Raw genomic sequence first — 57175 nt, 5'->3', positions numbered from 1 at the left:
GATATCGTCGGGCAGGGTCAGTTTGGACGACGAAGCCTTTGATTTATCTCACCAATCAGTTCCAAGGACGCTGCGCGGCAACGCAATGGCGATGATCTTTCAGGAACCCATGACGTCCCTGAACCCCGTTTTTCGCATCGGTGATCAAATCGCCGAAGCTGTCATGCGTCATCAAGGGGGCAGCCAATCCGCCGCCCTGAAGCGCGCGCAGAACATGTTGGAACGGGTGGGTATCGCAAACCCACAACAACGGTTGACCGAATATCCACATCAGTTGTCAGGTGGGATGCGCCAGCGGGTGATGATCGCCATGGCGCTGGCCAACGAACCACAGCTCTTGATCGCGGATGAGCCGACGACAGCGCTGGACGTGACCATTCAGGCGCAGATCCTTGATCTGATCCGCGATCTTCGGGACGGAACCGGGATGGGGACGATCATGATCACGCATGATCTGGGTGTCGTGGCCGAAATCGCCGACAGCGTTGCGGTTATGTATGGTGGGCAGATTGTCGAACAGGGGCCCGTAAGGGAGGTGTTCAGCAACCCGCAGCATCCTTACACAATCGGATTGATGAGCGCGATGCCCTCGCTTGACGATCCGGGTGGGCGCCTGGCAACCGTGCCGGGCACAGTGCCCACGGTCGCGAATATGCCCCAAGGCTGCCGGTTTCGCACCCGCTGTTCGTTCGCCACAGACACCTGTTCGGCCCGGCCCCCATTGGCGCAGGTTGCGGCAAAACACGACGTGGCGTGCCATTACGCACCGCTTGAGATGCATGTGGCGGTCAGCGCATGAGCGATGATGTCATCCTGGCCGCCGACAATGTGACCAAGCATTTCGGGTCGGGCGGTGGCTGGCTGTCGAAGGCCCCGGTCGTGCAGGCGGTGGACGGCGTATCGCTCAGGATAAAGCGTGGTGAAACATTTGCGATTGTGGGCGAAAGCGGATGCGGCAAATCCACACTTGCGCGGCTGTTGATGCGGCTGCTGGCACCCACATCCGGAAGCGTGCAGTTCGAAGGGCGCGAGATCAGCGCGGCCAAGGGCGAAAAGCTCAAGGCGCTGCGCCGCGACGTGCAATTCATCTTTCAGGACCCGTTTTCGTCCCTGAACCCGCGCATGACGGTCGGGCAACTGGTCGGTGAGCCGATCGAAGTCCACGCCCCCGACCTTGGCAAGCAGGCGCGACAGGCCAAAGTGGCGGACCTTCTGCGCTCTGTCGGGTTGCGGGCCGAGCATTCCGACCGCTATCCGCATGAATTCAGCGGCGGGCAACGGCAACGCATCGGGATCGCGCGGGCACTGGCCGCTGGTCCAAAGCTGATCATCGGGGACGAACCGGTGTCTGCGCTGGACGTGTCGGTGCAGGCACAGGTGATCAATCTGCTGGGTGATCTGTCGCGCGACCTCGGGCTGACACTTGTGATCATTGCGCACGATCTGGGCGTCATCCGCCACATGAGCGACCGCGTCGCCGTCATGTATCTGGGCCGCATTGTCGAGTTGGGAGAGACGAAGGACGTCTATGCCAACCCGCGCCATCCCTACACGCAGGCACTGCTGGCATCGATCCCGTCCATGGATGGCCCCGGCGTCGATCACGAGGCGACGGTGCTTGGGGAGATGCCAAGCCCCTCCGACCCACCGTCGGGCTGCCGCTTCCACACCCGCTGCCCGTTTGTGCAAGACCGGTGCCGGTCCGAAACGCCGGTGTTGCGCACATCTGACGACGGTGATCATCAGATCGCCTGCCACTTCTGGGACAGCCTGCCCGCAGCGCCGGTCTCGACCCACAAAACCAACAGATCACAGGCCGCCCAAGCCCGCTTTGCCCTTCACCGGGCCGCAAGCGAAGGCGGAACTGTGACGCATAAAACCCAAAACTGACAGAGAGGAACAGACACAATGCCACATTTGAAAACAGCCATGATCACGGCGTTGATCGGCGCCACGGCGCTGACCGCCAGCCCGGTCCTGGCCAAGGACCTGCGCATCGCGCTGCAATCGGACGCGGATGTGCTTGACCCGGACCAGTCGCGCACATTCGTGGGCCGGATTGTCTATGCCTCCATGTGCGACAAGCTGGTGGACATCACCCCGGACCTTGAGATCATCCCGCAGCTGGCCACGTCCTGGACCACGTCCGACGACGGCACCGCCATCACCATGCAATTGCGCGAAGGCGTTGTGTTCCATGACGGCACACCCTTCAACGCAGAGGCGGTCGCGGCAAATATCGAACGCTCGCAAACACTGGACGAATCCCGCCGCAAGTCCGAACTGAAGTCGATCACATCGACCGAGGTCACCGGCGAATACGAGATCGTGCTCAATCTTGCAGGTCCGGACGCTACCCTGATGGCACAACTGGCCGACCGGGCGGGAATGATGGTCTCGCCGACAGCAGCGGCGGAGGCAGGCGCTGATTTCGGCCTGAATCCGGTCTGTTCCGGGGCCTTTTCATTTGCGGAACGCGTCGCACAGGACAAGATCGTTTTGACCAAGTTCGACGACTACTGGAACGCCGACGCGATCAACTTCGACAGCGTCACCTTCCTGCCGATCCCGGACACAACCGTGCGTCTGGCCAACCTGCAATCGGGCGACATCGACATGCTGGAACGCTTGGCGGCGACGGACCTCGCGCAAGCCAACGCAGATGACGGCATCGTCGTCGATAGCGCGGTGTCCTTGGGCTATCAGGGCATCACGTTCAACATCAACAACGGCGAACGGGGCGACAATCCGTGGGGCAATGACAAACGCCTGCGCCAGGCCCTGAGCTATGCGATTGACCGCGAGGCGCTGAACCAGGTGGTGTTCGAAGGGGCCTTTGCCCCCGGCAACCAGCCGTTCCCGTCAACGTCTCCGTGGTACAACCAGTCCTTCCCGGTCGAAGCGCGCGACATCGACAAAGCCAAAAGCCTTCTGGCCGAGGCAGGCTTCCCCGATGGCTTGGACCTTGAGGTTCAGGTGCCAAACTCGACCGAGCCGCTGGCAGTGATGCAGGTGGTGCAGGCCATGGCGGCAGAGGCGGGGATCAACATCACCCTGACCTCCAAGGAATTTGCCACCTTGCTGTCGGATCAGTCCGCCGGTGACTACACCGCCAGCCAGATTGGATGGTCGGGCCGCGTCGACCCGGACGGGAACAACCACCAGTTCGTGACCACAGACGGCGGGATCAACGATTCCAAGTTTTCGGACGCCAAGATGGACGAGGTGATGAACGCGGCCCGTGTCGCGGGCAGCGTCGAAGAACGCAAGGCGCTCTATGACGAAGCCATCGCCCTCATGATGGATGAGCTGAACCGCGTGTTCCTCTACCACGTCAACTGGATCTGGGCCTACAACAGCAGCCTCAAGGGCTTCACCCCCTATCCCGATGGCATGATCCGCCTTGAAAACGTGACCTGGGAAGAGTGATCTTTCCAGCCCGCGCCGCCCCTTTCCGGCGGCGCGGGCGCTTTGATTGAACGGGTCTCAAATGCTTGCGTTTCTTCTGCGCCGTTTCCTGATCGCCATACCCACCATTGTGATCATCTCGATCATGGTGTTTGCACTGCAACAGCTGTTGCCGGGCGACCCGCTTCTTGTGCTTGCAGGCGAAGAACGCGACCCCGAGGTGCTGGAAGCCCTGCGCGAGAAATACCGCCTGAACGACCCGATCCCGGTGCAATATCTGGCTTGGGTCGGAAACGCTTTGCAGGGCGACCTGGGCGTGTCCCTGCGCACCAACCAGCCCGTGACCGAACTGATGGCCGAAAAGCTGCCCGTGACGATCCAGTTGGCGGTCATGTCGATGATCTTTGCGCTGGTGATCGGCATACCGGCTGGCATCTTGTCTGCCGTCAAGAAGGGGACAGCCACCGACTATGTGGCCAATGTCGTGGCGCTGTCCGGCCTGTCGATCCCGAACTTCTGGCTGGGCATCATGTTGATCCTGCTGGTGTCGGTCAAATGGCAACTTCTGCCTGCGTCCGGCTACGTCCCGCTGTCCGAAGACTTTGGCCAATCGATCCGCACCATGCTGATGCCGTCCTTTGTCCTTGGCACAGCGCTGGCCGCGACGCTGATGCGGCACACGCGCTCGTCCATGATTGGCGTGCTGAGTGCGGATTACGTGCGCACCGCCCGTGCCAAGGGCTTGGCAGAGCGGGTCGTGATCCTGAAACATGCCTTTCGCAACGCGCTTACCCCGATTGTCACGCTGACCGCGCTGCTGTTTGGCGAACTGGTGGCAGGCGCCGTGCTGACCGAACAGATTTTCACCATCCCCGGCTTTGGCAAACTGGTTGTCGATGCGGTTTTCAATCGGGACTACGCCGTTGTTCAGGGGATCGTGCTGGTGACAGCCATCGGGTTCATCTTCATGAACCTCTTTGCCGATGCGATGTACTACGTACTGAACCCAAGGCTGAGGGGGCACTGATATGACCCAGACCGCCACCAACACCCCAACAGCTTCGGATCCGGTGTTGTCCGCACGGCCCGAAAACCGCGTCTGGAAAAAATTTCGTAGCCACAAAAGCGCGATGATCGGCGGGGGTCTCGTGGCATTCTTTGTGCTCATCGCCCTCGCGGCCCCGATCCTGCCTATACCGGAGCCCGCCGCAACCGATTGGAGCGCCGTGCGCAAGGCACCAAGCTGGGCGCATCCCATGGGCACGGATGAGATTGGCCGCGATGTCATGGCCCGGTTGATCTGGGGCGCGCAGGCGTCTTTATTGGCCGGGGTTGTGTCGGTGGGCATCGCCGTGCTGTTCGGTGTCCCCCTCGGGATCATCGCGGGCTATTTTGGTGGTTGGACCGATGCGATCATTTCGCGCTGCACCGAGGCGCTGCTGGCGGTGCCGTTCCTGATCCTCGCCATTGCACTTGCCGCCTTCCTCAGCCCGTCGCTGACCAATGCGATGATTGCCATCGGCATATCGGCCACGCCCATTTTCATCCGGCTTACGCGCGGGCAGGTGATCAACATCAAATCCGAGGATTACGTCGACAGCGCGCGCGCCATCGGTTTGCCGACGCATAAAATCCTCACGCGCTACATCTTTCCCAATGTCCTGCCGCCCATCCTTGTTCAGGCGACGCTGACAATTGCGACGGCCATCATCGCCGAAGCGTCACTGTCGTTTCTGGGCCTTGGCCAGCAGCCCCCCGCGCCAAGTTGGGGATCGATGCTCAACACCGCCAAAAACTTCCTGAATCAGGCGCCCTGGATGGCCATGTGGCCCGGTGTGTCGATCTTCTGTGTCGTCCTTGGCTTCAACCTTCTCGGCGACGGATTGCGTGATGCACTCGATCCGCGCGAACACTGATCAAAAAGGACCGCAGATGTCTGATTTCACCACAAGACCCGAAATCCGAGGGACGTTCGGTGTTGTGACCTCGACCCACTGGATCGCATCGAGCGTGGGCATGAGCATCCTCGAAAAGGGGGGCAACGCGTTTGACGCGTCGATCGCGACAGCCCTGACCCTGCAGGTGGTCGAGCCGCATCTGAACGGTCCCGCCGGGGACATGCCCGCGATCTTCTATTCTGCAAAGACCGGCAAGGTCGAAGTCCTGTGCGCCCAAGGTACGGCACCCGCGGCCGCGACGGTGGAACACTACACCGATCAGGGCCTCACCCTCGTGCCCGGTTCGGGTCTGCTGGCAACGGTGGTGCCCGGCGCATTTGACGGCTGGATGCTGATGCTGCGCGATCACGGCACCATGTCCCTGCGCGATGTGCTGCAACCGGCCATCGACTATGCCCGCGACGGTCATCCGGTCCTGCCGCGCGTCGCCAACACCATCGCGGGCCTCCAGGACTTCTTCGCAAAGGAATGGCCCACGTCCGCCGAGGTGTGGACCCCAGGCGGGCAAGCCCCCGCACCACACGACCTGTTCAGGAACCCCGATCTGGCCGCCACCTATGACCGCCTTGCCGATGCCACGGGCGACACGCGCGAAGCGCAGATCGACGCCGCCCGCGCGGAATGGCGCGAAGGCTTCGTGGCCGACGCCATTTTTGATTATCTCAAGGATGCGCATGTGATGGATGTGTCCGAAGCCAAGCACTCCGCCGTTCTTGCCCGGTCCGACATGGCCGATTGGCGCGCCACCTACGAAGCCCCGCTGAGCTTCGACTATCACGGCTGGACCGTGCACAAGACCCACGCCTGGTCGCAGGGGCCGGTCCTGTTGCAAGCGCTCGCGATCCTCAAGGGCGTCGACATTGGCGCGATGGACCCCAATGGCGCGCAATTCGTGCATACGGTGATCGAAGCGATGAAACTCGCCTATGCCGACCGGGAGGCGTATTACGGCGACCCCGACCACAGCGACATTCCCATGGATGTCTTACTGAGCGAAGCCTACAACGCCGACCGGCGACAGTTGATCACCGAACAGGCGTCGCTGGACCAACGGCCCGGTCACGTACCCGGGTTTGAACATCTGGCGGACGCGTATCTCGAACGATCGGCGCGCGACTTCAACGTGGGGGCGGTTGCGGCACAGGAACCCACCATGTCGCACCTGACCGAGAAACGTGGCGATACAGTGCATCTCGATGTCATCGACCGCTGGGGCAACATGGTGGCCTCGACGCCCTCGGGCGGATGGTTGCAAAGCAATCCCGTGATCCCGGGTCTGGGCTTTCCGCTCAACTCGCGGGCACAGATGTACTGGCTGGAACACGGGCTGCCGACGTCTCTGGCACCGGGGCGGCGCCCCCGCACCACGCTGACGCCAAGCCTTGCGGAACAGGACGGCACGCAACTGGTGTTCGGCACACCCGGCGGCGACCAGCAGGACCAATGGCAACTGATCTGGTTTCTGCGCTTTGTGCATTTCGGCATGGGACTGCAGGCCTGCATGGATCAACCGCTGTTCCATTCCATGCATTTCCAGGGCTCGTTCTTCCCCCGCGAGGTGCGACCGGGTGAGATGATGATTGAACCGAATGTGGGCGAGGACGTGATCGCCGACCTGCGCGCGCGCGGTCACAAAGTGACAGTGGCCGAACCGTGGACAGTGGGCCGTCTGACGGCGGCACTTCGCGAACCCGGTGGCATGTTGCGCGCAGCAGCAACGCCACGACTGATGCAAGCATACGCGGTGGGACGATGACATATTCACTGATAGCCAAAGACAGCGACGGTCGCATCGGCCTGATCGTGGCCAGCAAATTCTTCGCCTGTGGCGCGGTTGTGCCTTTCGTGAACGGCAAGGTCGCAGTGGCCAGCCAAGCCTTTTGCAACCCCGTCTGGGGGACCGAAGGACGGGCCAGAATGACAGCGGGCGAAACGGCCTCTGTGGTGCTGCCCGATCTGGTTGAACGGGATGAAGGGCGCGCCATACGCCAAGCGCACATGATGGATGCCGATGGCAACTTTGCGGCGCATACGGGCGCGGATTGCGTGGACTGGGCGGGGCACTTGGTCCGGGCTGACCACTCGGTCGCAGGCAACATGCTTGCCGGGCCAGAGGTGATCGAGGCCACGTCCGATGCTTACAGCACAAACGCCGATCTGCCCTTTGCCGACCGGCTTATCGCGGCCATGAAAGCCGGGGAAGCCGCAGGCGGGGACAAGCGCGGGCGACAGGCGGCAGGGCTGGTGATCCACCGTGGTCAGGCGCACCCATGGCTGGATCTGCGGGCAGATGATCATGCCGATCCCTTGGGGGAACTTGCGCGCCTGCTGGACGTGGCGAACGAAAGATATGTGCATTTCGCAAAAGGCATGCCGACGGAGGAACGCTTTTCGGGATATCCCACCCGCGAGGGGATCGACCGCGATATCGCCACCGCCGATGCAGAACGGCGCGCCAAAGGTCTGGCCAGCCGATCTCACGCGGTGGAATTTGATGTATGATCCGACACCCTCTTTCAACGGGGCCAAAACGTTGACCCTGCCCCTGCCATGACAGTTCTGGACGCCAAGTCGCAAATCGATCAGCTCCGCACGCGGATTCTGGACCTCATTGCGTCGGGTGAGCTGGGGCAGGCGGGCAAGTTGCCGACCGAACGCGCGTTGTCCAATCGGTTTCGGGTGGGGCGCGGCTATGTCCGGCAAGCCCTTGATGCGCTTGAGGCTGACAGACTGATCTGGCGTCATCAGGGCAAAGGCACGTTCGTGGGGCAGCCTGCGGACCCCATTGGTGATCTGGCGGCACGTGTTGCCGGACAAACCAACGCGCTCGAAGTGATGGAGGCGCGCCTTTGCATCGAACCGGAACTTGCCGCGTTGTGCGCCAAGCGGATGCAAAGGCACGAAGTCGAAGCGCTGCGAAAACAGGCGCAACAGCAGTTGGAGGCGAAGGACGCGCAAGCCATCGAGCTTTGGGATGGGGCGCTCCACCGTCATATCGCGCAATGCGCGCGAAACCGTCCCTTGCTGGCTGCCTTTTCCATGCTCGACAAGATCCGCTGCGATCCCGATTGGGTGTCGATCCGGGCCAAAACCCGAACGCCGTCGTCCCTTGAGGTGACGCATGGCGAGCATCTCAAAGTCATCACCGAGATTGAAGCAGGCCATGTGGAAGGCGCAAGAACCGCCATGAAGGATCATCTGACGACGCGATTTGATGCCCTTCTTGCAGATTTTGACGCCCGCCCGCAGAGCGAACCCAACGCTGACTTTCTGAGACAAACGCTCCGCCCGGCGGGACCGACCTGAGTGCCGCACCGACGCGAAGGCGCCGAAACAGGCCGCACCAGTTCTGTCCGCCAAGGCGCAGCAGCTAACAGAACATGAGACCTAGTCGACGCGCGAGACCGCGCAAACCATGCACAAAGCAGCGCCCAAAAAACCTGGCCTTCGTCCAATACACTTGACGGCCAAGCCGTTACCACGCGACACCGCCGCCTGGTACTTAGCACCGCAACTGTCGCATTGGGCGAAAGGCGCACCGCCTTTCTCAGAGAACGCAAAAAAGGAGCATCTCATGGATCGATTCGCAGGCGGCTGTCTCTGTGGTGCCCTCCGGCTCGAAGCCTCGGGCCAGCCGGACAGGGTTGGGATGTGCCATTGCCTCGACTGTCGGAAACATCATGGCGCGGTGTTTTATGCCGCCGCCATCTATCCCGAAAAATCCGTCCGGATCGAAGGCGAGGCTGCCGAGTATCAGGGCCGGTTTTTCTGTCCCACCTGTGGCGGGTCCGTCTATGCCCGCAGCGGAGATGAGATCGAGGTGCATCTGGGGTGCCTCGACGCGCCCGGTCAGTTTGTGCCCACCTATGAGGTCTGGAGCACGCGGCGCGAGGCATGGCTGCCCGACATCCCGGGCGTGGCACGCCATGATCGCGACCGCGACGGGGGCTGAGCGGCGCATCCACCTTGGCGGGACGGCGCACCGTCCTACCTGAACAGCCATGACAACACTTGTGTGGTTCAAACGGGATTTGCGGGTGGCCGACCACGCCGCACTTGCGCGCGCGGCCGCCATGGGGGACGTAATCCCGCTCTACGTGTTTGAGCCCGAATACTGGGCGCAACCCGATGTATCCGGCCGCCAGTTCGATTTCGTGCGCGAAAGCGTTGAGGAATTGGCGCGCGATCTTGCGGCTCTCGGTGTGCCATTGGTGGTGCGGGTCGGGCGTGTTGTCGATGTGCTTTCGGATCTGCGTGATTTATTGGGTTTCGAAAGCATACTCAGCCACGAAGAGACCGGCAGCGCCTGGACCTATGCCCGCGATCTGGACGTGGCATCATGGTGCCGCGCCAACAGTGTCGCTTGGGAAGAACTTGCGCAGTCCGGCGTTGTCCGACGTCTGAACGGTCGCGACGGCTGGGCCAAGCAGCGCAACGCGTTTCTGCGCTTGGAACAGGTCGATGTCCCCGCGGGGACGACGGGCCCTGCCTTGCCGTCCGACATTGTGCCTCGCTTGGTGGCCAAGGATCACTGCCCCGAACGTCAACGCGGCGGGCGGCAGATGGCGCTGTCCTTGCTGGGTTCGTTCCTGACCGAACGCGGGCAAACCTATCGCAAGGATATGTCGTCTCCGGTGACGGGAGAATGGTCCTGTTCCCGTCTGTCGCCCTACCTTGCCTTCGGGTGTCTGTCGGGCCGGGAGGCCGCGCAGGCCGCGGCCGTCCGTCAGCGCGAGGTGAAGGGCACGCGCGAAGGATGGGGCGGGTCGCTCAAGTCGTTTCAGGCGCGCCTCGCGTGGCGGGATCACTTCATGCAAAAGCTGGAGGACGAGCCGGGGTTGGAACATCGCTGCCTGCATTCAGCCTATGAAAACATGCGGCCCCGGACCCCGGACGCCGCACGGTTGGCGGCATGGGAGAAGGGCGAGACGGGCATCCCCTTTGTCGATGCCTGCATGCGGTATCTGGACGCGACGGGGTGGATGAATTTCCGGATGCGGTCGATGCTGATGGCGGTGGCCTCGTACCATCTGTGGCTCGACTGGCGGGTGACGGGGCTGCATCTGGCGCGCCAGTTCACCGACTTTGAGCCCGGCATTCACTGGCCCCAAAGCCAGATGCAATCGGGCACGACGGGGATGAACACGGTGCGGATCTACAACCCTGTAAAACAAGGCAAGGATCAGGACCCCGCGGGGACATTCACCCGGCGGTGGTGCCCTGAATTGGCGCCCGTTCCCGACCAGTTTCTGCAGGAGCCATGGGCGTGGGAGGGGGCGGACAAGGTGCTGGGCAAGACCTATCCAGCGCCGATCGTGGATGTCTTGGATGCCGCCCGGCAAGCGCGGGAAAAGGTGTGGGCCGTGCGGCGGGGCGGAGCGTTCCGGGATGAAGCGAAACGGGTCATTCACAAGCACGCCAGCCGCAAGGACAGTCAGGGGCATTTTGTGGATGACCGCGACGGCAAGCGACGTAAGGCGGGGGTGACCCCCGCCAAGGACAGCCGCCAAATAGGGTTTGATTTCTGATGGGGCGGATGCGGAGAAAGGCGGATCTGCCGGAGAAAATGTGCCCCGTCTGCCAGCGCCCGTTCACGTGGCGCAAGAAGTGGGAAAAGGTCTGGAACGAAGTCAAATATTGCTCTGACAGATGCCGGAGAGAGGCGAAAAGGGCCACGTAATCCGCGGGGACAGGGATTTGTCCCCGCGGGGACAACGCTTTCGGTCAAGTTACTGAATATTCACTGATTTGCAGAAGGCACGGAGGATCAACGGGTTGACCCAACGGGCGCTGCATTACCTGTATTTTAACCAGCGCCGGCACATGCTGCTGACCGAAGCGGGGCGGTTGGCTGCCCGCCCGACAGGGACCAGTGCATCGCGGCATCTGTGCAACGGGTGCGCGGCCCACGAAACGCGCCCCTTGCGATGCGGCGACCCGCTGTCTAGATATCGCGCAGCACGGGGCAGATGCCCACGCGCCATGGAGATTTTATGCAAGAGACCCGGACAAGCGTCCGTTCCTGACCGTCACTGACAGTCGGGAATGCCAGTAACCTCAAGACCACTCACGCGTGATGCTGAGTGGCTCTGTCGTTATTCTCTGATGAAATCGAGACACTCCGTTGAATATCTCAAAACACGAACAGCGTGTTTTGCACGAACTTGCCCTTGGTGGAGCCATCCACCACGAGCGCCAAGAGAACGGCAAAATACGCGATATCACCTGCTATACACGCAACGGGCACGTCCTGACGGACTGCACGCTGTCGGTGTTTACGCGTCTGAAAAAGCGCCGCTTTATTCGGTCACAGAATGGTCGGCCCTACCGCGTCACGCGTGCGGGCGTTGCCGCTGTGCGCGCGCAACTGAACCAGCGATAGGAGGGGGGAGAACAATGGTCGACCCCAGTTTTTCCATCCGGCCCTATCGTGCGGACGACACCGAAGATGTGATTGCGGTCTGGCAAAGGGCGAATGCGCTTGCGCATCCGTTCCTGTCAGCGGACTTCGTTGCAGATGTGCACAAGGCGATGCGCGACATCTACCTGCCCAATGCCGAGACCTACGTGCTGGCGGTGCGTGGCGCCGTGATCGGCTTTGTCGCGCTTGTCGCCACTGACATCGGGGGGCTGTTCCTTGATCCCGCGTGGCATGGACGCGGGTTTGGCAGGGCCTTGGTCGATCACGCCTTTGCGCTGAAGGGGCCGCTGACGGTCGAAGTGTTCCGGGACAATGCCATTGGGCGTGCATTTTATGAGCGCTACGGCTTTGTCATGGTGGCGGATGCACTGCATGAGCCGTCGGGGCATGTGAGCCGCAAGATGGCGATGCCGGGCGCTTAGCGGCGCAGTGTTGAGGCGTGGGACCGACATGGTGCCGCGCCTCACACGCCTCACATACGGCAAGGCATGGGCGCAGGACACCTGCGCCTTACAATCGCGCGCGCGGCTTGGCATTCTGTGCCCATGATCAACGCACCGCGCCCACCGTCCCGCACCTATCACGGCAAGATTGCAGCGCCTGAGCGCTGGGCGCTGTTTCGCCCGCGTGTGGGCGATGTTGTGGTCTGTGCGCCGCCGAAATCGGGCACCACGTGGACCCAGGGCATTGTTGCGATGCTGTTGGCCGGTGATCCGGGTGTTGATGCGCAGATCAGCACCCGCGCGCCGTGGTTGGATGTGGCCCGCCCCGATTGGGCAGAGTTGGAGGCCGCGTTGGACGCGCAACACGGCGTGCGACAGGTAAAGACGCATACTCCGTTCGATGGCATCCCCGTCTGGCCGGACCTGCGGTACATCTGTGTGTACCGGCATCCGCTGGACGTGCATTTTTCGTTTCGGGCCCATGTGTCCCACATGACCCAGGAGGTGCTTCAGGACATTTTCCCTGCGGATGTGAGCGAGAGTGTTCGCATCTTTCTGGATGGGGCGCATATCGACGGGGCGAGCCTGTCGTCCATCCTTGATCACTACCGGTCTGCTTTGGCGTTGGAGCCAGCGGAGAACGTGTTGCGTCTGCATTACGCAGATATGCGCCGCGATGTGCGCGGGGCGGTTGCCCGGATTGCTGCACATATCGGTGTTGGGGTGGCACCTGACGTGCTGGATGCCGTGGCAGAGGCCGCGCGGTTTTCGTCGATGAAGAAAAATGCGGGCCGGTTTGCGGTGGCGGCGCGACAAGGGTTTTGGCGTGATGATGCCGATTTCTTTGACAGTGGCACGTCGGGCAAATGGGAGGGGCAGTTGGATGCGCCTGCGTTGGACGCGTATGACCAACGGATGTCTGACTTGTTGACCAAGCCTGAGCGGTCTTGCTTGGAATGGGGTCTTTCCGGTTCGTGACGTGGGTTGGTAATATTTTTTGACCAATGATGTTTACGATAGGAAACTTTTTCTCTAAGCCTTGCGCGGAACAGCAATTGAAGACCCGGAGAGCATCTTATGACAGCTTATGTGGACCGCAGCGATTTGCAGGTGGCCGACAGCCTTGCGCATTTTATCGAGACACATGCCTTGCCCGGCACTGGGGTGGCGTCGGCTGATTTTTGGGCGGGTTTTTCGGCGCTGGTCCATGATTTGGGGCCGAAGAACCGCGATTTGCTGTCCAAGCGCGCGGATATTCAGGCCAAGATTGACGCGTGGCATATCGAGCATCGTTCGGGTGAGCATGATGCCGAGGCCTACCGCGCGTTTCTGGAAGAGATCGGCTATCTCGTGCCCGAGGGTCCGGATTTCGAGATCGAGACGGCCAATGTGGACCCCGAGATTGCCTCGACCCCCGGTGCGCAATTGGTGGTGCCCATCATGAATGCGCGCTTTGCGTTGAATGCCGCCAATGCGCGGTGGGGGAACCTGTATGATGCGCTTTATGGCACGGATGCTTTGGGTGATTTGCCCTCCGGCAAGGGGTACGACGCGGCCCGTGGCGCGCGGGTGATTGCATGGGCGAAGGCGTTTCTGGATGAGGCGGTGCCTTTGAACGGCGGCACGTGGGCGGATGTGACGACCTTGGGCCTCAGCGGCGATGCGCTGGATTTGGGGGCGTTGTCACTGGCGGATCCTGCGCAATATCTGGGCCATGGCGGGGATGAAGAGGTGCAGACCTATCTCTTCCGCAACAACCATCTTGCTGTGGAAGTCGTGGTGAACCGCAATGACGTGATTGGCGCGGATGATCCGGCGGGCATTGCGGCCGTGAATTTGGAATCCGCCCTGTCGACCATCATGGATTGCGAGGACAGCGTGGCGGCTGTGGATGCCGAGGACAAGGTGCTGGCCTATGGCAACTGGCTGGGCCTGATGAAGGGCGATCTGGAGGAGAGCTTTGAGAAAGGCGGCAAGGTTGTGACCCGGCGTATGGCGGGCGATCGCAGCTATGTGGGCCCGGATGGTGCGCCTGTGGTGCAAAAGGGCCGCAGCCTGATGCTGGTCCGCAATGTGGGTCATCTGATGACCAACCCGGCCATTCACGACCGGGACGGCAACGAGGTGGGTGAGGGGCTGATGGATGCCATGATCACCACGCTGATTGCGATGCATGATTTGCAGAAAAGTGATGGTTTGCGCAATTCCGTCTGTGGGTCCGTTTATGTGGTGAAGCCGAAGATGCATGGTCCGGAGGAGGTTGCGTTTTCGGACGAGATTTTCAGCCGGGTCGAGAAGGTGCTTGGATTGCCTGCCAACACCGTGAAGCTGGGCATCATGGATGAAGAGCGGCGGACGTCAGCGAACCTCAAGGAGTGTATTCGGGCGGCGAAGTCGCGCGTGGCCTTTATCAACACTGGGTTCCTGGATCGGACCGGCGACGAGATCCATACCTCCATGGAGGCGGGGCCGATGATCCCCAAGGGTGAGATGAAGGGGGCGGCGTGGATTGCCGCTTATGAGGATCGGAATGTGGATATTGGTCTGGCCTGTGGGCTGAAAGGCCGCGCGCAGATCGGCAAGGGGATGTGGGCGATGCCAGACAGGATGGCCGAGATGCTGGAGGCCAAGATCGGGCATCCGCAGGCTGGGGCCACTTGTGCCTGGGTGCCATCGCCAACGGCTGCGACCCTGCACGCCACGCATTACCACAAGGTCGACGTGATGGCGCGGCAGGATGCGCTGAAAGCCGGCGGGCCGCGCGGCACGCTTGAAGACCTGCTGACCATTCCTGTGGCCGTGGGGCGCAATTTCTCCTCCGAAGAAATAGCGCGCGAGATGGAGAACAATGCGCAAGGGATCCTTGGCTATGTCGTGCGCTGGGTGGATGCCGGTGTGGGTTGTTCCAAGGTGCCCGATATCAATGATGTGGGTCTGATGGAGGACCGTGCGACCTGCCGGATTTCCGCGCAGGCCATGGCGAACTGGTTGCACCACGGGGTGGTGAGCGAGGATCAGGTGATGGCCGCGATGAAGAAGATGGCGGAGGTGGTGGATCGGCAGAATGCGGGCGATGCGGACTATATTCCCATGGCACCGGGCTTTGACGGGGTCGCCTTTCAGGCTGCTTGCGATCTGGTGCTGAAGGGGCGTGTGCAACCGTCGGGCTATACCGAGCCTGTGCTGCATGCGCGCCGGTTGGAGTTCAAGGCGGCCTGAGACATATACCCAGAGCGCTGGGGGCTGTCTGCCCCCAGACCCCCGAGGATATTTTCAGCCGGAAGAAGATGGGCCGCATGTGCCCGATTTGAGGAGAAGAGACATGGCGATTTCATTGCGCAAGGCACGGACCATCATCCGCAAGGCGTTGGAGAAGGGACGGGAGATGGAGTTGAAACCTCTGACCGTTGTGGTGTTGGATGCCGGGGGGCATGTGCAGGCCTGTGAGCGTGAGGACGGGGCGGCCCCCGGTCGGTTCGCGATTGCGCAGGGCAAGGCGTATGGCGCGGTCATGCTGGGTCTGGCGGGGACAGCGCAGATGGCGCGGGCCGAACAGCAGGCGTATTTCATGACGGCGGTGAATGGCGTTTTTGGCGGGCAGGTTGTGCCTGTGCCCGGTGGCGTTTTGGTGCGCAATACCAAGGGTGACGTCGTTGGTGCGGTGGGTATCACGGGCGATACGTCCGACAATGATGCCGCTGCCGCGGTTGCGGGGATCGAGGCCGCGTCGCTGGCGGCTGAAATTTAGGCATTTGCCGCACCTGCGGCTTTTTGCACAGGTCCTTGCGCGCCCGCTGCTCTGTTCAGGGGGCGGGTGCGCCGCATATAAGGTTTGAAACCTGACCAGTGCAGAGGACCCCATGGCCCGACCCATTATCGGCATCATTTCGAACCACCATGTCATCAATGATGAATATGAGGTGCAGGCGGCTGGTCTGATCAACATCTCTGCTGTGGCGGATGTGGCCGAAGGTTTGCCCATGATGATCCCTGCCGAGCCGGACAAGGTTCGAATTTCGGACCTGCTCGAGCATTGTGCGGGCTTTGTCTTTACCGGTGGGCGCGCCAATGTGCATCCGGAAGAATATGGCGAAGACCCGACCGAGGCGCATGGCGCCTTCGATCGCAACCGCGATGGCCTGACCTTGCCCTTGATCCGCGCCTGCGTGGAACGTGGTCAGCCCATTCTGGGCATTTGCCGTGGGTTTCAGGAGGTGAATGTGGCCATGGGTGGCTCGCTCTATCCCGAGATCCGCGATTTGCCGGGACGCGACAATCACCGCATGCCCCCCGATGGCACGCTGGAAGAGAAATTTGCCCTGCGGCACGACGTGACCTTTTCCGAAGGGGGCGTGTTTCATCAGTTGATGGGGCGTCAATCGGTGCCGACCAACACCTTGCACGGGCAGGGGATAAAGCACCCGGGACCGCGTATCGTTGTGGACGGGCATGCGCCCGACGGGACGGCAGAGGCGCTTTATATCGATGGTGCGCCCGGATTCACGCTGTCGGTGCAGTGGCATCCTGAGTGGAATGCGCGCTGTGATTCCGTGTCGCGCCCATTGTTCGAGGCGTTTGGGGCCGCGTGCCGCGATTGGGCGCGCGGGGGCATTGCCCACCCGGTCCTGCGCTCGGCTTAAGCCTGCATTAACCAGATTGCGGGCAGGATGGCGTATGCCTCGTTATGTCCGCTCTGATCGCCCCGGTTCATCGTATTTCTTCACCGCCCGCGCGGCCCATCGCGGCACGGACCTGTTCCTGCGCGAGATTGACCCGCTGCGCCATGCGGTGCGCAAGACGAAGGAACGCTACCCGTTCGAGATTTCGGAGATCGTTGTTCTGGGCGATGTCATCCATACGTTGTGGCGGTTGCCGGAGGGGGACGCGGATTTCTCAGTGCGTTGGCGGATGCTGAAAAGCCTGTTCTCGCGCAGTGTGGCGGGGCCTGAAGATACTGGCGCTTTGCGTCTGCGGCCCGGAGAGAAGGGATTGTGGCAGCGGCGGTTCTGGGAACATGCCATTCGGGATACCGATGATCTGGAGGCGCATCGCCACATGATCTTTAGCGCCCCCGTGCAGGCGGGCTGGGTGAACAGGCCTGAGGATTGGCCTCATTCATCGGTGCACCGGGCGATTGCGCGTGGGCAGTACGCGCCAGGAGGCCCAGTTGGGGGCGCTTATCTTCCGTTGTCGGGGCACACGACACGTGCGCCTTACGAAGGTGTTGCGGGGTAAGGTGGCGCTGTGCGCCGCCCAGCGACCCATCTTCGGCGCGGTGATGTACGTGTAAGGCGGAGGTGTCCTCCGCCAGCGGCGGATCGTGATCCGCCTTACACTGTCTGACCGCCGGAAATCTGGATGCATTGGCCGTTGATGCTTTGCGATCCGGGACCCGTGAGCCAGAGGGCGGCGGCTGCCACTTCATCCACCTCCAACAGCCGTTTGTGCCGGTTTGCGTTGATCATAACCTGTCGCGCTTCGTCGCCGCTCATGCCGGTGCGTTCGGCGATGGCCTGTTGATTTCGGTCCACGATGGGCGTGTCCACGTATCCGGGGCAGAGCGCGTTGAACGTGTAGGGTTGGCCCATGTAATCCTCGCTGAGCGACCGTATCAGCCCGATCAGCCCATGTTTGGAAGCCGCATAGGCCGCCGCCCCCGGCAACCCGCGCAAGCCCGCGATGGATGACACCGCGATCACCCGGCCCCAATCAGTCTGTCGCATGCTTGGAAGGCAGGCCCGGATCGTCAGAAACGCTCCATCGAGATTTGTGGCCATCATGTTGCGCCAGAACGCCATGTCCGTTTTGTGCACGGCTCGCCCTTCGGCGATGCCTGCGTTGGGTACGCAGATCTGTATCGGTCCGCGTGCCTCGACCGCCTGCGCCACGACCGTTTCGATGGCGCTTTCGTCCCGCACATCCATGGCCGCACCAAAGAGGCCGTTGCCTGCAACCTCGTCCAGCACCTCTTGCCTGCGCCCTGTGATTGTGACCTGAGCGCCGCGCGCCGCAAGGGCCTGCGCGATGGCAAGGCCGATGCCTGTGCCGCCCCCGGTGACGAGGGCGTGTTTTCCGGAAAGAGAGGTGTCGGGGGCCATGGCGCGTGTCCTTGTCGCGAAAGGGATGCCGCCAGACTGAGCCGGACGTGCCAAAGGATCAATCAAAATGCGCAGCCCAGATGCGCGTTTGGTCGCGACAGGGCGTTGGGGCGTTGACAGAGCCGCCTATGACCCCTTCAAGTGAGTGGATTCACAAACGCGCGATCACCATGACCAACTATCTGCACATTCCGCCGGTTTGGCTTGTGTTTTGTATCTTTCTGGCGTGGTGCCAGGGCCGGTACATGCCATTGGGGATGAGTGTGGATCATCCCGTGACGCATATGATGGCCGGGTTGATGATCGGGGCTGGGGTGTTGCTGATGCTGGCCGCTTTGGTGGCGTTCCGCCGGCACAAGACCACCGTGATCCCGCATCAGACGCCCGAAAAGCTGATCACCGACGGGGTCTTTGCCCGCACCCGGAACCCGATCTATCTGGGCGATGCGCTGGTGCTGGCCGGATTGATCCTGCGCTTTGACGCGGTGCCGTCCCTGGTGCTGGTACCCCTCTTTGTCTGGTGGATCGAACGGCAGTTCATCATCCCCGAAGAGGACCGTATGCGCCGCGTGTTCCGGGCCGAGTTTGCCCGTTACGAACAAAAAGTGCGCAGGTGGGTCTAAATTTTTGCACATGTTTCGCGGATGACGCAGGGGCGCTGCTTGTATCTCGTGCGGGGGTTGGGTAGTGGACACGCCATGGCGCTGCGCCACATACCCTTTGGGTTACGCCTGACATTGACTGCCACGAACGGATGGGGGTTCTTCGAATGAAGATCGGAACACCAAAAGAGATTTTCGAAGGGGAACGCCGCGTTGCGATGACCCCGGACAGCGCTGCGGCGTTGCAAAAGCTGGGCCACGAATGTGTGGTCGAGACGGGCGCGGGGGCCGAAGCGGGCTTTGCCGACGCAGATTACAAGGCAGCCGGTGTCGAGGTGGTCAAGACGGCTGCGGCCCTGTGGAAGGCCGCTGATGTGGTCGCCAAGGTGCGCGCCCCTGACGCGACCGAGATGAAGCGTCTGCGCGAAGGCCAGACGTTGATTTCGTTCTTCAGCCCTGTGGCTGACGAGAAGAAGATGGAAAGCGCCGCCAAGAAGGGTGCCACCGTCGTCGCAATGGAGATGATCCCGCGTATCAGCCGTGCGCAGAAGATGGATGCACTGTCTTCCATGGCGAATATTGCGGGCTACCGCGCTGTCATCGAAGCGGGCAACAATTTTGGACGCTTCTTTACCGGGCAGATCACTGCCGCCGGTAAGGTGCCCCCGGCGAAGGTGCTGGTTGTGGGGGCCGGTGTGGCCGGTTTGGCTGCCATTGGGACATCGACCAGCCTTGGCGCCATCACATACGCTTTTGACGTGCGCCCCGAAGTGGCGGAGCAGGTCGAGTCGATGGGGGCCGAGTTCGTCTACCTCGACTTTGAGGAAGAGCAGCAGGACGGGTCGTCGTCGGGTGGATACGCTTCCGTCTCGTCGCCTGAGTTCCGCGAAGCCCAGCTTGCCAAGTTCCGGGAACTGGCCCCTGAGGTTGATATCGTCATCACCACGGCCCTGATCCCCAACCGCGAAGCGCCTGAGCTTTGGACCGAGGACATGGTGAAGTCCATGAAACCGGGGTCTGTCATCGTGGACCTAGCGGCGGAAAAGGGCGGTAACTGCAAGCTGACCGTGGCAGACGAGAAGATCGTGACCGACAATGGCGTGACCATCATCGGCTACACCGACTTCCCCAGCCGGATGGCGACGCAATCGTCGAGCCTCTATGCCACCAACATCCGTCACCTGATGACGGACCTGACGCCGGAAAAAGACGGTGTCATCAACCATGACATGGAAGATGACGTGATCCGTGGTGCCACCATCGCGCACGCGCAGGAGGTCACATTCCCACCGCCACCGCCCAAGGTGGCTGCCATTGCGGCAGCGCCGAAAAAAGAGGCCGCGAAAGAGCTGACGCCGGAAGAAAAGCGCGCAGCAGAAACCGCAGCATTCAAGGCGCAGACCAAGAACCAGGTCACGCTCTTGGCCATTGGTGGCGCTCTGATCCTGCTGGCGGGGCTTTATACGCCCGCGAGCTTCATGCAGCATTTCATCGTGTTTGTGCTGTCAGTCTTTATTGGCTTCCAGGTGATCTGGGGTGTGGCGCACAGCCTGCACACGCCGCTGATGGCCGTGACCAACGCGATCTCGTCCATCGTGATCCTTGGGGCGCTGATCCAGATCGGATCGACATCGGGGATCATCACGTTCCTGTCGATCTTCGGGGTCTTCATGGCGTCGATCAACATATTTGGCGGTTTTCTCGTGACACGGCGCATGCTCGCCATGTTCCAGAAATCGTAAGCAGGGGCAGGACTTATGGAACTCGGATTTACCACTGCCGCCTATGTTGTCGCGGCTGTTCTTTTCATTCTTTCCTTGGGCGGTTTGTCCGGTCAGGAAAGCGCCAAGCGGGCCGTATGGTACGGCATCGTGGGCATGTTTATCGCTGTCGTGGCGACGCTGATTGGGCCGGGACATGGCCTGTGGCTGTTGTCGCTGGTGTTGATCGCGGGCGGTGCTGCCGTTGGCTACCAACTGGCGACCAAGGTCGAGATGACCCAGATGCCGGAGCTTGTGGCCGGCATGCACGCGCTTGTAGGTCTGGCCGCAGTGTTCATCGGCTTTAACGCGCATATCATGATTGGGTATGTGGATGGTCATCTGGCCGAGAACGGGGCCGTTCTGGGCGGTGTTCTTGTGGACGGCCAATGGGTGCAGGTGCTGGACAAGGCGGTGACAGAGCCGCTGTCGGCCTTTGGACAATTGATTGCCAAAAAGACATCTGTCGAGATCACCATTCTGCAGATCGAACTGGTGCTGGGCATCTGGATTGGTGCCGTGACCTTCACCGGGTCTTACGTGGCGTGGGGCAAGCTGTCGGGCAAGGTTGATAGCTCGGCCACCAAGTTGCCTGGCGGGCACATCCTGAACGCGTCTGCGGCGGGTGCGTCGTTGATCCTCGCCATCATCTATTTCAGCACTGGCAGCCTGCTGTCGCTGATCCTGCTGACGGTGCTGGCCCTGTTCATCGGCTGGCACCTGATCATGGGCATTGGCGGGGCGGACATGCCCGTCGTGGTGTCGATGCTGAACAGCTATTCCGGCTGGGCGGCGGCAGCCATCGGCTTCAGCCTTGGCAATGACCTGTTGATCGTTGTCGGTGCGCTTGTTGGCTCCTCCGGTGCGATCCTGTCCTACATCATGTGCAAGGCGATGAACCGGTCCTTTGTCAGCGTGATCCTGGGCGGCTTTGGCGGCCCTGCGGGCGAGCAGATGGCCGTGGAAGGCGAGCAGATCGCCATCGAGGCCGACGGCGTAGCGCAGGCCCTGAACGAGGCCGACAGCGTCATCATCATCCCCGGTTACGGTATGGCCGTGGCGCAGGCCCAGCAGGGTGTCGCCGAGCTGACCCGCAAGCTGCGCGCGGCTGGCAAAGAGGTGCGCTTTGCGATCCACCCGGTTGCGGGCCGTCTGCCCGGGCACATGAACGTGCTGCTGGCCGAGGCCAAGGTGCCCTATGACATCGTGATGGAGATGGACGAGATCAACGATGATTTCCCGGACACGGATGTGGCCATTGTCATCGGGTCCAATGACATCGTGAACCCTGCCGCACAGGACGATCCGAACTCGCCCATCGCCGGGATGCCCGTTCTGGAATGCTGGAAGGCCAAGCAGGTGTTTGTATCCAAGCGCGGGCAGGGCACCGGTTATTCCGGGATTGAGAACCCGCTGTTCTTCAAGGACAACACGCGCATGTTCTATGGCGACGCGAAAGCGTCCATCGACAAGCTGTTGCCGATGATCGACTGATCCGGGTCGGTGTTATGATGTAATGGAAAGGCGGGCCATCTGGTCCGCCTTTTGCGTGTTTTGGGCGCCGTTTTGCCTGTTGGTATACAATTGCATTCAGTTAAGTTGCTGAAACGTAAGCATATTTTCCTTTGAAATTGATCTGGCGCAGGTTATGTGTGCCTCAAAGACCCTTCGGAGCAATCATGGCCCCCATTGAAGATCACCCGCTGCGCTATCAATTGGCGAATGAGCTGCACGCGCGCCCCTTTCCGTCGATGCGCGCGCCCTGTGCGGCGGCCTATGTGGCGTTCAAGCAGCCCGAGATGGCGGCGAACCGGGACCGGGGGGTGGACCTTGCACACTTGCAGGCGCTGTTGGATCGTCATGGTGCGCCGCATCCGCAGCCCGGTGCCACGCATTATTATGGGCAGATCGGCAAGCACTGGCTGAAATGGGAACAGCACACTGAGTTTGTGACCTACACCATCTTTTCCGAAGGGGTGGAGGACCGCCCCTTTGATCCGCGCGCCTTTGATCCGTTTCCGCAGGAGTGGCTGGAGGCAGCCCCCGGGCAACGCGTGACGTCCATTCTGGTGCGTGTTGAGCCGCGCCGGGACGAAGAGGGTATCCGCACCTGCCTGCATGAGTGGTTCGTGCCGGAAAGCCTTGCCGTGAGTTCCGTGCTGGAAGATGCCGCCGTGATTGGCGGCGACTTCCGTGTCGATCAGAACGGGCATATGCGCTTTGCCGTCTTTGCCTCTGACGGGACGGGGCAACGCCGCGTGGGGCGGATCGTACAGCGGCTGTGCGAGATCGAGACTTACAAGTCCATGTCCATGCTGGGCTTTGCCCGTGTGCGGGCCATGGGCGCGCAATTGACGGCGCTGGACACGCGGTTGATCGAGTTGGTCGAGACGATGTCGGGCGAGCGGTCCGAGGCCGAGGAGACGCTGCAGGCGCTTCTGGCCATCTCGGCTGAGTTGGAGACGTTGGCGGCGCAATCATCGTTCCGGTTCGGTGCCACGTGGGCCTACGAGGCCATTGTGAATGAGCGGATCGAGGCGCTGCGTGAGGATCGGTACGAGGGGCGTCAGACCTTTGCCGAGTTCATGATGCGGCGCTATCAGCCCGCGATGCGGACGGTGCGGTCCGCGGAAGGGCGGTTGGCGGCGATGTCTGCGCGTGGCGTTCGGGCGGCGAACCTGCTGCGGACGCGGGTGGATGTGGAACGGTCGGCGCAGAACCAGGCGCTGCTGGAGAGCATGGACAAGCGGTCTGACCTGCAGTTGCGCTTGCAGCGGACGGTTGAGGGATTGTCCGTGGTGGCGATCAGCTACTACGCGGTGTCGCTGGCGGGATATCTTCTCTACCCGCTGGAGGAGCCAACGGGCATGTCCAAGAACCTGCTGACGGCGTTGGTCACCGCCCCCGTTGTCTTGCTGGTGTGGTGGATGATCCGCCGCCTGCGCAAGAAAGTCGAAAAGTAGCGCTGAGGCCAAGAAAATTCGTACGAATTTTCTTGGCCCGTTTTGATCCTAGCGGCCGCGAATGCGCGGATCGAGCGCGTCGCGCAGCCCGTCGCCAAGGTAGTTCACACCCAGCACCGTCAGTGAGATCAGGATGCCCGGCAGCACCACGCGTTCGGGGTATTGCTCCATCCGTTGTACGGCATCTGCCAGCAACTTGCCCCATGTGGGGAAGTCGGAGGGGAAGCCCACACCGAGGAAAGACAGTGCGCTTTCGGTGATGATTGCAGTGGCAAGGCCCAGTGTTGCAGACACCATGATGGGCGAGACCACGTTGGGCAAAAGGTGCCGCCGTATGATCTTGCCCGAGGTTGTGCCGATGGACCGGGCGGCGAGGATGAACTCGCGTTCCTTCAGGGCCAGAATATCGCCGCGCACGATGCGGGCGGTCTGCATCCACGACGTCAGCCCCACGACGCCCACGATCAGGATGAACATGCCGCCTTCGGGTCCGAAATTGGCCCTGAGCGGTTCGCGGAAGAGCGTCACGGCCACCAGAAGCAGCGGCAGGATCGGCAGGGACAGCACCAGATCGGTGAAGCGCATCAGCCAGAAATCCGCCTTTTTGAAATAACCCGCGATCACGCCGATGGACGTGCCGATCAGGAGCGCAAGCACCATGGCCGCCCAGCCGACTGCCATGGACGCACGGCCCCCGGCAATCAGGTTGGCGAGGATATCGCGGCCCAGATTGTCGGTGCCCAGCGGATTGCCCCAACCGACACGGGCGGTGCCGTCCCAAAGAGCCACATAGATCGGGCGCAGGTCCTTGTTGCGGATGTCCAGCTTCTGCGGATCGATCTGCCAGATGTAGGGGCCGAGGATCACGGCAAGCGTGATGAAGATGAGAAACCCGCCACCAAAGAGTGCGCCCTTGTGCTGGCGAAACTGGTCCCACACGTCCTTCCACTGGCTGTGGGGCTCTTTGGGCGGTTCCTTGTCCTGGAGGGCCGCGATGGCCTCGATCTCCATGTCGGGGCCTGCTGGGATCGGTTGATCAGTCATAGCGGATCCTCGGGTCGAGCACGCCGTAGAGCACGTCGGCAATCAGGTTGAAGAACACGATCAGGATCGCGAATATGAAAGTCAGCGTCATCACCATGGGGATGTCGTTGGCAAAGAGGGCCGTGAGCAGAAGCTGCCCGATGCCGTTCACCTTGAAGACGTTTTCCGTGATGATCGCGCCGCCAAAGATGGATGGCACACCCAATGCAATCACGGTGATCACCGGGATCATGGAGTTGCGGAGCACGTGCTGCATGACCACCACGCCTTCGCGCAGACCCTTGGCGCGCGCGGTGCGCACATAATCCTGACCCAGATTGTCGAGCATCGACGACCGCATGTAGCGGCTGATCTGGGCCGTGGTTTGCAGGGCCAAGACCATAACAGGCATGACCATCTGCATGAACTGTACTTTGAAGCTGGCCCAGTCCGTGACCACGTGGGTGGTGTCATAGATCGAGGGCAGCCACCCCAGCTGCACCGAGAAGATCACGATCAACAGGGGGCCGGTGAAGAAGGGTGGGATCGAAAAGCCGATCATCGTGATGAACGTGCCCGACTGGTCAAAGACCGAATATTGCTTGTAGGCGGAGTAAATGCCGATGGGCAGGGCAATCAGGATGCCCACCACATAGGACAGGCCGACAACCCAGAGCGTTTGCGGAATGCGCTGCACCACGATGTCCATGACCGGGCTGCGGGTCTGCCAAGAGATCACGCGCTGCTTGCCCTCGGCAAACGTTGTGCCGAACCAGTGGTCCATCAGCACCTGCGGTTCGATCCAGAAAAACTGGACAATCCATTTCCAGTACTGGATGTGCAGCGGCTGGCCGAGGCCAAGCGCTTCGCGCATCCTTTCTTTGACTTCGGGGGGAACCGTCAGCGGGACCTGTGCCATCGGATCGCCGGGGGCGAGTTGCAGCAGCAGGAAAATAACAAGGCTGATGAACAAAAGCGTCGGGATCGACAGGATCAACCGGCGGATTGTGAAGGTCAGCATAAAGGGCCAGTCCTTTTGCGGAGGTCTTTTTGTTGTTCGTGAAGGTGGGGCAGGCGCGAACGCCCACCCCGAGGGAAATCAGTCGACCCGATACCAGTCGGCCGTATTCCAGATTTCGCTGTCCCAGACGTTCAGCTTCACGCCGCCCAGCGTATTGGAGTGGGCAGAGACGCGACCACGGTGCACAAGCGGCACGATGGTGAAGGTGTCTTTGGTCAGCATGTTGTTCATCTTGATCGCGATTTCAGCGCGCTTTTCGATCTCGCCTGTGCGGGCCAGTTCATCGATCAGAGCATCGTATTCGGGATCGCAGAAGCGGTTGATGTTCTCGCCCTGCCATTGCGACGATGGCTTGGGTTCGTTTCCGCAGCGGTACTGAGCCAGATACTGCTGGGGGTCTGTGCCGTTGAACGTGTTGGCGTACATTTCCACGTCGGCATAGAACTTCTGGAACGTGTCGGGCGAACCGGGGTCACCGCCAAAGAACACGGAGGCATCAAGGTTGCGCAGTTCGGTTTCAACACCGATCTCGCTCCACCACTGCTTGATCAGCGCCTGGAAGTCCTGACGGACGGCGTTGGTCGAGGTCTGGTAGAGGATGCTGAGTTCAACACCGTCCTTGTCGCGGGTGCCGTTGCCGTTGCTGTCAACCCATCCGGCTTCGTCCAGCAGCGCCTTGGCGCCTTCGATGTCTTGCGTGGCGCAGTGCTGATCGCCGGAGGCGAACATGGCAGGTGCAGGCACGAGGTCACACGTGACTTTACCCGCCTGACCATAGCCCACTTCCACCAGAAGCGGACGGTCAATGGCCATCGACAGGGCCTTGCGTACGTTGATGTCGCTCAGGAACGGGTGGGGTTCGGCCACGGTTGCGCGCGTCTCTGGCGGCAGGTCCGGGGACGGGTTGGTCAGGTTCATCTCAAGGCGTTCGACGAGCGGGCCAAAGCCTGCCACGGCAACGCCCTTGCCGCCTTCTTCCATGCGCGAGATGACATCGGGTGCCAGCTGCAGGTTCCAGGCGTAGTCAAACTCGCCCGTTTCCAGAACGGCACGGCCCGCAGCCGTTGCATCTCCGCCGCCTTTGAAGGTCACGCGTGCAAAAGCAGGTTTGGCCGGGTCGCGATAATTGTCATTCGCGACCATGGTGATCACGTCATTGGGGCGGAATTCTTCAACCTTGAAGCCACCGGTGCCGATGGGGTTGAAGTTCGCCTCCGTACATTCGGGTGCTTTGGCACCAAGGCAGTCCGCGAACTGCGCGGCTTGAATAATCGGCGACTGGCCACCCACGAACGGTCCGTAGGGGTTTGGCTTGGGCTGGTTGAAGGTCACTTTTACCGTCAGATCATCCACCGTCTCGACGTTTTCCACGCCGTCGAAGAATGCCAGCTGCGCACAGCCACCTTCGGGATGCATGCAGTAATCTGCGGTGAACTTGACGTCAGCGGATGTGAAGGGTGTGCCGTCGGACCACTGGATGCCTTCCTTGATCTTCCACGTGATGGTGGTCAGATCCTCGCTTACGCCGCCATTGCTGACGGTGGGGATTTCTTCGGCCAGCCACGCGGTCAGGGCGCCGGTTTCGTCATAGCGGGCAAGGGGTTCGATGATCATCGACGCGGATTCGATGTCTTTGGTGCCGCCCGAGAGATACGGGTTCAGGATCGACGGCGCTTGCCAATAAATGATCTTCAGCTCGCCATCCGAGCCACGCTCGGCAAAGGCGGCAGGCGCAAGCGCGGCTGCTGCCACGGCACCCATCAGAAGGGGTTTCAGGGACATATCATACTCCTTGTTGGACCGCAGGTTAGCCCTGCGCGTCAAATGCGCGTCACAGGTCATGTGACACAAGTCCAGCCTGAGGGAGCGATACGTGTACGCGATAACCCACGGTTTATCCGTGTTTTTTACTCTTGGCCCCCCAAGCGCACCCCGATATCGAAACAGCTTTTGGGGAAATTGCAAGCGTTGCGTGCCATCAATGATGATTTTCGTAGGTCAATATTTGACAGTGCCTGTGCCTTCGCCCACTCTTTGGAAAACCTGAGCCAAAAAGGCTCAATCGCGGGGACCCGAATGCTCGATCATACAGACACGCAACCCATCGCCAACATCCAGAATCTACGGGTGGAATTCCAGACCAAGGACGGCCCGGTCTTGGGCGTTGAGGACGTCTCGTTCGAGGTGAACCCGGGCGAAACCGTATGTGTGGTGGGCGAATCCGGGTCCGGAAAATCGGTGTCTTCGCTGTCGCTCATGCGTTTGGTCGAATTTGGCGGGGGGCATATTGCCGGCGGGCGTCTGATCTTTGATCGCAAGGATGCCGACGCGGTTGATCTGGCCAATACGGACCAGGATTTGATGCGCACCATCCGCGGCAACGAGATCGGGATGATCTTTCAGGAACCGATGACGGCCCTGAACCCTGTGTTCACCGTAGGCCGTCAGTTGACCGAAGGGTTGCGCCTGCACAAGGGTCTGAGCAAAAGCAAGGCCGAGGAGCGGGCGTTGGAACTGCTGAGGCAGGTGCGCATCCCTGAGCCAGAGCGCCGCTTGAAGCAGTATCCGCACGAGTTGTCCGGTGGCATGCGCCAGCGCGTGGTCATCGCCATGGCGCTGGCCTGCGAGCCGCGTTTGCTGATCGCGGACGAGCCCACAACGGCATTGGACGTAACCATTCAGGCGGAAATCCTTGCCCTGATGGACCGCCTCAAGCGTGAGACCGGCACTGCCGTGATGTTCATCACCCACGACATGGCCGTGGTGGCCCAGATGGCGGACCGCGTTGTGGTCATGTTCCGGGGCAACAAGGTTGAAGAAGGCCCCGTGGCCGACATTTTCGAGAACCCGCAGCACCCTTACACCAAGGCGCTGCTCGCCGCCGTGCCCAAACTGGGCGAGATGCGCGGCAAGCAATATCCCGAACCGATGAAGCTGCTGGGCCACAATCAGGGAGAGATCAAACCGATCCCCGGCACCGAGGAAAAGCTTCTGGAAGTCACGGGCCTGACCACGCGGTTCCCAGTAAAGGGCGGGTTCTTCCGCCGTTTGGTTGCCAACGTGCATGCGGTTGAAGATGTGTCTTTCACCATCAACAAGGGCCAGACGCTGAGCCTTGTGGGGGAGAGCGGCTGCGGCAAGTCTTCGGCCGGGCGGTCGATCCTGCGGCTGGTTGAACCTCAGGCCGGTCACATCATGCTGGGCGATACCGACATCATGGCGCTGAACGACCGAGAGTTGCGCGAGGCGCGGCGCGACATGCAAATGATCTTTCAGGACCCGTTTGCGTCGCTGAACCCGCAGATGCAGTTGGCCGATCAAGTGGCTGAACCGATGCACAATTTCGGCATGTTCAAGGGGGCCGAGGGCACGAAACGCGTCGAGATGCTGTTTGACCGGGTGGAACTGCCGCGCAGTTTCATGCGCCGTTATCCGCATGAATTGTCGGGGGGGCAGCGCCAGCGCGTGGCCATCGCCCGGGCTTTGGCGTTGAACCCCAAGCTGATCATCGCGGACGAAGCGGTGTCGGCGCTGGATGTGTCCGTGCAGGCGCAGGTGTTGAACCTGATGATGGAGTTGCAGGCCGAGATGGACCTGTCCTTCCTGTTCATCAGCCATGACATGGCCGTGGTCGAACGTGTCAGCCATCATGTGGGCGTCATGTATCTGGGCCGTATTGTAGAGAAGGGGCCGCGTGCCCGCGTGTTCGAGAACCCGCAACACCCCTATACCCAAGCGTTGATGAAGGCCGTGCCCATCGCCGACCCGCGCCAGCGCAAGGCCGAGAAGGATCTGAACTTCAAACCGATCCCGTCGCCCATTCATCCCGTGGACTACGAACCGGCCCCGTCCGAATATGACGAGGTCGAGCCGGGTCACTTCGTGCTGACTACCGACAGCGGCTATTGATATGGCGCGCAAGGCCGTTCTGGTCACCGGCGGCGCGCGCGGCATCGGGGCAGGGATCGTAGCGGAACTGGCGCGCGATCACGACGTGATGGTGCACTACAACACAACCGCGCCCGATGCTGATGTCGCGTCGGTGCAGGGGAACCTGACCGATGCGGATGTGCCCGCGCACTTGGTTGCCACAACGCTGGACCGCTTTGGCCGTCTCGACGCGGTGGTGCACAATGCAGGCGACATCTCTGTCTCGCCTCTGGACCAGTTTACGCCGGACGACTACCGCCGCATGTTCGACGTAAACCTGTTTGCCGCACAAGGCTTGCTGGCTGCTGCGGCCCCTCATTTCGGGGCGTGGTCGTGCATGGTCAATATCTCGTCCGTCAATGCAGTTTTGCCCCCTATGGGCGCTGCGATGTACGGGGCCAGCAAGGCGGCCCTTGATCTGTGGACACGTGGGGCCGCCAAGGAAATGGGCCCGCGCGGCATTCGCATCAACGGTGTGGCCCCCGGCGCGATTGATGTGCCGGATGCGGGGCGGGATGACGACTTGAAACAAGCCTTTATTGGTATGACAGCGCTTGGTCGGATGGGCCTGCCCGCCGACATCGCGGGTGTTGTGCGTTTCTTGCTGAGTGATGCGGCGTCCTTCATCACGGGTGAAGTTTTGACCGTTTCGGGGGGATACCGACTATGACCACGCGCCTGAGCCCGCTTGAGTTGATGACCAAACTGATCAGCTTTCCCACCGTGAGCCGGGATACGAACCTGCCCTTGGTGGATTGGGTGGAGGGGTATCTGAACGAGCACGGGATCATTGCCCACCGGTATTGCCATCCCGACCAACCCAAGGCTGCGCTGTTTGCGCATGTGGGGCCAGAGGTCGAGGGCGCTGTGGTCCTGTCCGGGCATACGGATGTGGTGCCTGTGGACGGCCAGCCTTGGGATACGGACCCGTTTGTTGTGACTGAACGTGACGGCAAGTATTTTGGCCGCGGCACCTGCGACATGAAGGGATTTGATGCACTGGCCCTTTGGGCGCTGGTCGAGGCGCATCATGCCGGGGTGAAGACACCCATGCAGTTGGCGCTCAGCTTTGATGAAGAGATTGGCTGCCTTGGGGCACCACCCATGATCCAGGCGATGCAGGGCGTGGTGCCCAAGGGTGGTCCTGTGATTGTGGGCGAGCCATCGATGATGAAAGCCGTCACCGGCCATAAGGGCGGGCAGGGGTTTGATACCCATGTGGTGGGTTTCGAGGTGCACTCCTCTTTGTTGCCGCAGGGTGTGAGTGCCATTCTGGAAGGCGCGAAGATCATTGATTTTGCCAATCACCGGAATGCCGAGAATATGGCGGCAGAGCCATCCGCGCTGGCGGCCATGTTCGACCCGCCCTTTACCACGTGGCATGTGGGGCAGGTGGTGGGCGGGACGGCGCACAACATCACGGCCAAGGATTGCCGGTTCTCCATGGATTTTCGGGCGGTGCCCGGGGACGATGTGGTGGCGTTGAAAGAGGCGTATCTGGCGCATGTGGCCGAGATTGAGGTCGGCATGAAAGCCACGCATCCCGAGGCGCGTGTCGATATCGAAACGCGCTTTGATGTGCCACCCTTGAAGCCGGAAGAGGACGGGGCCGCCGAAGGATTGGTGCGCGCCATCACTGGCGACAACGGCACACATGTGGTGAGCTATGGGACCGAAGCCGGGCAGTTTCAGGCGGCTGGATATTCTGCTGTCGTGTGCGGACCCGGTGACATTGCGCAGGCGCACCAGCCCAATGAATTCATTACCGTGGCCCAGTTTCAGGCCGGGCATGGCTTTATGAAAGATCTGGTGGCGCGGCTGACCTGAGGACGGCACATGGCCTTTCCGATCAATGACGCAACGCCGGTGACCTGGCCGGGGCCGGTCCCGAAAACGGCGGATGTTGTTGTCATCGGCGGTGGTGTCATTGGCGTGTGCACGGCGCTCTATCTGGCCGAGGTGGGTCAGCGCGTTGTCTTGCTGGAGAAGGGCCGTATCGCGGGTGAGCAGTCCAGCCGCAACTGGGGCTGGATCAGGCAGCAGGGTCGGGACCCTGATGAGCTACCGATTATGGTTGAAGCCAACGCGCTTTGGCGTGATCTGGCCGGGCGGACCAATGTGGACATCGGTCTGACGCAGGGCGGTGTCACGTATCTGGCGGGCTCCGAAGATGAGATGGCGAAATATGCCAAGTGGCTGCGCCATGCAGAAGCGCACGATGTGGACAGCCGGTTGCTGAGCACGGCTGAGGTGGCCGATTTGGTGCCGGGCATGTCCAAAACCTACGTCGGTGCGCTTTATACTGCATCAGACATGCGCGCCGAACCTTGGGTCGCAGTGCCTGCCTTGGCGGGCGTTGCGGCGCGGGCGGGGGCTTTGATCGTGGAGAATTGCGCGGTGCGCGCTTTGGATATTCAGGGCGGCAAGGTTGCGGGCGTCGTGACCGAACAGGGCCGGATCGTGACCCCCGAAGTGGTGCTGGCAGGTGGTGCGTGGTCTGCGCTGTTCTTGCGCCGCCATGGCATTGCTTTGCCTCAGCTTTCCGTGCGGGCCACTGTTGCGGCGACAGACCCTTTGCCCATGATCTATCCGGGCGGGGCCGCTGACGATCGCATCGCATTCCGTCCGCGCAAGGATGGTGGATACTCCCTTGCGGCCGGCGGTTTTCACGAGCTTTTTGTCGGCCCTGATGCGTTTCGCGCATTGCCTAAGTATCTGACACAACTGCGCAAAGACCCCTTTGGCACCCGGTTTCTGCCTGCCGCACCGCGCGGGTTTCCGGACGCTTGGGGCACGCGTCGGACATGGGATGCAGATGGTCCCAGCCCGTTCGAAGCGATGCGTATTCTCAACCCGGCCCCGAACCGGACTAAGGTCAAGAAGCTGACGCAGGGCTTCGCCGCGCTTTTCCCTGACCTTGGGCCAGTAAGGATCAAGACGGCGTGGGCGGGGATGATCGACACGATGCCGGACGTCGTGCCAGTGGTGGACCGGGTTGCGGCCTTGCCGGGTCTGACCGTGGGCACTGGCATGAGCGGGCATGGCTTTGGCATTGGTCCCGGCATGGGAAAGGTTCTGGCCGCTCTGGTCATGGGCGAAAATCCGGGTCATGATCTGACACGGTTCCGCCTGAGCCGCTTTTCCGATGGCACCAAGATGCGCATCGGCCCCTCTGTCTGACAGGATCTGTCCATGCCGATCAAGAACCGCCTTGCCGAAACCCATGCCGAGATCACGGGCTGGCGCCGCCATTTGCACGCCCATCCCGAGCTGGACTTTGACGTGCATGAGACGGCGGCATTTGTGGTAGATCGGCTGCGCGAATTTGGTGTGGACGACATCACCACAGGCATTGGCAAAACCGGTGTTGTGGCGGTGATCAAGGGCAAGACGGATACGAAGGGTCGGGTAATGGGCTTGCGCGCGGACATGGACGCGCTGCCGATTGAAGAGGCGACGGGGCTTGAATACGCCTCCAAACATCCGGGCAAGATGCATGCCTGTGGCCACGATGGGCATACATCGATCCTGTTGGGGGCCGCGCAATATCTGGCAGAGACGCGGAATTTCGATGGCACCGCAGTGCTGGCGTTCCAACCGGCGGAAGAGGGCGGCGGCGGGGGCCGCGAGATGGTCAATGACGGGCTGATCGACCGTTGGGGCATTCAGGAAATCTATGGCCTGCACAACATGCCGGGGTTGCCGACGGGGCAGTTCGCGATCCGGTCCGGCGCACTTCTGGCCTCGGCGGATGAGTTTTACGTCACTGTGACGGGCAAGGGCGGGCACGCGGCTGCGCCGCATCAAGCGATTGACCCGAATGTGGCGGCAGCGCAGATCATTCTGGCGTTGCAAAGCATTGCCAGCCGCAACGTGGATCCGCTTGAATCGGCTGTCGTGTCCATCTGCGCGCTGCATTCCGACATCGACACGCACAACATCATTCCGCAGGTCACACGCATGACAGGCACGGTACGGGCCTTGGACCCAGAGGTGCGTGATCAGGTCGAGGCGCGGGTCAGCGAGATCGCCAAGGCAATTGGACAGGCGCACCAATGCGAGGTCGAGGTCGATTACCGCGTGGGCTATCCCGTCACCATAAACCACGACGAACACACGGAATATGCCGCCGCAGCCGCCCGTGCGGTGGCGGGCGATGTCATCACGGACACACCACCAATCATGGCCGCCGAAGACTTTGCATTCATGTTGAATGCCTGTCCCGGCGCCTACATCATGCTGGGCAACGGGGACGGGCCGATGGTCCACCACCCCGAGTACCAGTTCGACGACGAAGCCATCCCCGCCGGGGCAAGCTGGTTCGTGGAACTGGTCGAACAACGCATGCCCGCACAGTAACCAAAGGACACAAGATGCCCATCAAGAACCGCTTTGCCGAAATGCATGCCGACATCACCGAATGGCGGCGTGACATCCACCAGCACCCTGAAATTCTATTCGAGACGCACCGGACCAGTGCATTGGTCGCCGAAAAGCTGCGCGCGTTCGGCTGTGACGAAGTGGTCGAGGGGATTGGCCGCACGGGCGTTGTGGGCGTGATCAAGGGCAAGGCAGATGGGTCGGGCAAGGTGATTGGGTTGCGCGCCGACATGGATGCGCTGCCGATCCATGAGCAGACGGGCGTTGAATATGCCTCAAAAACGCCGGACGCGATGCACGCCTGCGGCCATGACGGGCATACGGCGATGCTGCTGGGGGCGGCGCAATACCTGTCCGAGACGCGGAATTTCGATGGGACCGTAGTGGTGATCTTCCAGCCCGCCGAAGAGGGTGGCGGTGGTGGTCGCGAAATGTGCAATGACGGGATGATGGACCGCTGGGGCATCGACGAAGTGTATGGCATGCACAACTGGCCGGGCCGCCCGGTGGGTGAGTTCGCGATCCGTCCGGGGCCGTTCTTTGCTGCGACGGACTTGCTGGAGATCGAGTTCGAGGGACTGGGGGGGCATGCGGCCAAGCCGCAGGAAACCATCGACACAACATTGATGGCGTCGCACGCGGTGACCATGCTGCAATCTATTGTCAGCCGGAATGCCGATCCAATTGACCGGATCGTGGTGTCGATTACGTCGTTCGAGACCTCCTCGAAAGCGTTCAACGTGATCCCGCAGCGGGTGCAGATCATGGGCACCGTGCGCACCATGAGCGCCGAGGCGCGCGATCTGGCGGAAAAGCGTGTGGTCGAGATTTGCGAAGGCGTCGCCAGCACCTTTGGCGGCGTGGCGCGCGTGACCTATAACCGGAACTATCCGGTGATGGTGAACCACGATGCCCAGACCGAATTTGCGGCAGATGTGGCGCGGTCGGTGTCCGGCCAGTGTGATGAGGCACCGTTGGTGATGGGCGGTGAGGATTTTGCCTTCATGCTCGAAGAGCGGCCTGGTGCGTATATCCTGGTGGGCAACGGGGACACGGCGATGGTCCATCACCCGGAATACAACTTCAACGACGAGGCGATCCCCGCTGGCTGTTCCTGGTGGGCGGAGATTGTGGAGCAAAGGTTGCCCATGGCGTCGTGACGGGGGTGACGACGGGGTGACGCTCCTGCCTTTGGCAGGTCGCCCCACCCGCCGTCCCGTCAGGTGGCAAGCAGCTTTTTGTAGATCGCTATGATGGCGTCCGCTTCCTGCTGTAGTTGGAAGTGGTCGACCATGTGCTTGCGTGCGTTTTGGCTCCATGTGGCCAGTTTGGTTGGATCGCTCAGCAGGGCGTTGGTGGCATTGACCATCTGATCAACGTTGCCTGCGTCAATGAGCGTGCCTGTCTGCCCATCGACAATCAGTTCCTCGAACGCGCCGACGCGGGTCGCGATGGCAGGGGTGCCGCACGCCATGGCTTCAAGCGGGGTGAGGCCGAAGCCTTCCCAGCGTTGTGGTGCGATGTAGATGTCCAGAGCCTGGTAGAAGCGGGGTGTTTCCCAGACGGGTACTTCTGGCAAGAAGAGCAGCCGGTCGGCCAGCCCTGCTGTTTCGACGCGGTCCCGGAGGTCCTCCAGAAACGCTTCGTCCTTATCGACGGCGCGGCCCATCACGATGGCGGCGGCATCGGGATGATCGCGCAACACCCGGATCATCGCGTCCACAAAGACATCAGTGCCCTTTTGCGCCCGGATCCGTCCGAAACACCCCATCAGGGGGCCGGTCGGAAGACCCAAGTTCGCCCGCAATGCGTCCTTGTCCGGGTGCGGAGTGAAAGTGTCAATGTCGATGCCGTGGTGGATCACGGTGGCGTCGCGGTCGAGATATCCGGCTGTTTTGCCAGAGGTGGCAATCACCTCATCCATGCGCGCGATCAGCGCTTTCGTCAGCCCGGTATGGTGGCGCTGGCTGGCCGAGGTGAAGAGCAGCTTGAGCCGTTTGCCCAAAAGCCCGCGCAGGGCAAGGCCCGCGATCATCTCGACATTGCGCCGGGCATGCCAGACGCGGGGGCCAGAGGGGCCTGTGCGCGCCATGGTCAACAGCTTGGTCCAATGCACGTTCGGCACGTCATCGGGCATCTCGGGGGCGCAAGCGGTGATGGCGATAGACTGAGCTTGCAATGGAACAAGCCGTGCCACGGTGGCCGTGACGCCCGACAAGCGCCGTTTGAAATTGGGGGCAATGACATCGATTTGTGCGAGATCAGGCATGCGGGTCCATAGCCTGACCGTCCATCAACGAAAAGAGGCGCTGCGCGATCTGGTCCAACGCGTCGGTGCCGGTCGGGGCAAGGGGACGGGCGTGCGCGGCAAGCTGTGCGGCGCGACTTGGGTGCGTGAGCAATGTGTCGACTTCCGCTGCGAGATCATTGGCATCTTCAACCTGTACGCTCGCGTCCTTCAATCGAAAGGCGGCGTAGGCTTCGGCGAAATTGGCGTATTTGGGCCCGTGCAGGATGGCGGTGTGCGCCGCCGCCGGTTCGAAGGGTGTATGCCCCCCAACGCCGGTGAAAGATCCACCGAGAAACACGATTGGGCTCAATGCGTACCACAGGTCCGTTTCGCCCATTGTGTCGGCAAGATAGACCTGCGCGCCATCCCCCAGATCAGCCCCAACGCTGCGCTGGTCAACGCTTAGGCGTGCGTCTTTGATCAGTGACAGGATGTCTTGGGCACGTTCCGGGTGGCGCGGCACAAGGATCAGGGCCAGGTTGGGATGGGTCGCAAGCAGTGTCTTGTGGGCTGCCAGCACCTGTTCTTCCTCTCCGGGGTGTGTTGATGCAGCAACCCATACGGGCCGACCTCCGAGGGCATTATGTGCGGCGTCCAGCGCCTGAGGGGTCACCTGCGGCGCGCTTTGGATAGATTTCAGATTGGTCCCTTGCTCTGCTTCGGCCAAGCCCATGTCGCGGAGGTGATCACGGCTGCGCCGGTCCTGACAGTGGGCCCAGATGATCCCACGCAGGACATAGGCCGCGGTGGATGCAAACTTCTTCCACCCGTCCGCGCTGCGATCCGACAATCTGGCATTGAGCAACGCAACAGGCACGTCACGTTTGGCGCAAATATCGAGCAGGTTGGGCCATAGCTCTGATTCCACCAGCACACACAGATCCGGCCGCCAATGATCCAGAAAGCGGTCAAGGGGGCCTGTGCCATCAAGTGGGCTGTACTGATGCACGGCCCTGTCCGGCAAGCGGGGCGCAACGGCTTCGGCCGACGTGGCGGTGCCAGACGTCAGCAGCACCTGAATATCGGGTGCTACGTCGCGGATGCGGGACAATAGGGGTAGAACGGATTTCGCCTCACCGACAGAGGCACCGTGAAACCAGATCAGCGGACCAAGCGGGCGATCAATGGTGGCATGACCCAGACGCTCATGTGCGCGGTGCGCCGACACGTCTGACTTGCGCAGCTTGTTGACCGCTGATCGCGCTGCAAAGGGCAAGGCAACCGCGCTGAGCGCGCGGTAGAGCCGAAACAGGGCCGTGGGCCGCATGATGTGCCTAGCCGCCTGTGTGGCTCATGTGCCGTGGCATCTGCCCGTCCAGCCGTTGGCGCGAATAGTCGAAGTCGTGGCCCTTGGGCTTGAGCAGGATGGCGGCGCGAATGGCGTCTTCCAGCGGTGCATTGTCATCCGGGTGCGCACGCAAGGGGGCGCGCAGGTCCGCCATGTCCTCTTGCCCGAGGCACATGTAAATCTCGCCCGTGCACGTCAGACGCACGCGGTTGCAGCTTTCGCAGAAATTGTGGCTGAGCGGGGTGATGAAGCCGATCTTTTGACCGGTTTCTTCCAGCCTTACATAGCGGGCAGGGCCGCCGGTGCGTTCTGCCAGATCGGTGACGGTGTAGTGGTCAGCGTAGCGGGCGCGCACGTCCTTGAGCGACCAGTACTGACCCAGCCGGTCCTCGTTGCCGATGTCGCCCATGGGCATCACCTCGATCCATGTCAGGTCCATGTCGCGGTCAGCGCACCACTGGGTGATGGTGGGCAGTTCGTCTTCGTTGAAGCCCTTGAGGGCCACGGCGTTGATCTTGATCCGCAGACCCGCCGCCTGCGCGGCATCAATGCCGCGCAGCACCTGTGGCAGACGGCCCCAGCGTGTGATGTCAGCGAACTTCGTCTCGTCCAGCGTGTCCAGCGACACATTCACACGGCGCACGCCTGCGGCATAGAGATCCTTGGCAAACCGTTCGAGTTGGCTGCCATTGGTTGTGAGCGTCAGTTCCTTGAGCGTGCCCGCGTCAAGATGCCGTCCCATGCCGTTGAAGAAGGTCATGATGTCCCGCCGCACCAGCGGCTCACCGCCTGTGATGCGCAGCTTTTCGACGCCGAGGCCCACGAAGGTCGAACACATGCGATCCAGCTCTTCCAGCGTCAGAAGCTCTTTCTTCGGCAGGAAAGTCATGTTTTCCGACATGCAATAGACGCAGCGGAAATCGCACCGGTCGGTGACAGAGACGCGCAGATAGGTGATGGCGCGCTGGAAGGGGTCGATCAATGGTGCGGTCATAGGTTAAGTGGTATGCATGCGAGGGGCAGCCTGCAAGGGTCTTTGCGTAACAAATGGTCAAAGGTGAGGTGTGGTGATGCGCTGGATTATGCTGTGTGTATGCGGGTTCGGATTGGTGGCGTGCGATATGGTGCCCCAGTGGGCAGGTGGCGACAGACCGGCGACAACGGTCGCGCAACCGGTTGATGACGCAGGGTCCGGGTCTGAGACTGACGGTGACACCCCACTTGATGATGACACCGAACTTGAGGCGTCAGAACCGGAGCTCTCGACCGGCACGCTGGGCCGTACCGTCGCCTCCCTTGGCAATGCAGCCGAGCCGGGGCTTTGGCTCAAGACGCCGCTTGTCTCTGCAGAGCAGGCTGGACGTGTGTACTATCCCGATACCAACCGGACGGTGGATGTCACTCTGATCCCGATTGATGGCCCGGATACGGCTGGCAGCCGCTTGTCTCTTGCGGCGATGCAGGCCTTGGGCGCACCGCTCACCGGGTTGCCGGAAGTTGATGTGTTTGCCGGTTGATTGATCGCTCAAGCCTGCGCGATCAAAGGTATCTGCCCGCTTCTTTCGCCGCGAACGGCTTCATTTGATCGGCGTGCGTTTGCAAAAATGCCTGAGCGCGGGCTGCGTCGTGCTTGGACAGGTCGCGCACCCACCATGCTATGGCCTTTTGGATGAACCAGGTGTGGTCCGGCACATATGTTGCCGCCCAACCCAGCACGCGTTCACGCACTTCGATCTCATCTGGTTTCGGGACGTTTTGTTTGGTCCAGGGAAGTGTAATGACCAGTGCAGCCCTGCGGGTCCACATGTGGTCGGAACGCGTCCAGCTTTCGACCTGCTCGATGCGCGTTGAATCCGCCACAAGGCGTTTTTGTCCGGCCATACACGCGTGATCGGCGATGGCCCAACTGTCGAAATTCGGGACCCATGACGTGATCAACGCCCACACGTCGTCGTCAGGGCGGATACGCGCTTGGGTCAGCAGTTTGGCGGCAGCGACGCGGGCTTCGAAAATGTCGGTTTGCCACAGGCCATCAGCAAGAGCGACACGCGTGGGCACGTCCAGCGTTTGTCGCCACGTCTTGGCCAGCTCGTTCAATGCCGGGTTGGGTACCCCCAGATGCAGCCTGTCCGACTTGTGATAGGCTTTGGCGCCCTTGGCGCGCTCTGCGTCCGCGTGCGCCTTGATCTGCTCAAGTGCGTCCTCGGGGGTCATTCCACGGTCACGGACTTGGCAAGGTTGCGCGGCTGGTCCACGTCCGTGCCCTTGGCGACGGCGGTGTGATAGGCGAGCAACTGCGCGGGCAGGGCATAGAGGATCGGGGCCACGATATCGGGGCAATCGGGCATCGCAATCTCGGCCCAGACGCCATCGCCAGCCTCTGATATCCCAGCCGCGTTGGAGACCAGAACCACCTTGCCCTTGCGCGCCATGACCTCTTGCATGTTGGACACCGTCTTGTCGAACAGCCCGTCCTTGGGGGCCATGACCACGACCGGAACATGTTTGTCGATCAACGCGATGGGTCCGTGCTTAAGCTCACCTGATGCATACGCTTCGGCGTGTATATAGCTGATTTCTTTAAGTTTAAGCGCGCCTTCGAGGGCCAGGGGATACATGACGCCGCGGCCAAGAAACAGGATGTCCCGTGCTTCGGCCAACTTGCGGGCGGTGCGCTGCATGACGGCGCTGCGGTCGATGCCGTGGGTCATCAACGCGGGCAGGCTGCGCAGGGCCGATACATGGTCGGCAAATCTTGCCGTGTCAATCTCGCCGCGGTCGCGCGCTGCACGCAGGGCCAGCATCAACAGGACGGTTAACTGGCATGTAAACGCCTTGGTCGAGGCGACGCCGACCTCAACGCCTGCATGGATCGGCAGGGCCAGATCGCTTTCGCGGGCGATGGAGCTTTCGGGAACGTTGATGACGGACACGATCTTGTCCGCCTTGCCCTCGCAATAGCGCAGGGCGGCGAGAGTATCGGCCGTCTCGCCCGATTGGCTGACAAACAGGGCCAGCGTGCGGCCGGGGATGGGCGGTTCGCGATAGCGGAATTCAGAGGCAACATCGACCTCAACCGGCAAGCGTGCCACTTGTTCGAACCAGTACTTGGCTGTGAGGCAGGCGTAATATGCTGTGCCACAGGCGACCATGGTCAGTCGGTCGATTTTGGTGAAATCGATGCCCGGATCGGGCAGCGTGATTTCACCGTCAGTGCCCAGATAGTTCGCGAGCGTTGTGTTCAGTACATTGGGCTGTTCCGCGATTTCCTTGGCCATGAAGTGCTTGTGCCCGGCCTTGTCGACGCGGGCGGCATCAATCTGGATCTGGCGCACGGCCCGATTGGCAAGGGTGCCATTTGTATCGCGAATTTCAGCGCCTTGCCGCGTGACCACGGCGCGGTCGCCTTCTTCGAGGTAGGTGATGCGGTCGGTCAGCGGGGCGAGGGCAATGGCATCCGAGCCCACGAACATCTCCCCCTCACCATGTCCGATGGCGAGCGGCGAGCCCTTGCGCGCGGCGACGATCAGATCGTCCTGTCCGTCAAAGAGAAAGGCCAGTGCAAAGGCGCCCTCCAACCGGTCCAGGGTCTTGAATGCGGCATCGACGGGCGTCATGCCCTGAATCATGTGGTGATGTGTCAGAAGGGCGACGGTTTCGGTGTCGGTGTCTGTTTCAAACCCAATGCCCGCCTCGGCCAATTCGGCGCGCAGATCGCGGAAGTTTTCGATGATACCGTTATGTACCACTGCCACGGGTCCGGCACGGTGCGGGTGGGCGTTCCCTTCGGTCGGGGCGCCGTGTGTGGCCCAGCGGGTGTGGCCGATCCCGGCCTTGCCTGCGAGGGGCTCGTGCACCAACCGGTCGCTCAGGTTGACCAGCTTGCCCAAGGCCCTCCGCCGGTCCAGTACGCCGTCATTGATGGTTGCAATGCCCGCACTGTCATAGCCGCGATATTCGAGCCGTTTGAGCGCCTCCACCAGAATGGGCGCCACTTCGTGGTTGCCCAGAACCCCAACAATTCCACACATTTAACTGCCTCTGCTTTGACGGGCCTTTTTGGCCTTCAACATATCTATGAGCTTGCGGGCCATGCCCGGTTTTTCAACCTGCGGGGCACGGGCAATCGCAAGAGCGCCGTCATCCACATCGGACGTGATGACAGACCCGGAACCGGTCATCGCTTCGTTTCCGACGGATACCGGGGCCACCAGCATGGTGTTTGATCCGATGAAGGCGCGCGCACCAATCTCGGTCCGGTGCTTCATCACGCCGTCGTAGTTGCAGGTGATCGTGCCCGCGCCGATATTGCTGGCCTCTCCGACCGATGCATCGCCGATATAGGACAGGTGGTTGACCTTGGCCCCGGTGGCGAGGGTTGCGTTCTTGACCTCGACAAAGTTGCCGATCCGCACGTCTTCGGCCAATTCAGTTCCCGGGCGTAGGCGGGCATAGGGGCCGACGATGGCTCCGCGCGACACGTGGCACCCTTCGAGGTGCGAGAACGCGCGGATTGTGGCGCCGCTTTCGACCGTGACGCCGGGGCCAAAGACCACGTTGGGTTCGATCAGCGCATCGCGGCCCACCACCGTGTCAAAGGAAACGTAAACCGTATCGGGCGCCATCATGGTCACGCCATTGTCCAGAAGCTCCGCGCGCGCTCGGCTTTGAAAGATCGCGTCGGCACCGGCCAGATCGGTGCGCGAATCCACACCCAATGTCTCGGCCTCATCGCATTTGACCGCTGTGACGCTCAATCCCCGTGCCGTCGCAAGTTCCGGCACCGCTGTCAGGTAATATTCGCCTGACGCATTGTCGTTGGTGACCTCTGACAGCAGGCTGAACAGCGTTTCGGCGTCGCAAGCCATCAAGCCGCTATTGGTGAAGCGAATGGCACGCTCTTCTTCGGTGGCGTCCTTGTATTCGACGATCTTGACCAGCTGATCGCCGTCCATCACCAGCCGACCGTAGCGCGGTTGCACCTCGGCAATGTCAAAGCCCAGAACAACCACATCATGCTTGCGCCGTGCCTCAATCATTCGGATCAGAGTGTCGGGCTGCAGGAACGGCGTATCGCCAAACAGAACGACGACGTCACCGTTGAACCCTGCCAGTGCGTTGCGGGCCTGGTTCACGGCATGGCCGGTGCCAAGCTGCTCTTCCTGAAGGACCACATCGACGGCCTGATCGAAGGCGTGCGCCGACGCATGGACCTGTTCGCTGCCATGGCCCGCCACAACAATTGTATGGGCAGGTTCCAGCACTGACGCCGCGTTAAGCGCATGGTGCAGCATCGGTGCGCCTGCGATGGGGTGAAGAACCTTGGGCAGGTCCGAATTCATCCGTGTGCCTTTGCCCGCGGCCAGGATGATCAATGCGACGCTCATTCTTATTCTCTTTGTCTTTTTGCTTGGCCCTGTTTATCCGCTGGGCGCTAAGGCGCAAGCATGCGGGCCATCAAAGAAGATTTCGGCTTGCAACAGGAACAGGCGGGCATCCGCCGGAGAGGGCACAGTATGGCAGCAGTCATTTTCGATCTGGACGGTACGTTGGCGGATACAAGTGGTGATCTGCTGGCCGCAGCGAACCACTGTTTTCAGGACATGGGTCTGGGCGATGTGCTTGGGCCAGGCGACGCCGGGGTCGCGCTGCGCGGCGGACGGATGATGCTACGGACCGGTCTGGCGCGTATGGGGCGCATGGATGATGCCGTGATAGATCGGTATTATCCTGTTCTGCTCGAAGCCTATGCCGCAGATATCAGCAGCCGGACCACATTGTATCCGGGTGTCATGGACGCGATCAGTGCCCTGTCGGATCAGGGCTATGCCATCGGCATCTGCACCAACAAACCCGAAGGGCTGGCCGAACAATTGATGCAGGACCTTGGGGTGCGGGATGCCTTTGGCAGCCTTGTTGGTGCCGATACGTTGCCCGTCCGCAAGCCCGACCCAGAACCGTTGTTCGAGGCGACCCGGCGGCTGGGTGTCGATGCGCAGACCTGCCTGCTGGTGGGCGACAGCGACACCGACCGCAACACGGCGCGGGCCGCAGGTGTGCCATCGATCCTCGTGACCTTTGGCCCGTCCGGAGAGGATATGGCCGCCCTGGAGCCCGAGGCACTTCTGGATGATTTCGCGGCCCTGCCCATGGTTGTTGCAGCGCTGTGCCCGCTTGCATAACCATCAGCCGCAGTTTCAGAACCTGAAATAAAGCCCGCACATCTTGACGCTGTTGGTGGCGCATCCCACAAACAGCCCATGACAGAGCGTTTCACCGGTACTTTCACCCAGCAAGAAGCCATTCCCGAAGCTGGGATCGAAGCCGCCATCGCCGTGATGCGGCATGGTCGTCTGCACCGCTACAACACGGCACCGGACGAAGTGTCTGAGACGGCGCTGCTGGAACAGGAATTCGCGGAATATGTCGGGTCGCAATACTGCCTGGCCGTGGCGTCGGGTGGTTATGCGATGGCAACGGCTTTGCGCGCCTTGGGGGTAAAGGCAGGTGACAAGGTCCTGTCGAATGCCTTCACATTGGCCCCTGTACCGGGGGCAATTGCGTCGCTGGGCGCGGTGCCTGTCTTTGTCGGCGTGACCGAAAGCCTGACCATTGATCTGGACGATCTGGAGGGCAAGTTGGGCGAGGCGCGTGTTCTGCTGCTGAGCCATATGCGCGGGCACATCTGTGACATGGATCGGTTGATGGCGATGTGTGACGCCGCGGGCGTGAAGGTGGTTGAGGATTGTGCCCATACCATGGGGGCTGCATGGAACGGTGTGCCGTCAGGGAGGCATGGCGCGATCGGATGCTATTCGTGCCAAACCTACAAACATGTCAACTCGGGCGAGGGCGGCTTTCTGGTCACCGACGATCCGCATCTTGCGGCCAAGGCGGTCATGCTGTCCGGCAGCTACATGCTGTTTGAACGTCACCTCGCGGCCCCTCCGAAAGAGGCGTTTGACGATATCAAGTACGACACGCCCAATATCTCAGGCCGTATGGACAACTTGCGCGCGGCGATTCTGCGCCCGCAAGTTGCGGACCTTGCCGCGCAGTGCCGACGCTGGAACGACCGGTACACGACGCTGGAGGATGGGTTGCGGGACACACCCGGCCTGACGGTGATTGATCGTCCGGCGAAAGAAACCATCGTCGGCTCCTCTATTCAGTTTCTGCTGCTGGACTGGGCGGCATCCGCCATTCGCGACGTGATTTCGCGCTGCGCGGCACGCGGGGTCGAACTGAAATGGTTCGGCGCGCCCGAACCGGTGGCATTCACCAGCCGCTATGACAGCTGGCGCTATGCGCCGTCCAAGCCGATGGCAGCAAGCGACCGGGTCCTCGCTGGGATCGTGGACATGCGGGTGCCGCTCACGTTCAATATTGATGATTGCGCACTGATTGCGCGGATCATCCGGGATGAGGTTTCGCGCGCGCACAACCGCATGTCGGCCTAGGCAGTTCACGGGCAATCCTTCGCGCAAATCTGGTGTCCGGACACGAAACTGCGTGCGTCCGGGCGCGTCAGTGATAGCATTTCGGCTACAATTTGCGCTCGTTGCAAGCAGCACGACATCCCAGCATGGAATCGACAATGCGCTCCGAAAAGAAGTCTGAAACGCTCGAGATCAGGGTCAGTCACAGTGAGAAATCCGCCTTCGCCGCCCGCGCGGCGCAACGTGGAGAATCCATGAGTGCTGCGCTGCGCAGATTGATTGCCGAAGATGCCGTGCCTCTACTTGTAAACAAGGAGGCACCCATGTGGCGCAAATTCACCATTGCCGGACTGCCGGCAGCCATCACCGCGTTCGTGTTGATCGCGGTATCACTTGCCGGGGCCGAAGCCCGGACTGATTTCAAGGGCAACTTTCTGTCCATGGACGTAAATCAGGACAAGATCGTGGACCGCTCGGAAATGGTGCGTGAAATGACACGGCGTATCGCAAAGGCGCATGTCCCGACCGCGTGCCTCGGCACTCAATGGGAAGTTAGGTGGTCCGCATCGCCCGAAGTCTTGGCCGATGGCCACTTAGATTTTGCCGACGGCAACGGCGACGGCATCGTGACGCTGAAAGAGTTCGTCGCCGCGCATGAACGCAATCGAGCGAATGATTTCATTCTGGCAGATACAGACAGCAGCGGGTTCGTCACCGTAGAGGAACTGGCAGCTGCATATCGCGTGGACGAAGGCAAGATAAATGCAGAATGCCGAGCCGCCATTGGGATGCAAGGGGCTGCCGAGGCACCGGAAATCGTTGAATGGCTGGATACGGATCGGGATGGCCGTGTGAGTTTGCGCGAGTTTGTCGATCACTGAGCGGGACTCGACACCAAATACCTTCCCCGCTATTATTGAACATGCGTTCAATTTATGCGTGAATGGCGGGGGAGGCACCTAGATGTTCACACACTCGATGAGTTTTGATCTGGGCGAGGATGTAAATGCGTTGCGCGATATGGTGCACCGTTGGGCACAGGACCGCGTCAAGCCGTTGGCCGCCAAGATCGACGCCGACAACACGTTCCCTCCGGAGCTGTGGCCTGAAATGGGCGAGTTGGGCCTGCTTGGGATAACCGTGGATGAGCAAGACGGCGGGGCAGGGATGGGGTATCTCGCCCACACTGTCGCCGTGGAAGAGATTGCGCGTGCCAGCGCGTCGGTCTCTCTCAGCTACGGCGCGCATTCGAACCTTTGTGTGAACCAGGTCCGGCTGAATGCGAACGCAGAGCAAAAGGCAAAGTACCTGCCCGGTCTTGTCAGTGGCGAACATGTGGGTGCGCTGGCAATGTCCGAAGCGGGCGCTGGGTCTGACGTTGTTTCGATGAAGCTGCATGCGGAAAAGCGCAATGACCGCTTTATCCTGAATGGCACGAAATACTGGATCACCAACGGGCCAGATGCCGACACGCTTGTAGTATACGCCAAGACGGATCCGGATGCCGGGCCCAAGGGTATGACGGCGTTCCTGATCGAAAGGGGCATGAAAGGGTTCTCGACCTCGCCGCATTTCGACAAACTGGGTATGCGCGGATCGAACACGGGCGAATTGATCTTTGAAGACGTGGAAGTGCCGTTCGAAAACATACTGGGCGAAGAGGGGCGCGGTGTTGCTGTCCTCATGTCCGGACTGGACTATGAACGGGTTGTGCTGGCCGGCATCGGCCTCGGCACCATGGCCGCCTGTCTGGACGAGGTGATGCCCTACGTCACCGAGCGCAAGCAATTCGGCCAACCCATCGGGAATTTCCAGCTTATGCAAGGCAAGATTGCTGATATGTATACAGCCATGAATTCGGCCCGCGCCTATGTTTACGAAGTGGCCAAGTCCTGCGACCGCGGCCAAGTGACCCGGCAGGATGCAGCAGCGTGCTGCCTCTATGCCTCCGAAGAGGCGATGAAGCAGGCGCATCAGGCAGTGCAGGCCATGGGCGGGGCAGGTTTCCTGAACGATGCGCCCGTCGCCCGCATCTTCCGTGATGCCAAATTGATGGAGATCGGCGCAGGCACATCAGAGATCCGGCGCATGTTGGTGGGGCGCGAGCTGGTCACGGCCATGATGTGATGCCGCGACAGGTTTTGATCACGACAGCGACGCTGGTGGTTCTGGCGGCCCTTGGCGGGTTCTGGTTGGGCCAGCGGCAGGTGACACTGGACGCATCCGGCGTGATCGAAGCCGTGGCTGACGTGCACGTGGCAGGACATGGCGGTGATACAAGCCAATGTGTAGGCTGGCCCGGAGATGCCTCTGCTGTCTTTTATGTACGATGTGCATCAACGCTCTATGCGGTCGATCGCTTGGGCCGCGCCTCCGTGGTTGAGGAGGGCGGGATATGAACATGGCCCGGCAATGCCTCGACCATCCCGGCACACAGGTGGCAATCATCGATATGCCGACCGAAGGACGCGTCGATGTCACCTACGCAGAACTGTCCGATATGGTGGATGGACTGGCCCGGGCCCTCATGGCTGAGGTTCGGGCAGGTGACCGAGTGGGTGTGCTTTTGTCACAATCGCCATGGTGTGCGGCCGCTCATTTGGCGATCTGGAAAATTGGTGCAATATCAGTCCCCTTGTTCAAACTCTTCAAGCGTGATGCGCTGCGCAGCCGCGTGGAAGACGCTGGCGCGAAACTGATCCTGACAGACGACGAGGGCATCGCCTTGGTGGGGGATCTCGCCCGCTGCTGGATCGCAGAGCGCGCGGGCATTTCAGGCGACCCAGTTGACTTTGCCGATGCTGACGCCGCGACGCCCGCCGTTTTGATCTACACCTCCGGCACCACAGGCGCACCCAAGGGTGCGCTGCACGGACATGGGGTTCTGGACGGGCATATACCCGGTGTTACGCTCAGCCATGATGATCTTGGCCAAGCAGAGGATTGCTTGTGGACACCGGCTGACTGGGCATGGATCGGTGGATTGTTCGATGTGTTGATGCCGGGCTTGTCTATGGGCGTTCCGGTCGTTGCCGCGCGGATGCCGAAGTTCACGATAGACGAATGTCAGAGGATCATAGGCCAAGCCTCTGTCAAGAATGTATTTTTCCCGCCAACAGCCCTGCGTATGCTCAAGGCGCATGACGCGCGGATTGATGGATTGCGGTCTGTCGCGAGCGGCGGTGAACCACTGGGCGCAGAAATGCTCGCATGGGGACGGAATGCTCTGGGCGTCACCATCAATGAGTTTTATGGCCAGACCGAATGCAACATGGTCGTGAGCGCGTGCGCGGCAAGGTACAGGACCAAACCGGGGTGCATGGGGCGCGCTGTTCCAGGCTTTGACGTGGCGATTATTGATCAGCGGGGCAACGTCACAGATGGCGAGGGCGATATTGCGGTCAGGCGTGGCGCGCCATCTATGATGTTGCAGTATTGGCGACGGCCCGACGCCACGGCAGAGAAATTTCGCGGCGATTGGATGCTGACCGGGGATCGCGGCCAACAAGACGGGGACGATATTCGTTTTGTGGGGCGTGATGACGACGTGATCACCTCCGCTGGATATCGCATCGGCCCGGCAGAGATTGAGGATTGCCTTCTGACCCACCCGGATGTCGCCACCGCTGGCGTTGTGGGCAAGCCTGACCCGTTGCGCACGGAAATTGTCAAAGCCTATGTTGTTCCAAAGCCGGGTGTACAACCCAACGCGGCGCTGTTGCAGGAATGGGTCAAGGATCGGTTGGCAACCTATTCATACCCAAGGGAAATCACATTTCTGGACGCCTTGCCAATGACAGTGACCGGCAAGGTGATCCGCAAAGAACTCAAGGCCCGTGCGGCGGCTGAGATCGGAGAGACAAGATGAAACTGACCTCACAGGCGCTGCCGGGTTCTGACACGTTCAAATCCAACCGCGCCGCACATCTCGATGCTTTGGCCGAAGTCCGTGCAGCGGCGGATCTGGCGGCTGCAGGTGGAGGACAACGATCCCGCGACCGCCATGTGAGCCGCGGCAAGATGCTGCCGCGCGAACGGGTGGCCAACCTTTTGGATCCGGGGTCCCCGTTCCTTGAAGTGGGGGCCACTGCGGCGCATGGCCTTTATGACGGCGCTGCACCCTGTGCCGGTGTGATCGCGGGTATCGGTCGCGTGATGGGCCACGATGTCATGGTTGTGTGCAACGACGCCACGGTAAAGGGCGGCACCTATTATCCCATGACCGTCAAAAAGCACCTGCGCGCGCAGGAGATCGCGGAGCAGAACCATCTGCCCTGCATTTATCTGGTCGACAGCGGTGGCGCGAACCTGCCCAACCAGGACGAGGTGTTCCCGGACCGTGACCACTTTGGCCGCATCTTTTTCAACCAAGCGCAGATGAGCGCCAAGGGTATTCCGCAGATCGCAGTTGTGATGGGGTCGTGCACGGCGGGCGGCGCCTACGTGCCTGCCATGTCGGATGTGACGATCATCGTGAAAGAGCAGGGGACTATCTTCCTTGCTGGCCCACCGCTGGTGAAGGCCGCAACCGGAGAGGTGGTGAGCGCCGAAGACCTTGGCGGCGGCGACGTGCACACGCGCCTGTCCGGTGTCGCAGACTATCTGGCCGAGGATGACGCGCACGCGCTGGCGCTGGCCCGGAGAAGTGTCGGACACCTGAACCTGAGCAAACCATCGACCGTCACTTTGCAGAGCCCGGAAGAGCCTGCGTACGACCCGGAGGAGATTTTGGGCGTGGTTCCGGCAGATTTGCGCACGCCATATGACATAAACGAAGTGATCGCGCGCATCGTGGATGGCAGCCGCTTCGATGCATTCAAGGCGCGGTTCGGGGAGACGCTGGTTTGCGGATTTGCCCATATCAAGGGTGTGCCCGTTGGCATAATCGCAAACAACGGCGTGTTGTTTTCCGAAGCGGCACAGAAGGGCGCTCACTTCGTGGAACTGTGCAGCCAACGCAAAATCCCGCTGGTCTTCCTGCAGAACATCACCGGCTTCATGGTGGGCCAAAAGTACGAGAATGAAGGCATTGCGCGGCACGGGGCCAAGATGGTCACAGCCGTGGCGACAACGTCGGTGCCCAAGGTGACCATGCTGGTGGGCGGGTCCTTTGGGGCAGGCAATTACGGTATGGCCGGTCGCGCCTATTCTCCGCGGTTCCTGTGGTCATGGCCCAATTCCCGGATCAGTGTGATGGGCGGCGCGCAAGCTGCCGGTGTGCTGGCAACGGTCAAGCGTGACGGGATCGAGCGGGGCGGCGGCACGTGGTCCGCCGAGGAGGAGGCCGCCTTCAAACAGCCGACGATCGACATGTTCGAAGATCAGTCGCATCCGCTTTACGCTTCTGCCCGGCTTTGGGATGACGGGGTAATCGACCCGCGCAAGGCCCGTGATGTTCTGCACCTGAGCCTGTCGGCTGCTCTCAACGCACCAATCGAGGATACGCGCTTTGGCGTGTTCCGGATGTGAGGACAATTTGATGTTTGATACGATCCTCATAGCCAACCGGGGCGAGATTGCGTGCCGGGTGATGGAAACGGCTCAGGCCATGGGCGTGCGCTGCGTCGCCGTCTATTCGGATGCCGACAAGTCCGCCAAGCATGTAGTGATGGCTGATCGTGCCGTGCATATTGGCGGCCCGGCCCCAGCTGACAGTTACTTGCGTGGTGACACGATCATCCAGGCCGCTTTGGATACCGGTGCCCAAGCTATTCACCCCGGCTACGGCTTTCTTTCAGAGAATCCCGGTTTCGTTGAAGCGGTGGAGGCTGCGGGCCTGACCTTTATCGGTCCATCGGCGGATGCGATCCGTGCCATGGGACTGAAAGATGCAGCCAAGGCGTTGATGGTAAAGGCGGGAGTGCCTGTTGTGCCCGGGTATCACGGGGCGGATCAGGATGATTCCCTGCTGGCGGCGGAAGCTGACAAGATCGGGTATCCCGTTCTCATCAAAGCGGTGGCGGGCGGCGGCGGCAAGGGAATGCGACTGGTCGAGGATGCTGGCGGGTTTGCAGATGCGCTTTCAAGTGCGCGAAGTGAGGCCAAGACGGCATTTGGCAATGCGGACGTACTGGTCGAGAAATTTGTCACCCAACCGCGTCATATCGAGGTGCAGGTTTTTGGCGATGGCGACACTGCCGTGCACCTGTTTGAGCGCGATTGCTCACTGCAGCGTCGCCACCAGAAGGTAATCGAAGAAGCGCCGGCACCCGGCATGACCGAAGAGATGCGCAGCGCCATGGGAACAGCCGCGGTGCGCGCGGCCAAGGCCATCGGTTACATGGGTGCCGGAACGGTCGAGTTTATCGTGGATGGCTCTGGCCCGTTGCGCCCAGACGGCTTCTTTTTCATGGAGATGAATACGCGGTTGCAGGTCGAACACCCGGTAACCGAAGCGATCACCGGTGTGGATCTTGTTGAATGGCAACTACGCGTCGCAGCAGGAGAACCGCTGCCCGCCGTCCAAGGTGAGTTGTCGATCACGGGCCACGCATTCGAGGCACGGCTATATGCAGAAGATGTGCCGGCAGGGTTCTTGCCTGCCACCGGCACGCTGACGCACTTGGCCTTTCCTCAAACCGCCCGTGCCGACAGCGGTGTACGAACCGGAGATGAGATCAGCCCGCACTACGATCCGATGATCGCAAAGGTGATCGTGCATGGGCCCACACGTGCCATTGCATTGAAGCGGCTTTCACAAGCGCTGGCCGGTACGCAAGTTGGCGGGACCGTTACGAACCTTGCGTTCTTGGGGGCCTTGTCGGGCCATGATGGGTTCGCCGCAGCAGAGGTTGATACAGGGCTGATTGCACGAGACATCGATGCGTTGACCACCAGTCCCGATATTGAAGCACGACACGCTGTTGCCGCTGCAATGGCGGTAGCGGGACTGAACGCGTCGGGACCCGATACCGGTTTTACGCTTTGGGACCCGCTGCGCCGTTCAGTGCACCTTGCGCGCGGAGATGACCCGATGGCTTGCCACGTCGAGGTCGAAAGCGCCAATCGGATGCGCTGGACGGTCGATGGCACGGATGTTTTGGCCGAACGTCAGCAGGGCCGTTGGATTATTGACGGCCAAAGCGCGCCCGATGTGCATGTCGCCAACGCTGTTGCTACGGTATTTGATGCTTATGGCATCTCCTTTCGGGTCATCGATCTCCTGGATGTTGCGGCAAGTGCGGCAGGTGATGGCAATGTCGTGGAAGCACCAATGCCCGGTCTGGTGAAGGCTGTGTTCGCATCTCAAGGTGCGGCGGTGGCCAAAGGCGATCGCCTCGCGATCCTTGAGGCCATGAAGATGGAACATGTATTGCTCGCCGCCCGCGACGGAACCGTGGCTGAGGTTCTGGCGGATGAGGGGGATCAGGTCGTGGCCGGTGCCGCATTGGTCCGGCTGGAGGACGAGGCGTGATCACGCTGCATCATTGCCCACAGACCCGATCCATGCGCACCCTTTGGCTGTTGAACGAGTTGGATGTAGCGTTTCGTGTGCAGGTCCACCCTTTCGATAAATCCCTGCGGGCACCGGAATTTCTGTCCCTCAGCCCCGCGGGACGCGTGCCGGCGCTTGAGATCGAGGGCGAGCGCATGTTCGAAACGGGCGCGATCACCGAATATTTGTGTGAACGGTTCAGCCCGGACCGGTTGGGACGGGCCCCCGGTACTCCGGATCGCATGGCATGGCTTGTGTGGGTGCACTTCGCCGAAACCATCAGTCAGCACGCAGCGGCGCTGACCCAGCAGCACATCGCGATCTATGACGACAGCATGCGCAGCCCCACAGTGATGAAGCTCGAAGCTGCCCGGATCGGCAAATGCTACGACGCGATAGAGGCGCGGCTGTCGACACCTGTGGAGAACCGCGACTACCTGCTGACATCCGGCTTTTCGGCCGCCGATATCTCGGTCGGGCAGGCGGTCTATATGGCGCGATATTTCCGGCCTTTTGACGATCATCCAGAGCTTTCGCGATGGTTTGACAGGATCAGCGAACGCCCGGCCTTTCAGGCGAGTTTGCCAGAACCCGAAGGACGTCTCTATGATCGGGAATTCTATCCGGCATGGGAGGCGTGAATGGACGCGGTTGAAATCTACGAAGTGGGCCCGCGCGACGGGCTGCAAAACGAAGCACGCGAGATCCCGGTGGCGGAAAAGATCGCGCTCATCGACAAGCTGAGCGCCGCAGGTTTCCGCCGGATCGAATGCGCGAGCTTTGTCAGCCCAAAATGGGTGCCGCAAATGGCAGGCAGTGCAGAGGTTCTGGACGGGATCGCCCGTGCGCCCGGCGTTCGCTATGCCGCGCTGACCCCGAACATGCGCGGGTTTGAAGATGCACGTGCGGCTGGTGCGGATGAAATTGCCGTCTTCGGATCGGCGAGCGAGGGATTTTCCCAAGCCAACATCAACGCCAGCATCGACGAATCGCTGGATCGGTTTGCACCGGTGATCGAAGCGGCGCGGGCGATTGATCTGCCGGTGCGTGGTTACGTGTCCTGCGTGGTCGAGTGCCCGTATGATGGCGCCGTAAACCCGGATGCCGTGGCGCGCGTGGCGGATCGGCTCTTTGCCATGGGCTGCTACGAAATCAGCTTGGGCGACACCATCGGCCGTGGCACGCCCGATGCGGTGGCGCGCATGCTGCTCGCTGTGCGCGACGTGGTGCCCGTGGGCCGTCTTGCCGGGCACTTCCATGACACCAACGGGCGTGCGCTGGACAATATTGACGCTTCACTGGCCCTTGGCGTGAGGGTGTTTGATGCGGCGGTCGGTGGTTTGGGGGGCTGCCCCTTCGCGCCCGGCGCTGCTGGGAACGTTGCCACCGAAGCGGTGGCCGCGCATTTGGACCGTCTGGGGTACAAAACAGGTCTGGACCAAGCCGTCATCGACGAAGCGGCAGCGATGGCGCGTGCCCTTCGGGAAGAGGCCATGACGTGACGAACACGATCGCCATCACCGTTGATCCGCGCGGCGTTGCGACGCTGATGTTGGACCGTGCCGACAAGCACAACGCAATGAATGCCGAAATGATCGCGGAGTTGCACGAGGCCGCAATCGATCTGGGCGCAGATGATGCGGTGCGGGTCGTCGTTCTGTCGGGTGCTGGCAAAAGCTTTTGCGCCGGTGGTGATCTGGGCTGGATGCGCGAGCAGATGCAATCGGATGCGGAAACGCGCGCGCAAGAGGCGGGAAAACTTGCGCACATGCTGCACGCCTTGAATACGATGCCCAAACCGCTGATCGGGGCCGTGCATGGCAACGCCTTTGGCGGTGGTGTCGGGATGGCATCGGTCTGCGATGTCGCGATTGGTGCCGATCACATCAAAATGGGGCTGACGGAAACGCGGCTTGGTATCATCCCGGCAACCATCGGGCCTTACGTCATCGCCCGCATGGGGGAGGGGCGGGCACGGCGCGTGTTCATGTCGTCGCGCCTGTTCGACGCGGCAGAAGCAGTTGATCTGGGCTTATTGGCCAAGACGGTTTCCTCTGATGACCTGGCAGCGGCAGTTGCGGCGGAAGTCGACCCATACCTCTCTTGCGCTCCCGGCGCTGTGGCGGCGGCGAAGGCGTTGGCGCGCGGATTTGGCCCAAGGATTGATGCGGACACCATCGCCACGTCCATCGCTGCGCTCAAATCTCGATGGGAAACCGCAGAGGCGGCTGAAGGGATCGACGCCTTCTTTGCCAAGCGCAAAGCGGCTTGGGTCCGATCCTAGATCGCTTCACCGGCAAAGGCCGCGCGTTTCTTGCGCAAGCTTGATGAGATGAACTCGGTAAATGCCGAAATGCGCGGCACTGCGCGCAGGTCCGCGTGCGTCAACACCCAGATTGACGGGTAGGGCATCAACGGCAAACCTGGAACACGCGCAAGCTCGGGGTCGCCGTCGCCAAGGATGCAAGGCGCGCGGGATGCGCCTAGACCTGCGCGCAATGCGCCCATCATTGCCACCATGTCATCAAGGTTCATGACGGTGCGCGCCGCAGGGTAGATCGCCAGCACGTCTTTCGGGATGGGTTGCCAGTGCAGGAAGCGCAGCCAGTGCAATTTGCGGTCAGGATCGCTCGACAGCGTTTCGACATACGCCTTGCTCGCATAGATTGCTGACTTCTGTGTTGCGACCTGCCTCCCGACCAGATCAGGGTTGGGCGCATCGGAAATTCGGATCGCCACGTCCGCCTCACGCTCCGCAAGGTTGAGCGTTTCAATGGCCCCTAGGATGGTCAGCTCAATCTCGGGATGCGCTTTTGCGAATGCGCCAAAGATTGGCGCCAATACCGAGTGCACCATCAGATGAGGCGCCGTTACAGTGAGGGGACCACTCAGCGCCACATCCCGTGCCGCGATGGCCCGCGCCAAGCCAGCATGTTCCGCCTCGAACGCTTCCGCCGTGCGGGCGGCATCGCGACCAGCCATGGTGGGCACGTATCCCGAGGGACGCCGATCAAACAGCGGTGTCCCCAATGCCGTCTCTGCCGCGGCAATGCGGCGGGCGACAGTGGCATGGTTCACCCCTAAAGCGCGCGCAGCGCCGCTTAACCCACCGTGGCGCACGGTTTCGAGTACATATTTCAGATCGCCCCAGTCCATGGCCTTATCCTTTGCCTTGCCAACCTGATCGTTTTTGCACAGGGTGGCTTCAAACACACTCGTTTCTTTCACAGGTTGCTGGGCGGTACCGTGCAGTCAAATCAAATGGAAAGGATCGATGAAATGACCACACATGCTGTCGTGATGCTGCGCGTGACCAACCCTGAAAGCCTTGGCCAATATCGCGACAAGGCCACTGATGCGCTGGCCCGTCACGGAGGCGAAGTTGTTCAGGCCTCTCCGGAATTGGCGGTGCTTGAAGGTGCACCCGTGCTGCCTGATGCGATGGCGATCGTCCGGTTCCCGGATCGCGCAGCAGCCCAGGCTTGGATCGGCGACCCGGACTTGCAAAGTGTTCATGACTTGCGCCGCGACAGCGGCACGTCGGACATTATCCTGTTGTGATCGCACGCCTGCAACAGGTGTGACAGCAAACGAATACAGGGCACACGAACAGTGGTCCGAAGATCATTCGTGGTCTTCGGATCATTTTGTTTTACGTGGCGTCAACTTTTCGATATTTTCCAAAGGAGACGCAGGCGTAAGTCCCGCGGAGCGTTTTGGGGAATGGAACGGCGTTATGGGAGATTTGGCGTTTGACTTCAGCAGTATGGCTGAATTTGATGCGCTTGCGCAGTCAGTTGCGGCCAAACTGAATTGTCAGATGTGCCTGGTGAGTGTTTTGCACGGTGAAGCATTGCGGGCGCTCGGGCATTCCAAGCAAGGTGAACCGGTCGAAGACCGTATCATGTATGCACGTGATACAATCTGTGGTCACACGATGCGAACAGGTGCGCCCCTGCGCGTTGTAGACGTGCGAAATGATGCGCGCTTTCGCGATGTCCCGTCCGTCGAGGCGATGAGTATCGGAGCATATCTGGGCGTACCGCTGTGCCGCGAAGACGGATTGCCGATTGGCGCCATGTGCGCATTGGCTGCATCGCCGCGCATCTGGAGCAATTCCGAACTTGCGTATCTCGAGGCCGTTGCCGATCTCGTTGAAAGCAAGATTGAACGACACGCACTGCGCTTCGAGCAAAAGGCACTCAGCGCGGCTTTGGCAGAAAACGATGCGATCCTGACCACGTTGGCGGAGGCCAGCGGAAAGGCAATCACCGTGCACAACGATGCTGGCGAATTGGTGTTTGCCAATGTGGCACTGCGCGCAGACTTGGATTTGACCTATCAGGAATTGCTGGTTTTGCCACATGCGGCGCAGCGGCTGGCGAGCGGTGGCGCACAGTCCGGGGCCGTGTCGGTTGATACACCCGGGCGGCCAAGCCATGACCTGCATGTGCAGCTATACGCGCCCAAGGCGGGTCTGACATTGGCCGAATGGAGCCGCACAAAGACCGCACACTCCACAAGTTGATCCCCCTGCGGCGAAATCACCCGTAGTTTTCCGCGACTTCCGCCCCTGCCTTTATTGACCCTGCCCGGTGGCGGGCGTAAACCCGTGTTCAGTCAATTTCGCCACTTGACCTGGCGCGTTACGACTTGCGCCAAGAAAAGGAGCCCAACGTGGAAGAGATGTTGCGGGAGTACCTCCCCATTCTCGTT

At 61.2% G+C, this 57175-nt stretch carries 54 protein-coding genes (2 of these 54 cut by a window edge); 43 read left to right on the top strand and 11 right to left on the bottom strand.

What is annotated here, in order from left to right; all coding sequences use genetic code 11:
* The 18 genes from Q1A32_RS13640 to Q1A32_RS13555 form a co-directional block, all read left to right on the top strand.
* Nucleotides 1-799, top strand: the 3' portion of a protein-coding gene (locus tag Q1A32_RS13640) for an ABC transporter ATP-binding protein (protein ID WP_299654116.1). Its footprint begins 230 nt before the window's first position; 799 of the gene's 1029 nt are visible here — the last part of the coding sequence; its start codon lies beyond the left edge, outside the window; its stop codon occupies nt 797-799.
* Nucleotides 796-1890, top strand: coding sequence for an ABC transporter ATP-binding protein (locus tag Q1A32_RS13635; RefSeq protein ID WP_299654113.1), 1095 nt, complete (start codon nt 796-798; stop codon nt 1888-1890). Before Q1A32_RS13640 ends, Q1A32_RS13635 begins: the two co-directional genes overlap by 4 nt.
* A gap of 18 nt (nt 1891-1908) precedes the next feature.
* Nucleotides 1909-3429 carry an ABC transporter substrate-binding protein gene (locus Q1A32_RS13630; RefSeq protein WP_299654110.1) on the top strand — a complete coding sequence of 507 codons (1521 nt, stop codon included), beginning with the start codon at nt 1909-1911 and terminating at the stop codon, nt 3427-3429.
* 61 nt (nt 3430-3490) lie between these two features.
* Complete coding sequence (locus Q1A32_RS13625) at nt 3491-4435, top strand: ABC transporter permease (RefSeq protein WP_299612027.1); 945 nt, start codon at nt 3491-3493, stop codon at nt 4433-4435.
* Nucleotide 4436: 1 nt separating this feature from the next.
* A complete protein-coding gene (locus Q1A32_RS13620) occupies nt 4437-5324 on the top strand; it encodes an ABC transporter permease (protein ID WP_299654107.1) in 888 nt (295 codons plus the stop codon).
* A gap of 16 nt (nt 5325-5340) precedes the next feature.
* On the top strand, nt 5341-7122 hold the full coding sequence (locus Q1A32_RS13615; protein WP_299654104.1) for a gamma-glutamyltransferase family protein: 1782 nt from the start codon (nt 5341-5343) through the stop codon (nt 7120-7122).
* A complete protein-coding gene (locus Q1A32_RS13610) occupies nt 7119-7868 on the top strand; it encodes a DUF1028 domain-containing protein (protein ID WP_299654101.1) in 750 nt (249 codons plus the stop codon). Before Q1A32_RS13615 ends, Q1A32_RS13610 begins: the two co-directional genes overlap by 4 nt.
* 48 nt (nt 7869-7916) lie before the next feature.
* Complete coding sequence (locus Q1A32_RS13605) at nt 7917-8672, top strand: FadR/GntR family transcriptional regulator (RefSeq protein ID WP_299654098.1); 756 nt, start codon at nt 7917-7919, stop codon at nt 8670-8672.
* A gap of 268 nt (nt 8673-8940) precedes the next feature.
* Complete coding sequence (locus Q1A32_RS13600) at nt 8941-9318, top strand: GFA family protein (protein WP_299654095.1); 378 nt, start codon at nt 8941-8943, stop codon at nt 9316-9318.
* A gap of 49 nt (nt 9319-9367) precedes the next feature.
* Entirely contained in the window at nt 9368-10894 is a 1527-nt protein-coding gene (locus Q1A32_RS13595) for a cryptochrome/deoxyribodipyrimidine photo-lyase family protein (RefSeq protein WP_299654092.1), read from the top strand.
* On the top strand, nt 10894-11046 hold the full coding sequence (locus tag Q1A32_RS13590; protein ID WP_299654089.1) for a DUF2256 domain-containing protein: 153 nt from the start codon (nt 10894-10896) through the stop codon (nt 11044-11046). The genes Q1A32_RS13595 and Q1A32_RS13590 overlap by 1 nt, the downstream gene beginning before the upstream one ends.
* A gap of 444 nt (nt 11047-11490) precedes the next feature.
* The gene (locus Q1A32_RS13585; protein WP_299612042.1) at nt 11491-11748 is read left to right on the top strand and encodes a YjhX family toxin; all 258 of its coding nucleotides are present in this window, start codon (nt 11491-11493) and stop codon (nt 11746-11748) included.
* A gap of 14 nt (nt 11749-11762) precedes the next feature.
* A complete protein-coding gene (locus Q1A32_RS13580) occupies nt 11763-12209 on the top strand; it encodes a GNAT family N-acetyltransferase (protein WP_299654086.1) in 447 nt (148 codons plus the stop codon).
* A gap of 123 nt (nt 12210-12332) precedes the next feature.
* The gene (locus Q1A32_RS13575; RefSeq protein WP_299654082.1) at nt 12333-13208 is read left to right on the top strand and encodes a sulfotransferase domain-containing protein; all 876 of its coding nucleotides are present in this window, start codon (nt 12333-12335) and stop codon (nt 13206-13208) included.
* Nucleotides 13209-13307: 99 nt separating this feature from the next.
* Nucleotides 13308-15449 carry a malate synthase G gene (locus Q1A32_RS13570; protein ID WP_299654079.1) on the top strand — a complete coding sequence of 714 codons (2142 nt, stop codon included), beginning with the start codon at nt 13308-13310 and terminating at the stop codon, nt 15447-15449.
* Between the two features lie 103 nt (nt 15450-15552).
* The gene (locus Q1A32_RS13565; RefSeq protein ID WP_299612049.1) at nt 15553-15978 is read left to right on the top strand and encodes a heme-binding protein; all 426 of its coding nucleotides are present in this window, start codon (nt 15553-15555) and stop codon (nt 15976-15978) included.
* Nucleotides 15979-16090: 112 nt separating this feature from the next.
* Nucleotides 16091-16870: a gamma-glutamyl-gamma-aminobutyrate hydrolase family protein gene (locus Q1A32_RS13560; protein ID WP_299654076.1), complete on the top strand. Its 780-nt coding sequence runs from the start codon at nt 16091-16093 to the stop codon at nt 16868-16870.
* A gap of 34 nt (nt 16871-16904) precedes the next feature.
* A complete protein-coding gene (locus tag Q1A32_RS13555; protein ID WP_299654073.1) occupies nt 16905-17465 on the top strand; it encodes a transposase in 561 nt (186 codons plus the stop codon).
* 95 nt (nt 17466-17560) lie between these two features.
* Here the strand turns inward: Q1A32_RS13555 and Q1A32_RS13550 are convergent, their stop codons facing one another.
* Nucleotides 17561-18328, bottom strand: a complete 768-nt coding sequence (locus tag Q1A32_RS13550; RefSeq protein ID WP_299654070.1) for an SDR family NAD(P)-dependent oxidoreductase — start codon at nt 18326-18328, stop codon at nt 17561-17563.
* Nucleotides 18329-18456: 128 nt separating this feature from the next.
* Here Q1A32_RS13550 and Q1A32_RS13545 point away from each other — a divergent pair, with 128 nt between their 5' ends.
* From Q1A32_RS13545 to Q1A32_RS13530, 4 genes are all read left to right on the top strand, one after another.
* Entirely contained in the window at nt 18457-18951 is a 495-nt protein-coding gene (locus tag Q1A32_RS13545) for an isoprenylcysteine carboxylmethyltransferase family protein (RefSeq protein ID WP_299654067.1), read from the top strand.
* Nucleotides 18952-19097: 146 nt separating this feature from the next.
* A complete protein-coding gene (locus tag Q1A32_RS13540) occupies nt 19098-20672 on the top strand; it encodes a Re/Si-specific NAD(P)(+) transhydrogenase subunit alpha (RefSeq protein WP_299654064.1) in 1575 nt (524 codons plus the stop codon).
* 15 nt (nt 20673-20687) lie between these two features.
* On the top strand, nt 20688-22184 hold the full coding sequence (locus Q1A32_RS13535) for an NAD(P)(+) transhydrogenase (Re/Si-specific) subunit beta (RefSeq protein ID WP_299654061.1): 1497 nt from the start codon (nt 20688-20690) through the stop codon (nt 22182-22184).
* Between the two features lie 185 nt (nt 22185-22369).
* Nucleotides 22370-23653 (top strand): DUF3422 family protein, encoded by a 1284-nt coding sequence (locus Q1A32_RS13530; RefSeq protein ID WP_299654058.1) that lies wholly within the window; start codon nt 22370-22372, stop codon nt 23651-23653.
* A gap of 48 nt (nt 23654-23701) precedes the next feature.
* Here the strand turns inward: Q1A32_RS13530 and Q1A32_RS13525 are convergent, their stop codons facing one another.
* The 3 genes from Q1A32_RS13525 to Q1A32_RS13515 form a co-directional block, all read right to left on the bottom strand.
* The gene (locus tag Q1A32_RS13525; protein WP_299654055.1) at nt 23702-24697 is read right to left on the bottom strand and encodes an ABC transporter permease; all 996 of its coding nucleotides are present in this window, start codon (nt 24695-24697) and stop codon (nt 23702-23704) included.
* The gene (locus Q1A32_RS13520) at nt 24690-25697 is read right to left on the bottom strand and encodes an ABC transporter permease (protein ID WP_299612064.1); all 1008 of its coding nucleotides are present in this window, start codon (nt 25695-25697) and stop codon (nt 24690-24692) included. Before Q1A32_RS13520 ends, Q1A32_RS13525 begins: the two co-directional genes overlap by 8 nt.
* 78 nt (nt 25698-25775) lie before the next feature.
* The gene (locus Q1A32_RS13515) at nt 25776-27479 is read right to left on the bottom strand and encodes a peptide ABC transporter substrate-binding protein (protein ID WP_299654052.1); all 1704 of its coding nucleotides are present in this window, start codon (nt 27477-27479) and stop codon (nt 25776-25778) included.
* Nucleotides 27480-27773: 294 nt separating this feature from the next.
* On the opposite strand from Q1A32_RS13515, the gene Q1A32_RS13510 reads away from it, so the two are divergent.
* The 6 genes from Q1A32_RS13510 to Q1A32_RS13485 are packed head-to-tail and all read left to right on the top strand — an operon-like array spanning nt 27774 to nt 35167.
* On the top strand, nt 27774-29606 hold the full coding sequence (locus Q1A32_RS13510; protein ID WP_299654049.1) for an ABC transporter ATP-binding protein: 1833 nt from the start codon (nt 27774-27776) through the stop codon (nt 29604-29606).
* Between the two features lies 1 nt (nt 29607).
* On the top strand, nt 29608-30297 hold the full coding sequence (locus tag Q1A32_RS13505) for an SDR family NAD(P)-dependent oxidoreductase (protein ID WP_299654046.1): 690 nt from the start codon (nt 29608-29610) through the stop codon (nt 30295-30297).
* Complete coding sequence (gene argE / locus Q1A32_RS13500; protein WP_299654043.1) at nt 30294-31454, top strand: acetylornithine deacetylase; 1161 nt, start codon at nt 30294-30296, stop codon at nt 31452-31454. Before Q1A32_RS13505 ends, argE begins: the two co-directional genes overlap by 4 nt.
* Nucleotides 31455-31463: 9 nt before the next feature.
* Nucleotides 31464-32807, top strand: a complete 1344-nt coding sequence (locus Q1A32_RS13495) for an FAD-binding oxidoreductase (protein ID WP_299654040.1) — start codon at nt 31464-31466, stop codon at nt 32805-32807.
* A gap of 12 nt (nt 32808-32819) precedes the next feature.
* Nucleotides 32820-33986 (top strand): M20 aminoacylase family protein, encoded by a 1167-nt coding sequence (locus Q1A32_RS13490; protein ID WP_299654037.1) that lies wholly within the window; start codon nt 32820-32822, stop codon nt 33984-33986.
* A gap of 14 nt (nt 33987-34000) precedes the next feature.
* On the top strand, nt 34001-35167 hold the full coding sequence (locus Q1A32_RS13485) for a M20 aminoacylase family protein (RefSeq protein ID WP_299612078.1): 1167 nt from the start codon (nt 34001-34003) through the stop codon (nt 35165-35167).
* Nucleotides 35168-35226: 59 nt separating this feature from the next.
* Here the strand turns inward: Q1A32_RS13485 and Q1A32_RS13480 are convergent, their stop codons facing one another.
* From Q1A32_RS13480 to moaA, 3 genes are read right to left on the bottom strand one after another with little or no spacing between them, the layout of a single operon-like run.
* Complete coding sequence (locus tag Q1A32_RS13480; RefSeq protein ID WP_299654033.1) at nt 35227-36276, bottom strand: glycosyltransferase family 4 protein; 1050 nt, start codon at nt 36274-36276, stop codon at nt 35227-35229.
* Nucleotides 36269-37564: a 3-deoxy-D-manno-octulosonic acid transferase gene (locus tag Q1A32_RS13475; RefSeq protein WP_299654030.1), complete on the bottom strand. Its 1296-nt coding sequence runs from the start codon at nt 37562-37564 to the stop codon at nt 36269-36271. Before Q1A32_RS13475 ends, Q1A32_RS13480 begins: the two co-directional genes overlap by 8 nt.
* A gap of 7 nt (nt 37565-37571) precedes the next feature.
* On the bottom strand, nt 37572-38579 hold the full coding sequence (moaA, locus tag Q1A32_RS13470; RefSeq protein WP_299654027.1) for a GTP 3',8-cyclase MoaA: 1008 nt from the start codon (nt 38577-38579) through the stop codon (nt 37572-37574).
* A 76-nt stretch (nt 38580-38655) separates the two neighbouring features.
* On the opposite strand from moaA, the gene Q1A32_RS13465 reads away from it, so the two are divergent.
* Nucleotides 38656-39102: a hypothetical protein gene (locus Q1A32_RS13465; RefSeq protein ID WP_299654025.1), complete on the top strand. Its 447-nt coding sequence runs from the start codon at nt 38656-38658 to the stop codon at nt 39100-39102.
* A gap of 22 nt (nt 39103-39124) precedes the next feature.
* Here the strand turns inward: Q1A32_RS13465 and Q1A32_RS13460 are convergent, their stop codons facing one another.
* From Q1A32_RS13460 to glmU, 3 genes are read right to left on the bottom strand one after another with little or no spacing between them, the layout of a single operon-like run.
* The gene (locus Q1A32_RS13460) at nt 39125-39799 is read right to left on the bottom strand and encodes a DNA alkylation repair protein (protein ID WP_299654022.1); all 675 of its coding nucleotides are present in this window, start codon (nt 39797-39799) and stop codon (nt 39125-39127) included.
* On the bottom strand, nt 39796-41616 hold the full coding sequence (gene glmS, locus Q1A32_RS13455) for a glutamine--fructose-6-phosphate transaminase (isomerizing) (protein WP_299654019.1): 1821 nt from the start codon (nt 41614-41616) through the stop codon (nt 39796-39798). Before glmS ends, Q1A32_RS13460 begins: the two co-directional genes overlap by 4 nt.
* On the bottom strand, nt 41617-42972 hold the full coding sequence (gene glmU, locus Q1A32_RS13450) for a bifunctional UDP-N-acetylglucosamine diphosphorylase/glucosamine-1-phosphate N-acetyltransferase GlmU (RefSeq protein ID WP_299654016.1): 1356 nt from the start codon (nt 42970-42972) through the stop codon (nt 41617-41619).
* 129 nt (nt 42973-43101) lie between these two features.
* On the opposite strand from glmU, the gene Q1A32_RS13445 reads away from it, so the two are divergent.
* The 11 genes from Q1A32_RS13445 to Q1A32_RS13395 all read left to right on the top strand — a co-directional run bounded on the left by Q1A32_RS13445 (nt 43102) and on the right by Q1A32_RS13395 (nt 54743).
* Nucleotides 43102-43767, top strand: a complete 666-nt coding sequence (locus tag Q1A32_RS13445) for an HAD-IA family hydrolase (protein WP_299655590.1) — start codon at nt 43102-43104, stop codon at nt 43765-43767.
* Nucleotides 43768-43845: 78 nt separating this feature from the next.
* Entirely contained in the window at nt 43846-45045 is a 1200-nt protein-coding gene (locus Q1A32_RS13440) for a DegT/DnrJ/EryC1/StrS aminotransferase family protein (protein WP_299654013.1), read from the top strand.
* Between the two features lie 137 nt (nt 45046-45182).
* Nucleotides 45183-45905: an EF-hand domain-containing protein gene (locus Q1A32_RS13435; protein WP_299654010.1), complete on the top strand. Its 723-nt coding sequence runs from the start codon at nt 45183-45185 to the stop codon at nt 45903-45905.
* A gap of 82 nt (nt 45906-45987) precedes the next feature.
* Nucleotides 45988-47151 (top strand): isovaleryl-CoA dehydrogenase, encoded by a 1164-nt coding sequence (locus tag Q1A32_RS13430; RefSeq protein WP_299654007.1) that lies wholly within the window; start codon nt 45988-45990, stop codon nt 47149-47151.
* A complete protein-coding gene (locus tag Q1A32_RS13425) occupies nt 47151-47423 on the top strand; it encodes a hypothetical protein (RefSeq protein ID WP_299654004.1) in 273 nt (90 codons plus the stop codon). Before Q1A32_RS13430 ends, Q1A32_RS13425 begins: the two co-directional genes overlap by 1 nt.
* A complete protein-coding gene (locus tag Q1A32_RS13420) occupies nt 47420-48892 on the top strand; it encodes an AMP-binding protein (RefSeq protein WP_299654001.1) in 1473 nt (490 codons plus the stop codon). The genes Q1A32_RS13425 and Q1A32_RS13420 overlap by 4 nt, the downstream gene beginning before the upstream one ends.
* A complete protein-coding gene (locus Q1A32_RS13415) occupies nt 48889-50493 on the top strand; it encodes a carboxyl transferase domain-containing protein (RefSeq protein ID WP_299653998.1) in 1605 nt (534 codons plus the stop codon). Before Q1A32_RS13420 ends, Q1A32_RS13415 begins: the two co-directional genes overlap by 4 nt.
* 10 nt (nt 50494-50503) lie before the next feature.
* A complete protein-coding gene (locus tag Q1A32_RS13410) occupies nt 50504-52438 on the top strand; it encodes an acetyl/propionyl/methylcrotonyl-CoA carboxylase subunit alpha (protein ID WP_299653995.1) in 1935 nt (644 codons plus the stop codon).
* Nucleotides 52435-53100, top strand: coding sequence for a glutathione S-transferase family protein (locus Q1A32_RS13405; RefSeq protein WP_299653991.1), 666 nt, complete (start codon nt 52435-52437; stop codon nt 53098-53100). Before Q1A32_RS13410 ends, Q1A32_RS13405 begins: the two co-directional genes overlap by 4 nt.
* Nucleotides 53101-53961 (top strand): hydroxymethylglutaryl-CoA lyase, encoded by an 861-nt coding sequence (locus tag Q1A32_RS13400; protein WP_299653989.1) that lies wholly within the window; start codon nt 53101-53103, stop codon nt 53959-53961.
* Nucleotides 53958-54743 (top strand): crotonase/enoyl-CoA hydratase family protein, encoded by a 786-nt coding sequence (locus Q1A32_RS13395; protein WP_299653986.1) that lies wholly within the window; start codon nt 53958-53960, stop codon nt 54741-54743. The genes Q1A32_RS13400 and Q1A32_RS13395 overlap by 4 nt, the downstream gene beginning before the upstream one ends.
* On the opposite strand, the gene Q1A32_RS13390 is transcribed toward Q1A32_RS13395, so the two are convergent.
* Nucleotides 54740-55615, bottom strand: a complete 876-nt coding sequence (locus Q1A32_RS13390) for a LysR family transcriptional regulator (RefSeq protein ID WP_299653983.1) — start codon at nt 55613-55615, stop codon at nt 54740-54742. The two genes, Q1A32_RS13395 and Q1A32_RS13390, sit on opposite strands and share 4 nt — an antisense overlap.
* Nucleotides 55616-55738: 123 nt before the next feature.
* Here Q1A32_RS13390 and Q1A32_RS13385 point away from each other — a divergent pair, with 123 nt between their 5' ends.
* The 3 genes from Q1A32_RS13385 to Q1A32_RS13375 all read left to right on the top strand — a co-directional run.
* Complete coding sequence (locus Q1A32_RS13385; RefSeq protein ID WP_299653980.1) at nt 55739-56020, top strand: DUF1330 domain-containing protein; 282 nt, start codon at nt 55739-55741, stop codon at nt 56018-56020.
* Nucleotides 56021-56195: 175 nt separating this feature from the next.
* Nucleotides 56196-56987 carry a GAF domain-containing protein gene (locus tag Q1A32_RS13380; RefSeq protein ID WP_299653977.1) on the top strand — a complete coding sequence of 264 codons (792 nt, stop codon included), beginning with the start codon at nt 56196-56198 and terminating at the stop codon, nt 56985-56987.
* Nucleotides 56988-57136: 149 nt separating this feature from the next.
* Nucleotides 57137-57175: the beginning of an NADH-quinone oxidoreductase subunit A gene (locus Q1A32_RS13375; protein ID WP_299612109.1), read on the top strand. It continues 327 nt past the right edge of the window; only the first 39 of its 366 coding nucleotides appear in the window; its start codon is at nt 57137-57139; its stop codon lies off the right edge, out of view.

It is taken from the genome of uncultured Tateyamaria sp. (genome assembly GCF_947503415.1).
In the GTDB taxonomy this organism is placed as follows: domain Bacteria; phylum Pseudomonadota; class Alphaproteobacteria; order Rhodobacterales; family Rhodobacteraceae; genus Tateyamaria.
Note: the sequence above shows the minus strand (reverse complement) of the source record. Positions and strands in the feature narration are given on the sequence as shown.

Bases quoted from the DNA above. Each gene is read 5' to 3' on its own strand.
- Q1A32_RS13595 (WP_299654092.1), top strand. From the start codon at position 9,368: ATGACAACACTTGTGTGGTTCAAACGGGATTTGCGGGTGGCCGACCAC.
- Q1A32_RS13540 (WP_299654064.1), top strand. From the start codon at position 19,098: ATGAAGATCGGAACACCAAAAGAGATTTTCGAAGGGGAACGCCGCGTT.
- glmU (WP_299654016.1), bottom strand. From the start codon at position 42,972: ATGAGCGTCGCATTGATCATCCTGGCCGCGGGCAAAGGCACACGGATG.
- Q1A32_RS13530 (WP_299654058.1), top strand. From the start codon at position 22,370: ATGGCCCCCATTGAAGATCACCCGCTGCGCTATCAATTGGCGAATGAG.
- Q1A32_RS13400 (WP_299653989.1), top strand. From the start codon at position 53,101: ATGGACGCGGTTGAAATCTACGAAGTGGGCCCGCGCGACGGGCTGCAA.
- Q1A32_RS13515 (WP_299654052.1), bottom strand. From the start codon at position 27,479: ATGTCCCTGAAACCCCTTCTGATGGGTGCCGTGGCAGCAGCCGCGCTT.
- Q1A32_RS13390 (WP_299653983.1), bottom strand. From the start codon at position 55,615: ATGGACTGGGGCGATCTGAAATATGTACTCGAAACCGTGCGCCACGGT.
- Q1A32_RS13435 (WP_299654010.1), top strand. From the start codon at position 45,183: ATGCGCTCCGAAAAGAAGTCTGAAACGCTCGAGATCAGGGTCAGTCAC.
- Q1A32_RS13575 (WP_299654082.1), top strand. From the start codon at position 12,333: ATGATCAACGCACCGCGCCCACCGTCCCGCACCTATCACGGCAAGATT.
- Q1A32_RS13620 (WP_299654107.1), top strand. From the start codon at position 4,437: ATGACCCAGACCGCCACCAACACCCCAACAGCTTCGGATCCGGTGTTG.
- Q1A32_RS13380 (WP_299653977.1), top strand. From the start codon at position 56,196: ATGGGAGATTTGGCGTTTGACTTCAGCAGTATGGCTGAATTTGATGCG.
- Q1A32_RS13580 (WP_299654086.1), top strand. From the start codon at position 11,763: ATGGTCGACCCCAGTTTTTCCATCCGGCCCTATCGTGCGGACGACACC.
- Q1A32_RS13535 (WP_299654061.1), top strand. From the start codon at position 20,688: ATGGAACTCGGATTTACCACTGCCGCCTATGTTGTCGCGGCTGTTCTT.
- Q1A32_RS13460 (WP_299654022.1), bottom strand. From the start codon at position 39,799: ATGACCCCCGAGGACGCACTTGAGCAGATCAAGGCGCACGCGGACGCA.
- Q1A32_RS13445 (WP_299655590.1), top strand. From the start codon at position 43,102: ATGGCAGCAGTCATTTTCGATCTGGACGGTACGTTGGCGGATACAAGT.
- Q1A32_RS13550 (WP_299654070.1), bottom strand. From the start codon at position 18,328: ATGGCCCCCGACACCTCTCTTTCCGGAAAACACGCCCTCGTCACCGGG.
- Q1A32_RS13545 (WP_299654067.1), top strand. From the start codon at position 18,457: ATGACCCCTTCAAGTGAGTGGATTCACAAACGCGCGATCACCATGACC.
- Q1A32_RS13615 (WP_299654104.1), top strand. From the start codon at position 5,341: ATGTCTGATTTCACCACAAGACCCGAAATCCGAGGGACGTTCGGTGTT.
- Q1A32_RS13605 (WP_299654098.1), top strand. From the start codon at position 7,917: ATGACAGTTCTGGACGCCAAGTCGCAAATCGATCAGCTCCGCACGCGG.
- Q1A32_RS13385 (WP_299653980.1), top strand. From the start codon at position 55,739: ATGACCACACATGCTGTCGTGATGCTGCGCGTGACCAACCCTGAAAGC.
- Q1A32_RS13555 (WP_299654073.1), top strand. From the start codon at position 16,905: ATGCCTCGTTATGTCCGCTCTGATCGCCCCGGTTCATCGTATTTCTTC.
- Q1A32_RS13570 (WP_299654079.1), top strand. From the start codon at position 13,308: ATGACAGCTTATGTGGACCGCAGCGATTTGCAGGTGGCCGACAGCCTT.
- Q1A32_RS13610 (WP_299654101.1), top strand. From the start codon at position 7,119: ATGACATATTCACTGATAGCCAAAGACAGCGACGGTCGCATCGGCCTG.
- Q1A32_RS13480 (WP_299654033.1), bottom strand. From the start codon at position 36,276: ATGCCTGATCTCGCACAAATCGATGTCATTGCCCCCAATTTCAAACGG.
- Q1A32_RS13590 (WP_299654089.1), top strand. From the start codon at position 10,894: ATGGGGCGGATGCGGAGAAAGGCGGATCTGCCGGAGAAAATGTGCCCC.
- moaA (WP_299654027.1), bottom strand. From the start codon at position 38,579: ATGACCGCACCATTGATCGACCCCTTCCAGCGCGCCATCACCTATCTG.
- Q1A32_RS13430 (WP_299654007.1), top strand. From the start codon at position 45,988: ATGTTCACACACTCGATGAGTTTTGATCTGGGCGAGGATGTAAATGCG.
- Q1A32_RS13625 (WP_299612027.1), top strand. From the start codon at position 3,491: ATGCTTGCGTTTCTTCTGCGCCGTTTCCTGATCGCCATACCCACCATT.
- Q1A32_RS13485 (WP_299612078.1), top strand. From the start codon at position 34,001: ATGCCCATCAAGAACCGCTTTGCCGAAATGCATGCCGACATCACCGAA.
- Q1A32_RS13520 (WP_299612064.1), bottom strand. From the start codon at position 25,697: ATGCTGACCTTCACAATCCGCCGGTTGATCCTGTCGATCCCGACGCTT.
- Q1A32_RS13495 (WP_299654040.1), top strand. From the start codon at position 31,464: ATGGCCTTTCCGATCAATGACGCAACGCCGGTGACCTGGCCGGGGCCG.
- Q1A32_RS13510 (WP_299654049.1), top strand. From the start codon at position 27,774: ATGCTCGATCATACAGACACGCAACCCATCGCCAACATCCAGAATCTA.
- Q1A32_RS13630 (WP_299654110.1), top strand. From the start codon at position 1,909: ATGCCACATTTGAAAACAGCCATGATCACGGCGTTGATCGGCGCCACG.
- Q1A32_RS13490 (WP_299654037.1), top strand. From the start codon at position 32,820: ATGCCGATCAAGAACCGCCTTGCCGAAACCCATGCCGAGATCACGGGC.
- Q1A32_RS13425 (WP_299654004.1), top strand. From the start codon at position 47,151: ATGCCGCGACAGGTTTTGATCACGACAGCGACGCTGGTGGTTCTGGCG.
- Q1A32_RS13420 (WP_299654001.1), top strand. From the start codon at position 47,420: ATGAACATGGCCCGGCAATGCCTCGACCATCCCGGCACACAGGTGGCA.
- Q1A32_RS13465 (WP_299654025.1), top strand. From the start codon at position 38,656: ATGCGCTGGATTATGCTGTGTGTATGCGGGTTCGGATTGGTGGCGTGC.
- Q1A32_RS13415 (WP_299653998.1), top strand. From the start codon at position 48,889: ATGAAACTGACCTCACAGGCGCTGCCGGGTTCTGACACGTTCAAATCC.
- argE (WP_299654043.1), top strand. From the start codon at position 30,294: ATGACCACGCGCCTGAGCCCGCTTGAGTTGATGACCAAACTGATCAGC.
- Q1A32_RS13410 (WP_299653995.1), top strand. From the start codon at position 50,504: ATGTTTGATACGATCCTCATAGCCAACCGGGGCGAGATTGCGTGCCGG.
- Q1A32_RS13600 (WP_299654095.1), top strand. From the start codon at position 8,941: ATGGATCGATTCGCAGGCGGCTGTCTCTGTGGTGCCCTCCGGCTCGAA.
- glmS (WP_299654019.1), bottom strand. From the start codon at position 41,616: ATGTGTGGAATTGTTGGGGTTCTGGGCAACCACGAAGTGGCGCCCATT.
- Q1A32_RS13505 (WP_299654046.1), top strand. From the start codon at position 29,608: ATGGCGCGCAAGGCCGTTCTGGTCACCGGCGGCGCGCGCGGCATCGGG.
- Q1A32_RS13635 (WP_299654113.1), top strand. From the start codon at position 796: ATGAGCGATGATGTCATCCTGGCCGCCGACAATGTGACCAAGCATTTC.
- Q1A32_RS13440 (WP_299654013.1), top strand. From the start codon at position 43,846: ATGACAGAGCGTTTCACCGGTACTTTCACCCAGCAAGAAGCCATTCCC.
- Q1A32_RS13560 (WP_299654076.1), top strand. From the start codon at position 16,091: ATGGCCCGACCCATTATCGGCATCATTTCGAACCACCATGTCATCAAT.
- Q1A32_RS13475 (WP_299654030.1), bottom strand. From the start codon at position 37,564: ATGCGGCCCACGGCCCTGTTTCGGCTCTACCGCGCGCTCAGCGCGGTT.
- Q1A32_RS13565 (WP_299612049.1), top strand. From the start codon at position 15,553: ATGGCGATTTCATTGCGCAAGGCACGGACCATCATCCGCAAGGCGTTG.
- Q1A32_RS13525 (WP_299654055.1), bottom strand. From the start codon at position 24,697: ATGACTGATCAACCGATCCCAGCAGGCCCCGACATGGAGATCGAGGCC.